Genomic DNA, 50,589 nt, shown 5'->3' on the forward strand with positions numbered 1-50,589 from the left:
CACCCCCGGGATGACGGTCGGCCTCGGCGTCGGCGCCGGAATGATCGGCCTGGTGCTCGTGCTGGTGGCCGTCATCGCCACCCGGGCCGTGGTCACGATGACCTCCGCGACCGTGGCCCTGGACGACGCGGACGCGGCCCCGTCCACCTCCGGCGAGGCGTCCACCCCGGCCCGGTCCTTCTCCGCCGCCACCCCCGAGCCGTCCCCGTCGGACACCCCGACGCCGTCGGACGAGCCCTCGGTGGACACCTTCCACCCCTCCGACCTCGACTCCCAGAGCACCGACCCGACCCCGATCACCCCCTCGGCGCTGCTTCCCGCGTTCTTCGTCTCGAAGAAGGGCGTGCGCTACAACCTGAAGGCGAGCGGCGTCAGCGGTTGCCCCGACTCCTACCACAAGAGCAGCGTCCGCACCGCGCTGCGCAAGGCGAGCTGCACCAAGATGGTCAAGGGCGCCTACGTCAACCCGAACGCGCCCTCCAACAGGCGGATCATGGTGTCGGTGTGGGTCGTCCCGCTGAAGAGCGCCGGCCGGGCCGGCACCTTCTACTCGCGGGTCAAGGACGGCTTCGCGGAGGACTGGGGCATCGTGTGCCCCAGGAAGGGCTCGGGGTCCGGCCTGTGCCAGTCGGGGAGCTGGGGCTACGCCCGGTCGTACGGGTGGACGGGCGCCACCCACCGCTACGCGATCCACACCATGGCCCTCTACACCAACCGCAGCAACTCCCCCAGCACGAAGCCGTGGCTCACGGACGCCGCCAAGGCGGCCTGGCAGGCGTCCGGGCCGGTGGTCTACCACGGCGAGGACTGACTACCGCGCGCCGTGCCACGAGCGCCACAACTCCGCGTACGCCCCGCCGGCCGCGGCCAGTTCCTCGTGCGTGCCCAGCTCCGTCACCCGCCCGTCGCGCATCACCGCCACCCGGTCGGCGTCGTGGGCCGTCTGGAGCCGGTGCGCGATGGCGATGACCGTGCGGCCTTCGAGCACGGCGGCCAGGGCGCGCTCGGTGTGGCGGGCGGTGCGGGGGTCCAGCAGGGCGGTGGCCTCGTCCAGGATGAGCGTGTGCGGGTCGGCCAGCACGACGCGGGCCAGCGCCAGTTGCTGGGAGCGCGCGCCGTCGGGGCGGTGGGCCCCGTGGCCGAGGTCGGTGTCCAGGCCGTCGGGGAGGTCGTCGATCCAGTCGGCGCCCACCGTGGTCAGGGCCGCGCGCAGGTCGGCGTCGGTGGCGGCGGGGGCGGCGATCCGCAGGTTGTCGCGGACGGTGCCGAGGAACACGTGGTGCTCCTGGGTGACGAGGACGACCCGCTCGCGCAGCCGCGCCGGGTCGAGGCCGGCCACGGGGACGCCGCCCACGGTGACGGAGCCCGTCCTCGGGGCGTCCACGCCCGCCAGGAGCCTGCCCAGCGTGGTCTTGCCCGCGCCGGAGGGGCCGACGATCGCCAGGCGCTCGCCGGGGTGGATGCGCAGGTCCACCCCGTGCAGCACGTCGGGGCCGCCGTCGTAGGCGTAGCGCGCGCCGCGGACCTCGATGCGGTCGTCGGCGGGGGCGCCCTGCGGCGCCGGCGTGCCCGGCGGCACGGCCGGGCCCTCCACCCGGGCGAAGGAGGCCGTGCTGCTCTGCAGGTATTCGAGCTGCTGCAGGATGGTGTCGAGCGGGCCGGTGAGCTGGCGCAGGTAGAGGGCCGCGGTCACCACCGTGCCCAGCGTCACCGCGCCCGGCTCCCCCGTCATCAGCGCGCCGCCGAGCAGCAGGACGGCGGCGACCGGCAGCACGTACGAGACGTCCACCACGGGGAAGAGCACGCTGCGCAGGGCCAGGGTCCCGAGCCGGGTGCGGCGGCACTCCTCGATCGCCCGCCGGCAGGACTCGATGCGCCGCCGTTCGAGCCGGAGCGCCGCCACCGTGCGGGCGCCGCCGGTGGTGGCGGCCAGTTCCTCGGCCAGCGCCGAGTTGGCGGCGCCCTCGTCCAGGTACGCCGTGACGGCCCGGCGCAGGTACCACCGGGAGGCGAACCAGATGCCCACCAGCCCGGTCAGCCCGCACGCGCCGAGCAGCGGATCCAGCACGAAGACGGCGGCCAGGCCGAGCAGCACCCGGACGGCCGCGATGGCCACGTCCGGCCCGGCGTCGCGCAGCGTCGCGCCGATGGCGGCGACGTCCGTGGTGCCCCGGGTGATCAGGTCGCCCGTGCCGGCCCGCTCGACCACCGAGGACGGCAGCGCCAGCGCCCGTTCGGCGAACCGCTCCCTGACGCGGGCCAGCGCGCGCTCGCCGAAGCGGTGGCCGACGAGGCCCGCGTATCTGGACAGCAGGAGCTGGGCCAGCGCGCAGACGAGGATGGCCAGGGCCAGCCGGTCCACGGCGCTCGCGCCCGCGCCGGCCTTGACCTCGTCGATGATGCGGCCCAGCAGCCACGGGGCGGCCAGGCCGGCGCCCGCGGCCAGGGCGTTGAGCGCGAGCAGGCCGGCGAAGGCGCGGCGGTCGGCCAGGATCAGCCGCCAGGCGGCACGCCGGGTCTGGGCGGGCGTCGCGACCGGCAGGGACCCGCCGGGTGGCTGGGCCGGCGACGGGGTGGCGGCGCTCATGCGACGACCGAGCCGTCGTCCGCGCCGCGCGAGACGAGCCGGCGGTAGCCGGGGTGCTCGCGCAGCAGGTCGTGGTGCCCGCCGGAGGCCGCCACCACGCCGTCCACCAGGTAGTGCACGGTGTCCGCGCGGTCCAGGACGAGCGGCGAGGTGCTGGCGACGGCCGTGGTTCGCCCGGCCCGCGCGGCCCGCAGCCGGTCGGCGACGGTGGCCTCCGTGAGGGCATCGAGGGCCGAGGTGGGCTCGGTGGCCAGGAGGATCTCGGGGTCGGCCAGCAGCGCGCGGGCCAGCCGCACCCGCTGGCGCTGCCCGCCCGACAGGTTGCGCCCCTGGGCGGCGACGTCCGAGTCGAGCCCGCGCGGGAGCGCCTGGACGATGTCACCGGCCATGGACGCGTGCACCGCCCGGTCGAGTTCGGCCCCGGACGGTTCCGCGCGGCCCGCGACGACCTCCCGTAACGGGCCGGCGAACAGGTCCGCCTCGTTGTCGGCCAGCAGGATCCGCGCCCGCAGCCGGGCGGGGTCGAGGTCGCGCAGCCGCAGGCCGCCCCAGGTGGCGTCCGAGGCGGTGAACCCGCCCAGGCGGTCGAGCACCGCCGCCGCGTCCCCCGGGCGGGCGCTGACCAGCGCGGTCAGCCGGCCGGGCGCGATCTCGACGCCGGAGTCCGGGTCGCGCAGCGGGGCGGGGCCGGCCGGCGGGTGGAGGTCGCCGCCGGTCGCCGCGGGTTCGAGGTTCAGGAAGCGCACGACCCGGCGGGCGGCGACGAGGCCGCGGCTGATGTCGTAGCCGCCCTCGACGAAGAAGGAGACCGGCACCACCAGCACGGCGGCGTACCCGTAGACGGCGACCAGTTCGCCGATCGTGATGTCCCCTTGGGCGGCCATCCGGGCGGCCAGCCAGGTCACCGCGCCCAGGAACAGCGTGGGCAGCCCCACGCCCAGGGCCCGGATCCAGCTCGTCACCGCCCCGACCCGGTAGCCCTGCTCGCGCAGGTCCTGGGAGGCGTGCCGGTAGCGGGCGGCGTAGACGTCCTTGCCGCCGAGGCCGTTCAGCACCCGCAGCCCTCCGGCGATGTCGGCGAAGCGGGCGGCGAGCGCGCCCTGGCGGGCGCGGTAGGCCGTCTCCGCGCCGTCCAGGCGGCGCAGCAGCGGGCCGAGCAGCACGGCGAGCAGCGGCACCCCGAGCAGCACCACGACGGCCAGCAGCGGCGAGACGGCCAGCAGCAGCCCGGCCACGACGACGTAGGCGAGCACCGCGCCGACGCCGGGGCCGGTGACGGTGAGCGTGTTGCTGAGGATGGCGGCGTCGCCGAAGCCGATCGTGACGACCTCCCCGGCGCTCACCCTGCCCGTCAGCGCCGCGCCGAGCCGGGTCGCGTGCCGGGCCACCACCTGGACGGTGCGGAACGCGGCGTCCAGGCGCACCCTGGTCATGGTCCGGTGGCGCATGATGGCCAGCCAGGCGTTCAGCACTCCCGCGCCGAGCAGGGCGGCGACCCAGCCGGCCAGCGTGTTCCAGCGTCCCGTGGCCAGCCCGTCGTCGATGGCCCGCGACAGCAGGTACGGCGGCAGCGTCAGGCCCACCATCCACGAGGAGCCGAGGGTCGCGCCCGCCATGACCCGGCCGCGTTGCCGGGTGACGAGCCACCACAGGTAGCGTCCCGGGCCGCGGCGGTCGGGCTCGCCGGGGTCGCTCGCCGGGGTCGTCATCCGCTCCGCCATGTACCGCACCCTAGTGAGCGGGCCGGACGCGCTCTCGGCCGGGGACACCCGGCGCGCGTCAGGCGCGCAGCTTGACCACGTAGCGGTAGCGGTCGCCGCGGGCCGCCGAGCGGGTGTACTCGACCGGCCGGCCCGCCCGGTCGTACGTCCAGCGCCTGATGACGATGACCGGGCTGCCGGGTGTGACGCCGAGCACGCCCGCCTCCCGCTCGTCGGCGGCCTCGGCGTGGATGCTCTCGGTGGCCTCGGCGACGCGGGTGTCGAGGTCCTCGGCGAGCGAGGCGTACAGGGACTGGCGGCGGGACAGCGCCGCGGGGTCGATGCGGGAGCCGATCCGGTCGGGCAGCCAGGAGTCGAGCAGCGCGAAGGGGGAGCCGGAGCCGGTCCTGACCCGGCGGACCAGCCACACGGCCTCGGAGGGCAGGAAGCCGAGGATCTCCAGCGGGGGGCTCGGGTCGCGGCGGATCTCGACGCCGGTGATGCCCGGTTCGAGCCCGAGGTCGCGCAGCAGCGTGGTGAAGCTGCGCAGGTTGCCGAGCGAGTGGCTGATGCCGATCTCCACGTTGACGTAGCTGCCCGAGCCGCGCCGCCGGGTGATGAGGTTGGCGGTGGCCAGGCGGTCGAGGGCGACCCGCACGGTGTTCCTGCTGACGCCGTACTCCTCGGTCAGCGCCTCCTCGGACGGCAGCCGTTCTCCCGGTTTGTAGCGGCCCTCCAGGATCTGCGTGCGCAACGAGTCGGCGACGATCTCATGCGCATGGCGCTTGGTCATGCGGGCATCTCCCCTCACTCACGAAGCAGGCGCAGACCGAAGTATCAGTTCCAGACGACCAGCACAACATATACCAACAGCATCCGGATTTGTACCTACAACTATTGACACTGATGGGTACTGATTCCTAGCCTGTGCGACACAGGCGGCACGGGGCGCGCCTTTCTGACCTGTCAGTCGTCTCGTGAGGATGCGATATGCGAAACATCAGAGCCGGAATCGTGGCAACCCTGACGGCGGTCGTGCTGACGGCCTGCTCGACGGTGGGCGGCGCGGCCGGCCCGAGCACCGCGCCGGACGGCGGCGCGGGCAGCGGCGACGGGGGCGGCGGCCAGAAGGTGGCCTTCGTCTCCCAGGTGGAGGGGGTCCCGTACTTCTCCGCCTTCAAGCAGGGCGCGCAGGAGACCGCCCGCTCGCTGGGCATGTCCTACACCCAGGCGGGCCCGGCCACCGCCGACGCGACCGAGCAGGTCCGCATCTTCAACAGCCTCGTCCAGCAGGGCTACGCCGCGATCGCGGTCTCCCCGCTCGACCCCCGCTCCATGAACCCCGCCATCGCGGCGGCGCGGCAGAAGGGCATCGTCGTGATCACCTCCGACGCCGACGCGCCCGGCAGCGAGCGTCAGCTCTTCACGCAGCAGGCCACCGACGCCGCGCTCGGCGCGACCGTCATGGACGAGATCGCCGGGCAGATGGGCGGCAAGGGCGAGTACGGCATCGTCTCGGGCGCGGCGGACACCCAGACGTTCAACAACTGGGTGGCCGAGGCGCGCAAGCGGCAGGAGTCCGCCTACCCGCAGATGCGGCTCGTCGGCGGGGTGCGCTACACCGCCGACACCGCGCAGGCGCTGAAGGAGGCGCAGGACCTGATGACCGCGAACCCCGGCCTCAAGGGCCTCATCGCGGTGCCCTCGACGGCCGTGCCCGGAGTGGCGCAGGCCGTCCAGAACGCCGGCAAGGCCGGGCAGGTCGCCGTCTCCGGCTTCGGCTCGCCCAAGACGGCCCGGACGTTCGTCGATTCCGGCGCGATGACCTCCACCGTCCTGTGGGACGTGCCCCAGCTCGGCATCCTGACCGTCTGGGCGATGAAGCAGCTCCTCGACGGCAAGGAGATCGCCGCCGAGTCCACCGTGCCGGGGCTCGACGAGCCGGTGAAGTACGACGCCACCGGCAAGACGCTGGTGCTCGGCCCGCCGATGGTCTTCACCAAGGCCAACATCGGGCAGTTCGACTACTAGGAGCGACGTGCGCACCATCCTCTCGGTGACCGGGCTGTCCAAGAGCTTCGGAGCCACCGCCGCGCTCACCGACGTCGGCTTCACGCTGGCGGCCGGCGAGCGGCTGGCGCTGCTCGGCGAGAACGGCGCCGGCAAGTCCACCCTGATCAAGCTCATCGCCGGCGTGCACCGTCCGGACGCCGGCGAGATGACGCTCGACGGCGCGCCGCACCGGCCGTCCTCCCCGGGGGACGCGCTGGCCGGGGGCGTCAGCGTCGTCTACCAGGAGCCGTCGTTCTTCCCCCGGATGTCGGTGCTGGAGAACCTCTTCGTCGGCCGGGAGCCGCGCGACCGCCTCGGCCAGGTCGACTGGCGCGGCATGCGCGGGCGCGGCGCGGAGCTGTTCCGGCGGCTCGACGTCCCCGTGGAGCTGCTGAACCGGCGGATGGACGCGCTCAGCCTGGCCGAGCAGCAGCTCGCCCTGATCGCCAGGGCGGTCGACGTGGACGCCAAGGTGCTGATCCTGGACGAGCCCACCTCGATCCTCACCGACGCCGAGGCCCGCCGGCTGTTCCGCGTCGTGCGACGGCTGTCCGACGCCGGCGTGGGCATCCTCTACATCACCCACCGCTTCGAGGAGCTGGAGCACGTCGCCGACCGGTTCATCGTGCTCAAGGACGGGCGACTCGCGGGCGACCTGCCCGCCTCGGCGGCCGACCACGACCGCATCCTGGAGATGATGTCGGGCCGGCCGGTCAACGCCACCATCAGCCGCACGGCCGCCGACCCCGGCCCCGTGGTGCTGGAGGCCGAGGGGATCACGGTGCCCGGGGCGCTGTCCGGCGTCGGCCTGACCGTCCGCGAGGGCGAGGTCGTCGGCCTGTACGGGCTGGTCGGCGCGGGACGTACGGAGCTGGCGCTGACCGTCTTCGGCATGCTGCGCCCCAGCGCGGGCTCGATGCGGGTGCGGGGCGAGCCGTACGCGCCCAAGAGCCCCCGCGACGCCATGGCGCGCGGGATCGCCTACCTGCCCGAGGACCGCAAGACGCAGGGCGTCTTCCCCGGCATGGACACGATGAGCAACCTCACCGCCGTCCGGCTGCCCGCCCTGCTCGGGCGGCTCGGCGTCATCCGGCGGGCACAGGAGCGCGAGCTCGCCGCCACCTGGGTGCGCTCGCTCCGGATCAAGGCCCCGACGCTGGGCTTCCCCGTCACCGGCCTGTCCGGCGGGCACCAGCAGAAGGTGCTCTTCGCCCGCCAGCTCGTCACCGACCCGGCGATCCTCATCCTGGACGAGCCCACCCGGGGCATCGACGTGGCCACCAAGACCGACATCCAGCAGCGGCTGGTGGAGGTGGCCCGCGAGGGCACGGCGGTGCTGGTCATCTCCAGCGACCTGCCGGAGCTGCTGGCCGTCTCCGACCGCGTCTACGTCATGCGGGACGGCCGGATGGCCGCCGAGCTGCACGGCGACGAGCTGACCGAGGACGGCGTGCTGCGCGCCACGATGGGGGTGAGCCGGTGAGCACGACCGCCCTCTCCCCCGCGACCGAGCCCTCGGCCCGCGTGCTGACCCTGCTGCGCGACGCGCTGCTGCCGCTCCTCCTCGTCGCCGAGGTGATCTTCTTCGGCCTGGCCGCCCCCGACTTCCTGTCGGCGTCGAACCTGGCCAACGTCGTGATCAACTCGGCCGACCTGGCCCTGCTCGCCGCCGGGATGACGCTGGTCGTCCTGCTGGCGGGGATCGACGTGTCGGTCGGCCCCATGCTGGGCGTGGTCGCCTGGGTCGGGGCCACGCTGTTCGTCTCCGGCCTGCCGCCGGTGCTCGTGGTGCTGGCCTCGGTGCTGCTCGGCGGGCTGCTCGGCGCGATCAACGCCGGGCTGATCGTCGGCGGGCGGATCTCCCCCATCATCGCCACCCTCGGCACCGCCGCCGTCTTCAAGACCGTGCTGTTCGTCCTGTGGGACAGCACCGACGTCTTCGCCGGCCCGGTCCTGCCGGTGCTCGGGCCCGCCCGCGCGGGCGGCGTCCCGCTGGTCGGCCTGGTCGTCCTGGTGGCGTTCGGGATCTTCGCGTACGTGCTGCGCCGCCGGGTGTTCGGCCGGCGGCTGTTCGCCATCGGCAACGACGCGGAGGGCGCCCGGCTGCTCGGGGTGCCCGTCGGGCGCACCTCGTTCGCGGCGTACGTGCTCGTGGGCGCCCTCGTCGGCCTCGCCGCCCTGATCTACGTGGGACGGGTGGGCGTGGTGCAGGCCACCGCCGGCCAGGAGCTGACCCTGCCCGCCATCGCCGCCGTGGTCGTCGGCGGCACCAGCATCCTGGGCGGCGAGGGCGGCGTGCTGCGCACCCTCGGCGGCCTGGTCTTCATCGCGCTGCTGCAGAACGGGGTCGTCCTGATGGGCGTGCCGCCGCTGTGGAACGGGGTGCTGGTCGGCCTGGCCGTCGCCCTCGCGGTGGCCTTCGACGTCGTGACCCGGCGCACCCTCGACAAGCGGATCGGAGCGCAGAAATGACAACGACAGCCGTGGCCAGGCGGTCGCTCCGCGACCGGGTGAGCGACCGCAGGGTGTTCCTCGCCGTGCTCGTGCTCGCGCTCGGCGCGGTGATGAGCCTGCTGTCGCCGTACTTCCTGCAGGTGGGCAACCTGCTGGCGATGACCCAGTACGGCGCGGTCATCGGCCTGCTGGCCCTCGGCCAGGCCCTCGTCATCCTCGGCGGCAGGGGCGGCATCGACCTGTCGGTGGGCTCGACGCTGAGCCTGTCGGGCATCGTCATGGGCCTGCTCGCGCAGAACCTCGGGCTGGGCCCGTGGCTGGCCGCCCTGCTGGCCGTCGCCTTCGGCGGGCTGCTCGGCTCGGTCAACGGCCTGCTGATCGCCCGGCTCGGCCTGCCCCCGCTCATCGTCACGCTCAGCACGCTCTTCCTGTACGGCGCGCTCGCCCAGGTGCTGACCGGCGGCGGTCAGCTCGGCGGGTTCGACGGCCAGGGTTTCGCGGCGCTCGGGCAGAGCGCGATCCTCGGCGTCCCCACCCAGGTGCTGCTCGTCCTGGCGCCGATGTACGCGCTGGCCATCTGGGCGCAGAACCGCACGTCCTTCGGCCGCCGCCTGCACCAGGCGGGCACCAGCGACCGGGCCGCCGGCCTGGCCGGGATCGACGTGACCCGGCTGCGGCTGCGCCTGTACGTCCTGTCGGGCGCGCTGGCCGCGCTCGGCGCGGTGGTGACCAACGCCTGGCTGCTCACCGCCCGGCCCAGCGCGGGCACCGGCATGGAGCTGCAGGCGATCACCATCGCGGTGCTCGGCGGCATCGACATCTTCGGCGGACGGGGGCATCTCAGCGGGGTGCTGCTGGCGCTGGCCATCGTGGTGGTGCTGTCCTGGGGGCTGCAACTGGCGCAGGTCGGCAACTCCGTGCAGACCGGCATCCTCGGCCTGGTCCTCGTCGGGGCCGCCCTGCTGAACAACCTCATCGGCAGGAGGAGCTCAGCATGACGCCCCCGAGCGGCCGGCCCGTGGACGTGCTGGCGGTGGGTGACGCCAGCGTCGACTACTTCGTCCGGGTGCCGCACATCGCGGTGGCCGACGACAAGGCGATCGGCCGGCTGGCCGGCGTGCACGGCGGCGGCATGAGCGCCAACCTGGCCGCCGCCGCGAGCTTCGCCGGGGCACGCGCCGCGCTGGCCACGGCGGTCGGCTCGGACGAGCCCGGCCGTCAGGCGCTGGACCGGCTCGCCGCGCACGGCGTGGACGTCTCCGCCAGCGTCGCCGTGCCGGGCGGGCACACCTGGTTCTGCGTCATCCAGCTCGACGCCACCGGGGAGAAGTCGCTGGTCGGAGCCGTGACGGAGGTGAAGATCCCCGCCGTCGAGCAGATCTCCGACGACCTGCTCCGCACGGCACGGGTGGTCGCGCCGCTCGCCGACGACCTCGACTGGGCCATCGGCCTGGCCGGGCGGGCGCGGGCGGGCGGCGCGAAGGTGGCCGTCGATCTGGAGCCCGGCGCGGTCACCGGCCGCTGGGACCGGGTGCGGGCGCTGTCGCGGCTCAGCGACCTCGTCTTCTGCAACCAGGGCACGGTGGACGTGCTCGCCGGCGGCGACCCGGCGCGCTGCGCCGCGCTGCTGCTCGCGGCCGGCGCGGGCGCGGTCGTGGTGACCAGGGGACGTGACGGCGCGCTCTGCTTCGGCCCCGGGGAGAGCTGGTCCGCACGCGGGCCGCGGATCGACGTCGTGGACACCACCGGCGCGGGCGACGCGCTGGCCGGGGCGTTCACCGGGTCATGGATCCGCGGGCGGTCCCTGGCCGACAGCCTGCGCGCCGGTGTGGCCGCCGCCTCCCTCTGCGTCAGCCACCTCGGCTCACGTGCCTACCTCGATGCCGGGACCGGCATCGAACCCGTCGCGCGGACCGTCACCCTCGACGCCGCGCCCCGTCTCCAAGGAATCCGATGACCACACTTCTGGACCGCATCCACGGCAGCCTGGCCGCCGCCTGCATCGCCGACGCGCTCGGCGCCCCCACGGAGGAACGCTCCATCCCGGAGATCCGCCGGCTGTTCGGCAGGCGGGTGGAGGACTTCCACGCGCCGCTGCCCGACGCGCCGTACGCGGTCGGGCGCGGCCCGGCCCAGATCACCGACGACTCCAGCCAGATGCTGCTGCTGGCCGAGGCGTTCATCGCCAACGACGGCGAGGTCTCCCCCGAGGTGATGGCCGACCTGCTGATCGGCTGGTCCGGCAACCCCGACTACTTCCCGCACTTCGCCGGCCCCACCACGCGCCGGGCCATCGAGCGGCTCAAGGCCGGCGACGACCCCTGGGAGGTCGGCAAGGCCGGACGCGTGATGAGCGAGGGCGCCAGCAACGGCGGCGCGATGCGGGTCGCCCCCGCCGGCCTGGTGCACCCGGGCGACGTCGAGGGCGCGGTCCGCGCCGCGCACCTGACGTGCGTGCCGAGCCACCACACGAACATCGGCGTCGCCGGGGCCGCCGCGATCGCCGCCGCCACCGCGGCGGCCTGCGTGGACGGCGCCGGCCTGTTCGAGGTCGTGCGGGCGGCCCGGCACGGCGCGGAACTCGGCGAGCGGCTGGGCTCCGAGCAGGGCCGGCACGTTCCGGGGCCGTCGGTCGCGCAGCGGATCGACCTGGCGGTCACGCTGGCCGTCCAGTCCCGCGACCTGGACGACGCCATCGAGCGGATCGCCGCCGTGATCGGCACCGGGCTACCCGCGGCGGAAGCCTGCCCGGCGGCCATCGGGCTGCTGGTGGCGGCCGGCGGCGACCCGTACCGGACGGCGGTCGCGGCGGCCACCGCGGGCGGCGACTCCGACACGATCGGCTGCATGGCGGCGTCCGTCGCCGGGGCGCTGAACGGCGTCGCCGCGCTGCCGGCCGGCGTCGTGGCCCGGGTCGAGCAGGCCAACGGGCTGGACCTGGCCGGCGTGGCGGCCCGGCTGGCCGCGGTAGCCCGCCCGGTGCCGTCGGGGAGCGTCGCGGGCTGAACCCCCGCACCGGGGCCGGCCCGCACCGGCCCCGGCGGCACGCGGATCGGACGCACGACCAGGTACCGGACGACCGGGACGCGGCGATCGCCGCTCTGGCCCGGACACGACGTCAAGCACATTAGTTCCTTTGCCGTAATTGTGTATTGCCAGCGATCCCCGCGATTCTCTAGGTTTCGGTCATGACCTTAATCAGACGCATCATGGCGGGCGGCCTGGCGGCCGTGCTCGGCGTGCTCGTCGGTGCCGCCCCGGCGAGCGCCGCGGCACCACGCGTGGAGGACCTCGGCGTCCCCCTGGAGGACGTGCTGCTCCTGGGCGGCGTGGCCGCCCCCGGCCCCGGCGGGCAGACGGTGTTGTGGGGCGCGTCCTCGGGCGCCCCGGCCCACCTCAACGCCGTGGACCCCGCGACCGGCGCCGAGGTGGCCCGGTACGACCTGCCGGGCGCCGCGGGCGCCTGGGCCGTGGACGCCACCGAGGACGGCAGCGTGTACGCCGGCACCTACGGCGACGGCCACCTCTACCGCTGGACCGGCGAAGGCGGCGTCCAGGACCTCGGCAGGCCGCTGGCCTCGGAGAGCTTCATCTGGTCCGTGGCCAGGGGCGCGGGCTCGACCGTCTACGGGGGCACCTACCCGGGCGGGCGGCTGTTCGCCTACGACCCCGCGACCGGCGTGCGCGACTACGGCCGCCTGTCGCCTACCCACGCCTACGTCCGCAGCCTCTCCTACTCCGGCGGCAAGATCTACGCCGGCACCGAGGACCCCGCGGCCGTCTTCGAGATCGACGCGGCCTCGGGCGCGTCCCGGCAGCTTCCCACGCCCGACGGCCTCGACCCGGCCGGCAAGTGGGCCTACGACGTGGACGCCGCGGGCGGCTACCTCTACGTCCGCTACGGGGGCGCGAGCCCCGGCCCGCTGCACGTCTGGGACATCGCCGCCGGCCGGTGGACCGGCTCCCTCGACGCCGCCCACGGCCTCGACGTCTCTCCCCCCGACGCCGACGGAGCCGTCTACCTGATCAGGAGCGGCGAGCTGGTCCGCTACGACCCCGCGACGGGCACCACCACCGGCACCGGGATGCCCTTCACCGGCCGGGTGGCCAACACGCGCGGCATCGGCTGGGCCGAGCTGGGCCTGCCGGACTACCCCGGCAGGAGCGTCGTCGGCCTGCTCTGGCGGGGGCTGATGTTCCGCTACAACCCGCAGACCGGCGCGAAGTCGTTCGTCCAGACGGGGATCAAGGGCGAGCCGATCGACGTGACCGCGCTCACCGAGGGCCCCGACGGCCGCGTGTACGCCGGCGGCTTCCTCAACGGCGGCTTCGCCGCCCTGGACCCGGAGACCGGCGCGCGGGAGGAGTTCCACACCTTCTCCCAGAGCGAGGACATGGTCGCCCACGACGGCAAGCTCTACATCGGCGCCTACCCCGAGGCCAGGGTCTACTCCTACGACCCCGCGCTGCCGTGGAACAGCACCGAGTACTCCCCCAGCCCCGAGCCCGGCCCCGCGGCGAACCCGGCCCGGCTGTTCGACCTGGCCGCCGACAAGCAGATCAGGCCGCGGGCGCTGGTGTCGGCGGGCAGGTACCTGGCCGCGGGCACCATGCCCGACCTCGGCCACCTGGGCGGCGTGCTGGCCGTGTGGGACCCGCGCAGCGGGACGCTCAAGCACTCCCAGCGCAACGTGGTCCAGGACCAGAGCATCGTCTCCCTCGCCTACCGCGACGGCGTGCTGTACGGCGGCACGTCCATCTACAGCGGCCAGTCGGCCACCCCGCCGACGCAGCCGGAGGCCAAGCTGTTCGCGTGGTCGGTGAAGGAGAACCGGCTGCTGTGGGAGATCGTCCCCGTCCCGGGCAAGCCCGCCGTGCCCGCGCTCGCGTTCGACGACCGCGGGCGGTTGTGGGGCATCGCCGGCGGCGAGGTGTTCGCGGTCAGCACGGCCGCCCGCAAGGTCGTCCAGCGCGTGACGCTGTCGACCAGCGGGAGCTCCACCGGGCAGCTCGCCTTCAACCGCCGCGACCGCACCCTGTACGGCGCGCACGCCGGCCGGGAGCTGTTCTCCCTCGACCCGCGGACCGGGCGGCACACCGTGCTACGCGAAGGACCCGTGAACCACCTCGCGGTCCACGGGTCCGGTGACGTCTACTTCGCCGAGGGGTCGCGCCTGTTCCGGCTGACCCGTTAGCAGATCCGATAGGTGGAGAAGTTCTCGAAGCGCGACAGGTAGAGGTGCCCGTCGGGGCCGAGGGTCAGGTTCGAGATCGGGCGGGCGATGAGCGTGAACGCCATCGTCGCCGGATCGATCCGGTACGCCTTGCCCTGCACCTTGCCCCACAGGAAACCCTTGTGGAAGACGAGGTGGGTGTCCAGCCAGACCTGCGTGGCGGTGGACCACGGATAGGTCTGGTGCTGGACGGTCCTGACGGTCCGCCCCGTGGCCGGGTCCAGCTCGAACAGCGAGTCCGGGGTCAGCCCCCACAGCCGCCCGTCGCCGTCGAAGGCGATCGAGCCGAGCGCCAGGTCGCCGGCGACGGGCGTGCTCTGCCACAGCAGTGAGTCCGTGGCGATGTCGTACGCGAACGCCGCGGCCTCGCCCGCCGGCGTGCTGGTGCCGCCGAAGGCCGACGTGGCCCCGTAGACGACCCCGTCGCGGTAGGCCAGCCCGATGACGCTGTGGCCCGGGATGAGGTCGCGCCTGATGACGGTGCGGCCGGTGGCCGGGTCGAGCAGGCCGAGCGCGCCGCCGTGGGTGCCGGCCTTGGGCACGGTGCCGAACGCCAGCCAGTCGCCCGCCGAGATCATCGCGAAGGGCCGGTCCTGCTCCTGCTCGCCGAGGTTGAGCAGGAGCCTGGGCGCGGACCCGTCCCACTCGTAGATGCGGGCGCCGGGGTAGACGCCGAGGTAGAGCTTGCCCTTGTGGGTGACGATGCCCTCGCTCTGGCCGACGTCGGGCCAGTTCTCGCTCTCGCCGGTGGCCGGGTCGTAGGCGGCCAGGCCGCCGGTGAAGAAGCCGCCCGCGTAGAGACGGCCGTCCGGGCCGGTGCCGAGCGCGCGGACGGAGACGTGCTGGCTGGTCAGCGTGTCGCCGAAGGCCCGGCCCTGCCCGGTCTTGCGGTCGTAGTGCCACATGCGGCCGGTGGAGGTGGTGCCGACGAGCACGTTCCCGAGCCAGCCGAGCGGGCGGACGGCCCCTTCCCCGTACTCGGTGAAGCCGAGCCGGGTGATCCTGCCCGTCTTGAGGTCGTACCTGATCAGTTCGTCGTTCTGGACCAGGTAGAGGTCGTTGCCGCGCCGGCCGCCGGCGACGGTGAGGTTGTCCACGTCGTCCACGACGTCGGTCCACTCGTGCGTGCGCAGGTCGTACACGCCCATGGGGTTGGTGCCCGTGGAGGTGCCGAAGCGGACCAGGAGGTGGTGGCCGGCGACGTCCACGTCGTAGGCGTAGCCGCTGCCCTCGATGGGCGGGTCGATCACCCGCCGGACCGTGCCGGAGGGGGACAGCACGGCGACCTTCATGCTGCTCGCACCGACGCCGGCGTAGACGGTGCCGTCGTCGCCGACGGCCAGGTCCCTGACGTACTGGTCGCCGGGCACCGGGCTGCCCAGGTCGGTGACCGCGCCGGTGGCGGTGTCGTAGCGGAAGAGCTTGCCCGTGGGCGAGGTGCCGCCGTAGACGGCCGAGCCGTCGGGGGAGGCGGCCACGCTCCAGATGAACGTCTCGGTCGCGATGGGGATGCCGAGTTCGCTGACCTGGTCGGTGGACGGGGTGTAGCGGAACAGCCGGCCCATCGCCCCGGCGGTGGCGTTGTAGCCGCCGACGTACACCGAGTGGTCCGGGGCGACGGTGACGGCCCAGGAGCCCAGGGCGAGCGGGAGCGGCCGTTCGCCGATCAGGCTGCCGTCGCGGGCGTCCCTGATGCCGAGCAGCGCCCCGCCCGAGGCGGCGGAGGTGACGGAGTAGACCCGCGGGCCCTGCGGGTGATCCGCGTCCATGGCGGTGCCCGCGGTGGTGGCGCCGGTCAGCGGGAGCGTTCCGAGGTTCTGGAAGCCGCAGCCCGTGGGCGGCGCGGCCGCGGCTTCGGCCCGGACGGGTGGGGCGAGGGATAAGGCGACGAGCAGCGCCGCGGCGATGACACGCATGGATGACCTCCTGTGACAGGCGACGGCCTGGACCGGATGGGGGGGACGGGGAGGTGCGGCAGGACGTCGGACGGGCGTGCCTACCGCCCCGGCGCGGGCGCGCCGGCGAGGACCTTCGCCAGGGCCTCGGCGAGGTGGGCCGCCCCGGCGGGGTCGTCCATGAGCATGGACTGGCGGACCCAGACCACGTCGCGGGCCGCGGCGTCGGCCGCCGGGCACGGCTCCACGCGCGCGCCCGCCTCGGTCAGCGCGGGCATCGTGCCGAGCGGCGGGTAGCCGCTCTCGAGGGGCACGCCCTCCGCGGCCATGGCCGCCAGCAGGAACGACCGGTCGAAGGGCACGTGGACGCGCAGCATGAGCAGATGGCGCGAGTCGCGGGTGGTGCCGGGCGGCTGCGGGACCACCGTCACCGGCCCTGTCACCGGCCCTGTCACCGGCCCTGTCACCGGCCCTGTCACCGGCGCTGTCGCCGGCCCTGTCATCGTCGCCGTCCCGAGGTCGTGCTCCCCGAGCGGCGGGATCGACGACAGCGCCCGCCCGGCGGCGTCCGCGAAGGCGTTCCTGCGGTCGATCTCGTCGTCGAGCCGGTCCAGCCAGGGCAGCAGGAGGGCGGCCTGGATCTCGGTCAGGCGCAGGTTCCAGCCGACGCGGGGGTGGCCGTACCAGGCGCCGTCCAGGGAGCGGCCGACGTTGCAGACCGACCAGACGGCCTCGTGGGCGGCGGCGTCACGGCAGACGATCAGGCCGCCCTCCCCCGCCGTCATGGCCTTGCTGGACTGGAAGCTGTAGACGCCGGCGTCGCCCAGCCCGCCCACGGGCCGGCCGCGGTACTCGGCGCCGTGCGACTGGGCCGCGTCCTCGACGACGGCCAGGCCGTGCCGGGCCGCGATCGCGTTGAGCGGGTCCATGTCGACGGGGCTGCCCGCGAGGTGCACCGGCAGCAGCGCGGCCGTGCGCGGGGTGAGCGCCGCCTCCACCGCGGGCGCGGACAGGTGCAGGTCGGCGGGGTCCACGTCGACGATCACCGGCGTGGCGCCGGTCAGCAGCACGGCCGTGGCGGTGGCGACGAACGTGTACGCCGGGACGATCACCTCGTCGCCCGGCCCGACGCCCAGCCCCCGCAGCGCGGCGAACAGGCCGAGCGTGGCGTTGCCGACGGCGACCCCGTGCCCGACGCCGGAGCGGCGGGCGAACTCGGCGACCAGGTCGGCGCAGACCGTGCCGCCCTGGGTGGCGGCCCACCGGCCGCTGTCCAGCACGCCGGTGACGAGCGCGCGCTGGGCGTCGTCCATCGGCGGCGGCCACGACGGCCAGGGAGCGGTGCGTACGGGGTCGCCGCCGTCGATGGCGAGCTTCATGACAGGTCTCCTTCCGGGACGGGGCCGAAGACGCGGCCGGCCGCCCCCAGCACACGGGCGAGGTTGCCGCCCTGGACGAGCGCCCGGTCGGCGTCGTCGAGCGGGGCGAGGGCGACGCGGCCGAAGCCGGTCCGCAGGTCGAGGAAGCAGGAGTCGGAGCCGTAGATCACCCGCTCGGCCCCGGCCAGCTCGACCAGCCGGGCGATCCAGCGTCCGGTCATCTTGGAGCCGCAGATCTCCAGGTGGAGGTTCGGCTGCTCGCGGACGAGCTCCGCGGCGCGGGCGAAGCCGTACGGCCAGAGCCCGGCGTGCCCGAGCAGCAGCGGCACGTGCGGATGCCGTCGTGCCACGGTCACGAACTGCTGGGGATCGCTCCAGGGCGAGTCCGTCTGGCCGTGGGCGAGCACGGGCAGGCCGAGCTCCCACACCGGGTCGTAGCGGCGGTCGTCGAGGGCGCACTGGTGCACGTCCGGGTGGATCTTGACGCCCCAGACGCCCTGGTCGGTGAGCCGGTTGCGCTGGTGCGGGTGGTAGACCTGCCACACCCCGAACCGGCCGGGGTGCCGCTCGGCGGCGGCGAAGGCCAGCCGGTTGCCCTCCTCGGCGCTGGGGCCGACGGCGAGCAGGTGGCTGACGCCGATCGCGTCGATGCCGATGCGGTCCATGAGGGCGACCATGCCGTCGGCGGACGGGTCGGGGATGAGGAAGTCGGGCCAGGGTCCGAGGTGGCCGTGCGCGTCGAGGATCACAGCAGGCCACCTCCGGACGCGATGAGGGCGATGTCGGCCTCCGGCAGGTCGAGGTGGTCGAGCAGGAAGCGGGGGCCGCAGTCGTCCATGACGGGCGCGCCGGTGCCGAACACGAGCCGTTCGGCCCCGAAGTGCCCGGCCAGCCACTCGACGCCGCGCTGGGTGTTGACGGTGCCGATCTCCAGCCACAGGTTCGGGATGGCGACCATCAGCTCGGCGATCACGCGCAGCCGCCGGTAGCCGGGGTTGAGCAGCAGGACGCGCTGCTCGGGCAGTTCCCTGGCGAGCGTGATCAGTTGGCCGGGCGAGGTCTCCTCGAAGTCGACGGCGGCCGTGACGCCGAGCGCCGCGAGCCAGCGCAGGGCGGTCGGCCCGGTCAGCTCGAAGCGGTGCCGGTCCGGGCAGAGCCGGACCATCGGCACGTCCCAGTCCGGGACGGGCTCGAAGGTCTCCGGCAGCAGCACCGGCACCGGGACGAGCCGGGGGTCGCCGAGGCCGAGCAGCGCCTCGTTCCCGGCGCGGACGTCGGAGTACAGGCTGAGGGTGTGGGTCACGTGGGCGCGGTGGATGCCGAGCCGCCCCATCTCGGGTAGCGGGTCCTCCGGCAGGTCGTCGAAGGGCACGGGGCCGATGAGGCGGTGGGCGTCAACGATGAGTTCGGGCATCAGCTCTGGGGAGGTTCGACGGCCAGGAGGGGGCAGCGCGGGTCGAGGTCGATCCTGGCCAGGTGCCGGCCGCTGAGCGTCCACGCCTTCCAGGAGCCGGGCTCGAAGTGCAGTTGCGGGTTGGTGTACCACTCGTCGCCGAGGCCGGTGGCCAGGTGGGTGGCCTGGTCGCTCAGCTCGTAGGCGTTGCCGCCGCCGAAGAACGTGGCGGCGAACACCCGGCCCCGGTGCGCGCTCAGCTCGCCGTAGCCGGACAGGGTGCCCCGGTGCACGACCTGCTTGGTGGCGATGTCCAGGGCGATCCAGGTGCCGGAGTCGCGTTTGTACACGCCGTACAGCAGCCCGCCGCTCACCTTGACGTCCTGGAAGGTGCGCATGCCGGGAACCGGGTCCACCTGCCACTTCACCGTACGGGTGCGCAGGTCGAAGGCCGCGACGGAGGCCGCCGTGTGCACCGGCGTGATCCCGCCGCCGCCGAGCACGTCGCCGCCCAGGTAGACGACGCCCCCGCGGGAGTCGAGCGACAGGCTCATCAGGCTCTGCCCGGGGATGACGCCCTTGTGGACGTCGATCTCGCCGGTGTCGGGGTCCACGATCGACAGGGCGCCCTCCAGCTTGCCGCCCAGGGGGGCGGAGGCGACGAGCAGCTTGCCGGTCACCGGGTCGTACTCGATGTCCCAGGGCCGCTGCTGGTCCTGCCCGAGGTAGCCGAGGGTGCGGACCTCGTCGGTGCGCATGTCGATGGAGACGATGCTCCCGCTGGGGTAGACGGCGGCGTAGATCTTGTTCCCGCGCCGCACGAGGTCCTTGGGCTCGCCGGGGACGCGGAACCTGCGCTTCTCGCCGGTGCGCAGGTCGCGCACGTCCATGAAGAAGTGCCCGCCCACGTAGAGGGCGCGGCCGGGGACCAGCAGCATGCTCTGGGGACGTTCGGCGCCGCTGGGCAGGCCGGCCTCGATCAGGTCGGTGAACTCCTGCTGCCCGGTGCTCAGGTCCAGCGACCACATGCCGCCGCTGCCGGAGAAGCCGACGAGGGTGTCGTCGCCGATCAGGGCGAGCTGCCTGGTCTCGTCGTCCTGCGAGGGCGGGTCGGCGACCCGGGTGGGCGTGCTGTCGCCGGTGCGGTAGCGGTGGACGGCCCCGTCGGGGCGCGAGGTGCCGTAGACGGTGCCGTCGGCGGCCACGGTGAGCGCGTCGAGGCTGCCCGAGCTGAGCGGGACGTGGCGGGCGTCGGTGCCGTCCTTGCGCACGTCGATGAGGGCCAAGCCGCTCACGGCGAGGATGCGGTCGCCGTGCTCGGCGATCACCCCGATGCCCCCGCTGCCCTGGGCCAGTTCCGTGACGGCCCCGCTCGCCCGGTTGATGGCGACGAGCTTGCCCTTGTCGAGCAGGCCGGCGTAGACGTTCTCGGCGTCGGCGGCGACCGCCCTGACGTAGCGTTCGCCGGCGGCCAGCACCCCGAAGTCGCGGACCGCGCCGGTGGCGGGGTCGTACTCCCTGACCCGGCCATCGGGGTAGGTGCCCGCGTAGATCATGCCGTCGGGGGCGGCGGCCAGCGCCCAGATGTAGCCGCCGTTCTTGCCGAAGGAGGCCAGGTGGGCGACGTCACCGGTGGCCGGGTCGAACCGGTAGAGGTCGGGGACCGGGTACGTGCCGATGTAGATCTTGCCGTCCGACACGGTGGTGGCCCAGCCGCCCTCGGGTTCGCCGGCCGCCGGGCCGTCAGGCAGCCGTACGCTCCTGACGACCTTGCGGGTGGTCAGGTCGATCTCGGCGAGCACGGGTGGCTTCTGGCCGCGCGTGACGACGTACGCCTTGCCTTCGTGGACCGTGGCGCCGACGATGGCCCCGGTCACGGAGGCCGGCCCGAAGGTCTCCACCCGCTGGCCGGCGCACGAGGACGCCGGCGGGGTGGCCGCCTGGGCGGGCGGTGCCGGCCGCAGCACCGGCATGAGCAGGGTCGCGGCCAGGGACACAGACAAGGTCACGGACACGACGAGGGGTACACGCGGCACCGCCGCACCTCCACAGGAGCATGTTGCCCAATTTTGGCCCAGACCGTAATGTGCTGAGCTTGATAAGTCAATGGAGGCGGTTGTGACGGCGTTCGACGCAAGCAGGCTGATCGGCCAGCTCGAGGTGACCCTCGACGTGGATGTCCTGGTCGGAGAATACCCCGATCGCGACGGCCCGCCGGGCTCGCCCCCGGCGGTGCTCGACGTGCTGGCCGCGCACCGCGTCCGGGCGGGGGCGGTCGCCTCGCTGCGGGCCGCCCTGTTCGACATGCGCTCGGGCAACGACGAGGTGCTGGCGCTGGGCACGCGGGCCGTCCCGGTCGGGGCCGTGGACCTGCGCGACCCCGTCGGCGCCGTGCGGGAGGCGGAGCGGCTGGCGGAGCTGGGGGTCAGGGCCGTCCGGCTCTTCCCCGACGAGCAGGGCGTCGAGGCGGGCTTCCCGTCGGTGCGCCACGTGGCCAGGAAGGCGGCGGCGCTCGGCCTGGTCGTGCTGACCGGGGGCGACGTGCGGCGCTTCTGGCAGCCGTTCGCGGGCCTGGAGGCCACGGTGGTCTTCCTCGACACGCACTTCTACCACCTGGGCGACTTCCTGGTGGTCGCCGCCGACGAGCCCGGCTTCCACACCTCGACCCGGCTGCTCAACTCCCCCGACGCGCTGGAGACCGTCCCGGCCGACCGGCTCCTGTACGGTTCGCGCACCCCCCACTACGAGCCGGTCGTCCCGCTGCTGCGGCTGGCGACCAGCGGACTGACGCCGGAGGAGATCGCCGCCGTGGCCGGCGGCAACGCGAGGAGGCTGCTCGGATGATCATCGATGTGCACGCGCACTGGGGCCCGTGGTTCTTCACCATGGACGTGGCCGGCGCCAACCTGCGCGCCATGGACCGCTTCGGCATCGACCTGTCGATCGTCTCGGCCACCGAGGCGGTCATCTACGACGCCCCCGCCGGCAACCGGGCCCTGGCCGCCTGGCTGGAGACCCAGGACCGCCACCTCGGCTACGTGACCGTCAACCCCCGCAGGCAGGCCGACGCCGAGCGGGACCTGGCCGCCTACCTGCCCACCGGCAGGTTCGTCGGCGTCAAGATCCACACTGACTACACCCGCTCGCCCGCCTCCTCGCCGCAGACGCGCGAGGCGCTGGCCATGGTCGCCGAGGCGGGGGTGCCCGCGCTGGTGCACACCTGGGGCGCCTCGGTGCTGGAGCTGGCCCAGACCTGCCTGGACACCCCCGGCCTGCGGGTGATCGCTGGGCACATGGGCGCCGACGGCTTCGCGCACGCCATCGAGGCCGCCAACGGCTGCGACCGCCTGTTCCTGGAGCCGTGCTACTCCCACGCCCCGGCGGGCCGCATCGCGGCGGTGGCGGCGGCGGTGGACCGCACCCGGCTGCTGTTCGGCACCGACTCGACCCTCATCGACCCGGCCTCGGCGTTCGGCGCGGTGGCGGCGGCGGGCCTGGACGCGGAGACGGCCGACCTGGTCGCGTGGCGGAACGCCGCCCGGCTCTTCGATCTGGACATTACGGCCTAGGCCGTTATAGCGTGCGGCGACCCCTCACAAGGAGTGACCGCGAATGATCCCCCGCCGCCGTTTCCTCCAGGCCGCCGCCGCCTCGGCCGCCGCCGCGACCGCGCTGCCCGCCGTCCCCGCGGCGGCCATCGCCCGCGAGCCGGTAGGCACCGTCACCGACCTGGGCCCGGCCAGCGTCGCCAGCCCCCTGGGCAACGCCGAGTTCGTGGGCGACGTGCTCTACATGGGCTCGCGCGGCCTGGCGCCCAACGTCGTGGGCGCCTGGGACCTGACCCAGGACAAGGTCACGGCCCACCACGAGATCCCCACGGGCGTGGGCATCTGGGCGATGTGCAAGGTGGGCACCGACGTCTACGTCGGCACCCACACCCGCTCCGACCTCTACAAGATCGACACCCTCACCGGGACCACGACCAAGGTCGCCGAGTACCCCGACCCCTACATCTGGACCATGGCGGCCTCCCCCGATGGCAAGGTCTTCATGGGCATGTCGCAGCCCGGCCGCGTGGTGGAGTACGACCCCGCCACCGGCCTCAGCCGCGACCTGGGCCAGCCCGCGCCCGGCGAGGCGTACGTGCGCGGCATCGAGGCCGACGCCACCCACGTCTACGCCGGCGTCGGCAGCAACGCCCACCTCGTCGCCATCGACCGCCGCACCGGCGAGACCCGCGACCTGCTGCCCGCCGAGGTGGCCGACCGCGACTGGGTGTCGAGCATGGCCATCAGCGACACGCACGTCGCGGGCGGCATGAACTCGCTGGCGGAGCTGATCGTGCTGGAGAAGGCGGACCCGGCCGTGTACAAGGTGGTCAAGGCCACCGCGCCGGGCGAGAAGTACGTCGTGTCGGTGCTGATCCACGACGGCTGGGTCTACTTCGCCGGCCGCCCCTCCGGGACCTTCTACCGCTACCGGATCGCCACCGGCGCGTACGAGGTGCTCGGGGTGCCGTTCCCGGAGGCGGCCACCGTCCGCATCCTGGAGCACGGCGGACTCATCTACGGCATCCAGGACCCCGGCGTCTTCGTCTACGACCCGGCCACCGGCGCGATCGACTACGTCAGCCACGTGCAGAAGGGCTTCCGGGCCGCGCCGGAGGAGCCGATGTCGGTGCACAGCGACGGGGCGCGCGTCTACGTCGGCGGCAAGGGCGGCTGCGACGTGCACGACCTGGCCACCCGCAAGGTCACCCGGCTGTCCGTCCCCGGCGAGCCCAAGACCGTCATGACCGTCAAGGACACCACCTACCTCGGCGTCTACACCCAGGGCGCGCTCTACTCCCACCGCGCCGGCGACGCCGAGGTCAAGCTGCTCTTCCGCACCGGCCACAACCAGGACCGCCCCAAGGACCTGGTCCACGACCAGCGGACCGGGCTGATCGTGATGTCCACCCAGCCGGAGCCCGGCCACCAAAACGGCGCCCTCGACGTCTACGACCCGCGCACGAATAAGCTCGACACCTACCGGCCGATCGTCGAGCGCCAGACCGTCTTCTCGCTGACCGCCCAGCACGGCACCGTCTACCTGGGCACCAGCACGCAGGAGGGGCTCGGCGCGCCGCCGGTCACCCCGACGGCCCGGCTGGCCGCCTTCGACCTGCGCACCCGCCGGGTGCTGTGGGAGATCGAGCCGGTGCCCGGCGCGCAGGCCGTCACGAGCCTCAAGCAGACCCCGCTCGCCCTGTACGGCCTCACCAACACCGGCGTGCTGTTCGAGTTCGACCTGCGCCGGCGCGCGGTCACCCGCACCCTGCGGGTGTGCGACCGGGGCGGCGACCTGGTGCTGGCCGGCCGGTACGGCTACACCAGCGACGAGGACGCCATCTACCGGATCGACCTGCCGGCGTTCACCTCCGCCACGCTCGTGGACGGCCTGGAGAGCGACTGGTTCGGCGGCGGCTCCCGGATCAACATCGACCCGTCCCGCAAGGCGCTGTACGCGCTCAAGGGCCGCAACCTCATCCGCGTCGCCATCTGAGGACCCGGCCGGCCCCCGCTACCGGGCGGAGGCCAGCACGTGGGCCCGCTCGTCCTCCGGGAGGGCGGGCCCGTACGGGTCGTGGGCGTGCGTCGGGGGGATGAGCCCCTCCTCGGCGGCCAGCCAGGCCATGCGCTGCACGTAGCCCTCCATGGGGGCGGTGAACGTGGCCGCCGCCAGCCGGTCCAGCCGCGCGGACGCCTTCTCGAAGCCCCTCAGGTCGTCCGCCTCGAAGGCGCGCAGCACGTCCGCCGTCGTGCCCACCGACGCCGCCGCGATGCCTACCAGGGCCGCCTGCGCGCCCCACAGGAGCGAGGGGCCGAACATGCGGTCCTCGCCGGTGATCGCCAGCCGGCCGGACCCGCGGGTGAGGGCGATGGTCTCCTGGCAGCCCATCGCGTCCGACAGCAACGCCGTCTTGAGACCGGCGACCCCGGGCACGGCCAGGATCCGGCGCAGGGTGGCGGGCGGGCACGGGTTCGTGTACAGGTCGAAGGCGATCATCGGCAGCCCGGCGGCGGCCCACACCGCCTCGTGCAGCGCCACCCGGTCCCCCGGCTCGGGGAACACCAGGACGCCGTCGGCCCCCAGTCCGGCCGCCGCCCGCGCGTCCGCGACCGCGCCCGGACCGCCTCGGGCGGCGGCGCCGACGCCGACGATGACCGGGACGCCCGCCCGGCGGGCGCGGGCGATCACGCCGGCCCGCGTCTCAGGGGGCAGGTAGGGGCCACGGCCCGTGTGCGCGAGGACGGCCAGGGCGTCGGCGCCCGAGGCGGCCAGCCGCCGGAAGTACGCCTCCGCGACGTCGAGGTCCACCTCCCCCGCCCGCGTCATCGGCGTCAGCGCGGCGGCCACCAGGCCGCCGCTCAGCAGGTCACGCAACCCGGCGGCCCGCGCATCGATCGGCGTGCTCATCATCGCTCCCCTCACCGGACGTTCCGGGCGACAAGCGTAGGCCGTTCAGCTCCGGCGCGGGGCGCCGGTCACCTGAGCCCGATCACTTGAGCCCGATCACTTGAGCCCGATCACTTGAGCCCGGTCATCGCGATGCTGTTGACCAGGTACCGCTGCAGCAGGAAGAAGACCAGCAGGCACGGCACCGCCGAGATCGCCGCCGAGGACATCATCAGCGACCACTGCAGCTCCTCCGTCTTCAGCACCGTCAGCCCGACGGTCAGCGTCCTGGTGGAGTCGCTCTGCGAGATCACCAGGGGCCACAGGAAGTCGTTCCAGTGCCACAGGAAGACGAACACGCCCAGGGTGGCCAGGATCGGCTTGGTCAGCGGGACCACGATCGTCCAGTAGACGCGCAGCTCGGAGGCCCCGTCCACCTTGGCGGCGTCGAACAGTTCGTCGGGCAGCCCGAGGATGAACTGCCGCATCAGGAAGACGGCCTGGGAGTTGGCCAGCGTCGGCACGATCAGCCCCCAGAAGGTGTCGGCCCCGCCGAGGTCGGAGACGAGCACGTACAGCGGGATGAGCGTGGCCTGGAACGGCACCATCATGGTGGCGAGGAACGTCCACAGGATGGTGTCGCGGCCGGGGAAGCGCTTCTTGGCGAAGGCGTAGCCGGCCATCGACGCGGTGAGCAGGATGACCACCACCGAGACGCCCGAGTAGACCAGCGAGTTGAACGTCCACTCGGTGAACCCGGAGGCTTCCAGGACCTGCGCGAGGTTGTCGAAGGTGAACGAGTCCGGCCACTGCGCGGGCACGGTCGGCTCACCCCGGGGCGACAGCGCGACGATGAGCATCGCGATGAACGGCCCCAGGGTCAGCAGCGACATGACCGCGAGCAGCGCGTAGAGCGGCCAGCGGCGGCCGTGGCGGCGCGGCCTGGCGGCCTGCCGGGTCCCGGCGGCGGCGGGGCGGGTGGCCGTCAGCGTCATGTGTTCTCCTTGCCGACGAAGCGGCGCTGGATCAGCGAGACGACCAGCACGATGGCGAAGAGCACCATCCCCCAGGTGGCCGCGTAGCCGAACTCCCAGAACCGGAAGCCCCGTTCGAAGATGCCGTAGATGAGGGTGTAGCTGGCCTTGGCGGGCCCGCCGCCGGTCATCACGTAGATCGTGTCGAAGACCTGGAACGAGGCGATCGTCTCGATCACCAGCACGAAGAAGAGCGCGGGCTTGAGCAGGGGCAGCGTGATGCCGCGGAAACGCTGCCAGGGCCCGGCCCCGTCGACCTTGGCCGCCTCCAGGTAGGAGCCGGGGATCGCCTTCAGCCCCGCCAGCAGGATCAGCATGGAGTAGCCGAACCCCTTCCAGCAGGAGACGACGGCCAGAGCGGGCAGCACCAGCTCCGCCCGCTCCATGAAGCCGACGGGCCCCAGCTCCATCTTGGCCAGCAACCCGTTGATCAGGCCGTCGAACTCGAAGATCCAGCGCCAGATGATGCCGGCGAAGACGAAGCTGGTCACGTACGGCAGGAACAGCATGCCGCGGAACAGCCCGCGCAGGAAGACGATCGAGTTGAGCAGCACGGCGGTGCCGAGCGAGACGGCCATGACGAGCGGCACGTAGATGACGGTGTACACCAGCGTGGCCCGCAGGCTGGACCAGAAGTTCGGGTCGTTCACGAGCCGCGTGTAGTTGTCGGCGCCGATGAAGCTCCACTCGCCGCCGATGTTCCAGTTCGTCAGGCTCATGCCCGCCGCCCCGAGAGTGGGGAAGATCTTGAAGATCAGGAACAGCACCAGCATCGGGAGCACGAACAGCAGTCCCGTGACCGGATCACGCAGGCGATGGCGCACCGGGTTTCACACCTTTCCGAGAAAGACGGACCGCCCGGCGGGCGGTCCGGGTCGTGTCAGCCGCCGCTGGCCAGCAGGTCGTTGCCCTCCTTCGCGGCGGCGTCGAGAGCCGTCTTGGCGTCCTCCTCGCCGATCAGCGCCGCCTGGATGTGGGCCGCGACCATGGTCATGACCTGGCGGGCCTTGGGGTGGGTGTCGCCGGGGTAGGCGTACTGCAGCGACTTGGCGAACTCCTTGGACGTCTCCGACTGGTCGGGGACGGTCACGTCGGTGCGCGCGGAGAAGAAGCCGGACTCCTTGGCCAGCGCCCCGGCCACCTCGGGCGAGGCGATGTAGGAGGCGAGCTTCCTGGCGGCGTCCTTGTTGCCGGAGTGCTTGGCGAGGACGAGGCCGCCGGGGATGCCGAAGGCGACCCGCTTTGTCCCCTCCAGCGGCAGGCCGACGCCGACGTTCTCCGCGCCGATGGCCGCGCCGAACTGCTCGGCGTTGAGCGCCGTGGCCGCGTGGTACATCGCGGTCTTGCCCGCGGCGAGCGGGCTGCCCTCGATGTCGTTGCTCTTGCTCGCGGTGTTCTCGGGCAGCCCGCCGACGGCCTTGAGGTCGAGCAGGAACTGCAGGCTGTCGATGCCCTGCTGGCTGTTGACGGTCACGCTCTTGCCGTCGGGGGCGAACACCGATCCGCCGTTGGCCCACAGGATCGGGTAGAAGCTCTGGTTGAGCGAGACCTCCGGCTTGCCGGGGTAGTCGAGCACGGCGATCTTCTTGGCGGCCAGCTTGGGGGCGGCCTCCTTCAGCTCGGCCAGCGTCTCGGGCAGCTTGGTGACGCCCGCGTCGGCGAAGAGCTTCTTGTTGTAGATGGGGGCGGTGATCGTCTGGTAGATGGGCACCCCGTAGAGCTTGCCGTCCACCGTCAGCGCGGTGAGCGCGTTGGGCAGGTAGCTGGCCTTGTCGGCGGCGACGACGTCGTCCACGGCCTCCAGCGTGCCCTGCTGGGCGTACTGGGGGATCTGGTCCGGGCCGAGCACGACGAGGTCGAAGCCCTTCTTGGAGGCCAGCGCCGTGGTGACCTTCTCCTGGCGGCCGTCCCACGGCTGCTGGTCGATCGTGACGTCGATCGCCGGGTTCTTGGCCTCGAAGTCCTTCTCGACCTTGTCCCAGAAGGTCTTGTTCTTGGCCTGATCCGCGATCACGGGATACATCCAGAGTGTCACCGGGCTCTTGTCCGAGCCCGATCCGCCGGATCCGCATCCGCCCACCGCGACGCCCAGGGCGACCGCGATGCCGGCTGCCGCAATGTTTCTCATCGGCGGCGTTCCTTTCCTGAATACCGGTCCTGACCGAAACCTAGTGATCCGGGTAGGACCAGGTCAATGCCTGATACATGAACGTAACTACGGCTGGGCCGGATAACTCCTGATCGCCTCCACAATGATCTTCACGTGCTCGGACGTGTAGTGCTCGTTCCAGTCGATGATCAGCAGCGTGTCCGAGACCAGCCGCTCCGCCTCCGGGCAGGGGGCGGGGCGGTAGCCCTCCAGGGGGTAGCGGGAGGCGCCGTAGACGGGCCGGTCCCACAGCGGCGCCTGGTTGAGCGGCTCTCTCAGATACCCGGCCCGCGCCGGGACCCCGGCCGCGCTCAGGTGCGCGGCCAGCTCCGACGCGCCGCCGCCGGGCAGGACGAGCGGGAACAGCCACCAGGCGTGCCCGTCCGGCCGCGGCAGGACGAGCTCGGCCCGGCCCGGCGTCTCCTCCCGCTCCCCGCCCGGCTCGCGCAGGGCCCGGAGCAGCTCGGCGGCGGTGCGGCGTCTGGACTCCAGGACCCAGGGCAGCTTCGCGAGCTGGGCGCGGGCCACCGCGGCCTGCAGTTCGGTCATCCGGTAGTTCAGGCCCAGGCTCTCGTGGGAGCGGCCCGCGGCCCGGTCCCAGCCCTTGTCGGCGAACAGCCGCATGCGCCTGGCCAGCTCGTCGTCGTCGGTGACGGTCAGCCCGCCGTCGCCGCAGGTGATGTGCTTCCACTGCTGCAGGCTCAGGGTGCCGACGTGGCCGGCCGTGCCCGCGTACCGGCCGCCGGGCAGCTCGGTCAGCCACGCCTGCGCGCAGTCCTCGATGAGCGTGAGGCCGTGACGGTCGGCCAGGGCACGCAGCTCGCCGATCCGGGCGGGCGCGCCGAACAGGTGCACTACCATGATCGCACGGGTGCGTGGCCCGATCAGCGCGGCCACGGCGTCCGGATCGAGGTTCCCGTCGGCCGGGTCCACATCGGCGAAGACAGGAACCGCGTTCTGCGCCAAGATGGGGGCCACGGTCCCGAAGTCCGTGATCGGCGTCGTGATGATCTCGTCACCGGGATCCGGCGCCGCCGCCACGACCGACAGGTGGAGGGCCGCGGTGCCGGACGCGCACGCGATCGCGTGGCGGGAGCCGTAGAGCTCCGCGACCTCGCGTTCGAGCGCCCGCGCCTCGGTCCCCCACACGGAGTTGAGCATGCCGGAACGGATCACCCGGTCCAGCGCGGCCACCTCCTCGTCGCCGAGGGTGCGGCCGGCGGATTCGGCCATGTTGGGAAAGTGCAGGGTCACCGGATAACCTTTCGGTCTAGACCGTAAAGACGGAGAAGGAGGCGCGGGTGGGTTTCGTCATCGGAGTCGTCGGCCCGCACGATCTGGTCGACGACGTCGCGGCCACCTGCGAGGAGCAGCCCGGGGTCACCGCGCTCCGGCTCGACTACGACCACGAGTCGCAGGCCCCGGCCATCGTCGAGGCCCACGCGGGCACGGTCGAGGGCTGGCTGTTCACCGGCGTCGTGCCGTACATGCTGGCCCGCGGCGCCGAGGTGCTCTCCCGCCCCGCCGTGTTCGTCGACTACTCGGGCGCCACACTGCTCAGCGCCCTGGTCCGGCTCCAGCGCGAGGGCCTGGACATCACCCGGCTGTCCATCGACACCATCTCCCCCGCCGACGTCACCGCCACCTTCACCGAGGCGGGGCTGCCCACCGACCGGCTGCGCACGCTCGGCTACCGCCCCGAGACGACCTCCAAGAAGATCATCGCCTTCCACCGCCGCGCCCCCGACCACCCGGTGATCACCTGCCTCAGCTCCGTGCACGAGGCGCTGCGCGACGAGATGCAGGTGCTGCGCCTGGCGCCGTCGGAGCACTCGGTGCGCACCGCGCTGCGCCAGCTCCTGCTGACCGCCGAGGGCCAGGCCCAGGAGGACGCGCAGATCGCGCTCGGCCTGGTGGAGGTGGACAGCGAGGAGGGCCTGCTGCGCGAGGCCGGCGCGCTGGGCGGCACGCTGGCCACCTTCCGCGGCGGCACCCACCTGCTGGTCACCACCCGCGGCCCGCTCTACGAGGCCACGGGCGGCTTCACGGGGCTGCCCATGCTGGCGCGGCTGGCCGGTCACAGCAGCGTGGCGCGGGTCGGCTTCGGCCTCGGGCGCAGCGCCGCCGAGGCCGAGAGCCTGGCCCGCCGCGCGCTGGCCAGGGCCAGGCGCATCGGGAACGTGGCCGCCGTGCTGTCGCTGCGCGCCGACACCGACATCGTGCTGGAGTCGGTGATCAGCACCCCGTCCGGCGAGCAGAACCTGTCGGTGATCGCGCGCCGGGTCGGGCTGTCGGTGCCGACCCTGGAGAAGCTGCTGGAGGCCCGCGACGCGGCCGGCGGCAAGGCGCTGACCACCCGGGAGATCGCCGATCGGCTCGCCGTCCAGCAGCGCACCGCGCGGCGCATGCTGCACCGGCTGGAGCTGGCCGGGCTGGCCGAACGCACCGGCAACCTGACCAGCGGCTCCAGCGGCCGTCCGCTCACGCTCTACCGCCTGACCCTCTAGCCCGCCCGGCCCGTCGCCCAGCCTGTCGTGCGGCCCGTCGCGTGCTTCTCAAGCGGGGCCGCCGCTCAGGCCAGCCATCGGTCCAGCCCCTGCGCCACGAAGTCATCGTCGCGCAGCCAGGGGTAGGAGGCCCAGATGCGGTCGATCTCGGCGAGTTGTCCCGGCGACAGCTCCTCGTCGGGGTCGAGGCACCAGCGGCCGGCCAGCAGCCCCTGGCGGCGCAGCACCTCGTGGATGCCGGGGATGCAGCCGTGGAAGCCGTTCGCCGAGTCGAAGATGGCCGCGTTGGCGTCGGTGAGGTGGCCGTCGAGCCCGAGCAGGCGGCGCACCGCGGCGTCGTCGCCGGAGCGGGCCAGCGCGGCCTCCTCCAGCAGTTCGACCGCCCGCCGCACCCAGACCGCCCACTGGCCGAGCAGCCCGCCGACGAACTCCACCTCCACCTGACGGCCGTCCACGACCACCCGGTGCGAGGTGATGAGGTCGGTCAGGATGTGGTCGTCGTTGCCCGTGTAGAGCGCCACCTCCCCGACCCGGCCCGCGCGTACGACGCCGTGCAGCACGTCGAGGGTGCGATACCGGTCGAAGGGCGCGACCTTGACGCCCACCACCGACTCGACCGCCGCCAGCCGCGTCCAGAACTCGCGCGAGAGGGGCCGCCCGCCCACCGCGGGCTGCAGGTAGAAGCCGATCACCGGCAGCACCTCGCCGACGGCGCGGGCCCGGTCGATCAGCCCGTCCTCGTCGAGGTCCGGGTGCGGGCTGAGCAGCACCATGTGGTAGCCGAGCGACCTGGCCAGCTCCGCCTCCGCCACCGCCTGGGCGGTGGGCCCGGTGGCGCCGGCCACCAGCACCACCTCGCGGTCGGACTCCCTGGCCGTCTCCGCGGCCAGTGCGAGCACGGGCGCGAACAGTCCGGTGCCGTGGATGGCGAACTGCGTGGTGTGCACGCCGACCGCCAGCCCGCCCGCGCCGGCTTCGACGTAGTAGCGGGTCAGGGCGCGCTGGCGGCGCTCGTCCAGCCGCCGGTCCTCGGTCAGCGCCAGTGGGTGCGCCGGGATCACCAGACCGCGTCTGAACAGGTCGCCCACGGACGTCTGCGCCTCTCGAGCCGTGCCGAGCACGTGAGATCCCCCTTTGTCATGAGAAGTAAGCACGGGTATGAGCACACGTGCGTCAGAAACGCCCGTCACGGCGTTCGAACTTGGTGGGTTTGCCCAGCAACGGGCCGCCGCCGGCGACCCAGCGCGCCGTGTGCTCGATCAGCTCGGCGGGGGTCAGCTCGGGATAGCCGTACAGGGCGTGGCAGCGGGAGGCGTTCGACAGCAGCGCCGTCGGCGCCTCCTCGCCGGTGAACACCGGCTCCTTGCCGAGCGCCGCGCCGAGCGCCGTCGCCGCCTGCCGCACCGAGATCAGCTCGGGCCCCGTCACGTTCAGCACGTACGGGGGCACGCCGGCCAGCAGCAGCGACCGGAGCGCGACCTCGTTGGCGTAGCCCTGCCAGACCAGGTTGACCTGGCCCGTGGTCAGGTCGATCGGCTCGCCGGCGAGCACCTTCTGCGCGAGGTCCACCAGCACGCCGTAGCGCAGCTCGACCGCGTAGTTGAGGCGGATCAGCGACATGGGCGTGCTGTTCCGCTCGGCGAAGTGCGTCAGGACGCGCTCCCTGCCGAGGCAGCTCATCGCGTAGTCGCCCACCGGGCCGGTGGGCGAGTCCTCGGTGCTGCCGCCCCCGGCGACGGGGACGAGCGGGTAGACGTTCCCGGTGGACAGCGCGGCGATGCGGCTGCCGGCGAACCGGTCGGCCACGCGGCCGGGCAGGTAGGTGTTGGTGAACCAGGTGGCGTGCTCGCGGCCCTGCGTGCCGAACTTCGCGCCGACCAGGAACACCACGTTGGGCGCGTCCGGCAGTTCGCGCAGGGCCCGGTCGTCGGCGACGTCGGCGGCGACCACGGTGAGGCCCTCGTCCTGGAGCGACCGGGCCAGGCCGGGCTCGGAGAAGCGGGACACCGCGATGATCCGCCTGCCCGGGTCGGTGGCGTTGCGCGCCAGGCGGGCCAGGCTCGGGCCGAGCTTGCCGCCGGCGCCGAGGATCATGATGTCGCCGTCGAGCTTGGCCAGATCGTCGGCGAGCCCGGCGCTCGGCCGCGCCAGCCGCTCCTCGAGTTCCGCTGTCGTCCGCACGCGGTCTCCTCCATCGGTTATTTACGGTCCAGACCGTAACTGGGCGATGCTGCGCCTGTCAACGGGGAGACGGGTTCGGGGAACACGGAAGGGCCCGCCAGGCGGCGGACCCTCCAGGAACTCAGCGGACGGGGCGGGCGGTCAGCAGCTCTCGCGCGCGGAAACGAGCACGTCGAGCACGGCCCGGGTCTCCCGCCACGGCACCGGGCTGGGCGCCCCGCCGACCATCGCGAGGAACGCCTCGATCGTGCCCTCGTAGCCGAGGCCGCGGACCGGGTCGTCGCCGCTCTCGATCTCGATCGTCTCGGTGCCGTCGCGCTTGTGCAGCGTGACGGCGTAGGACTCCGACTCCGACACGCCGAGGATCTCGACCGTGCCGGTGACGCCGTCGTCCCAGCGCAGCGCCATCACCCCGGTGTCCTCCGAGCGGAGTGTGGCGTAGTGGCGTCGCGCCCCCGCCGCGCCCACCAGGCGCACCTCGGGGCCGAGCAGCGCCACCAGCAGTTCCACGCCGTGGATGCCCATGGTGACCATCGTCCCGCCACCCTCGCCCGGCGTGTCCTGCCAGGCGTTGTAGCCGTTCGCCCAGAGTCCCACGTCGTGCCGTACGGTCGCCCGCACGGCCAGCACCTCGCCGCGCTCCACCCGTGTCCCGGCGAAGGCCGGCGCGAAGCGCAGCACCGATCCGGACAGGACCCGGTCGTGGATCGGCAGCCGGTCGAGCTGGTCGAGCTGGGCCCGGCTGGCGGCGGCGGGCTTGTTCACGAAACAGGCGGCCCCCGTCTCCAGCACCTTGGCCAGCGCCCCTGGCACCTGGGGGTTGGGGACCGTCAGCACCACCCCGTCGAGCCGGCCGGCCAGCACCTCGTCGAGGCTGCCCGCCACCTTCACGCCCGGATGCTCGTCGGTGAACCGGCGCAGCCGCTCCGGGTCCTGCTCCCACACCACCAGTTCGGCGTGGCGGGACAGGGTGCGGGCGTCGGTGTAGGGGTGGCTGGTCGCGAGCCCGGCGAGTGCGATGCGCACGGTCTGTCCTCCGTGTCCGGCGGCTTCGAGAAAACCCCGCCATCATGACAGCTCGCGGACGCCTCCCCGCGACCGGCGGCGGGCAGGACCGCGCCGCCCCGGCGCCGAAATGGTTCGGCGCCGCCCTACTGTGCGTGAGCGGGGCGGCGCCGCAGAGGTTCATTCCCGCTCGCACCACGACTCACACTGATTGTTCTGCGCCTCCTGTCAGAAGCGCGGCACGGAGGCGGTCAGAGCCCGGAGCGGCGACCGCGGCACCATGGATCCGCTCCCCGGGCGGACGCTCACTGCGGAAACATTCCGGTAACAGCCCCTTGACCTACCAAAACCGGTCAAACTAGCTTCTACTACATTCTATAGAATCCAGAATGCGGAGGCGGCGATGAGCGAGACGGCCCGTGCGGCGATCGTCACGTCCGTCGCCGGTGCCGTGGAGGTTCGCGGGTACGACCTGCCCCACCCGGGCCCCGGCGAGTTCCTGCTCCAGGTCGAGCTGTGCGGCATGTGCGGCACCGACGCGCACGTCTACCGGGGACGGCTCGACAGCGTGCGCTTCCCCGCGCTGCTCGGGCACGAGATCGTCGGCCGGCTGGCCGTCCTCGGCGACGGCGTCACCACCGACCACGCGGGCCGCCCGGTCCGGGCCGGTGACCGGGTCGGCGTCTTCCCCGCGCTGAGCTGCGGCCGGTGCTACGAGTGCACCGTGCGCAGGCGGCCGGGGAGCTGTCCCGGCCGCCGCCCCTCCTACGGCTTCGCCTCCCCCGCCGACCGCCCGCCGTACCTGACCGGCGGCTTCGCCACCCACCTGTACGCCTCGAACGCCGGGACCGTCTTCTACCGCACCGACCTGCCCCCGGAGGTCGCCGTGCTGCAGGAGCCCCTGTCGGTGGCGCTGCACGCGGCCGAACGCGCCGCGCTGCGGATCGGCTCCACCGTGGTCGTGCAGGGTGTCGGCGCGATCGGGCTGATGGCGGTGGTGGCGGCGCGGGCGGCCGGGGCGGCCCGCATCGTGGCCGTCGGCGGCCCGCCGGCCCGGCTGGAGCTGGCCGCGGCGCTCGGCGCGGACGAGGTCGTGGACCTCGCCCGCGTGCCCGACCCGGACCGCCGCCGCGGCGCGGTGCTCGACGCCCTCGGCGACGGCGGACGCGGCGCGGACGCCGTCATCGGCACGGCCGGCTCGCCCGAGGCGTTCCTCGAAGGCGTCCGGCTGACGGCCGACGGCGGCGTGCTGGCGGAGGTGGGCAACTTCACCGACCGCGGCACGATCCCGTTCAATCCCTACAGCGACCTGCTGAGACGGGACATCACCCTGGCCGGCGTGTACGGCGCCGGCCCCGACATGCAGCGCAGGTACCACTCGGCGCTGTCCATCCTCCAGCGCGGCGGCCCGCCCTTCGAACGGCTCGTCAGCCACCGCGTCCCCCTGACCGGAGTCAGACGGGCCCTGGAAGCCCTCGGCGGCGGCTACTCCCTGGACGGCAGGGACGTGGTCAAGCTCGCCGTGGACCCCTCCGCCTGAGCAGCTCCAGCGAACAACCGAACCCCCACCCCTGAAGGAGAAGTCGGCAGCATGCCCAGAATCATCCGGTTGGCCGCGGCGACGTCCGCGATCGGGCTGGCCCTCACCGCGTGCGGATCGCCGGCCGAGGAGGTCGCCGCCGACGGCGGCGGTCTCGGCAGCGACGGCAGCCCGGTCTCCATCCGGGTCATCGCCAACGACGCGTTCGCCAAGCAGTGGCAGGACCAGCTCGTCCCGGAGTTCAACAAGAAGTACCCGAACATCAAGGTCACCGTGGACGGCGTGCCGTACAACGACCAGCTCGCCAAGTCGATGCTGGAGCTGACCGGCACCACCGCCACCTACGACGCGGTGCTCGCCGACGACCCCTGGCTGCCGCAGCTCGCCAAGACCGGCGCCCTCTACGACCTCAAGGGCTCCGAGCTGGCCAAGTGGAACGACCCGGACTACGACTGGGCCGACTTCAGCCCGACGCCGCTGGCCGCCGGGCAGTGGGACGGCAAGCAGTACTCCGTCCCCGTCCGCTCCAACCTGCTGCTGATGTTCTACAACAAGAGCCTGTACAAGAAGGCCGGGGTCAAGGAGCCGGACCAGAACACGACCTGGGAGCAGTACTTCGCCGACGCCAAGAAGCTGGTGCAGGACACCGACGGCGACGGCAAGACCGACTCGTGGGCCGTGGGCACCTACTTCACCAAGGACCCGCTGACCCCCACCATCTGGCAGACCGTGCTGAACTCCAACGGCGGCCGGCTGCTCGACGACAAGATGCAGGTCACCTTCAACGACGCCAACGGCGTCAAGGCCCTGCAGACGCAGGTCGACCTGCTCAAGTACGCCCCGCCCGGCGCGAGCACCTACCAGTTCAACGAGCCGCTGGAAGCCTTCCGCCAGGGCAAGACGGCCACCATGTTCATGTGGGGCAGCGTCTTCAAGGGCACCGCCGTGGACAAGGAGAGCACCACCCTCACCCCCGACGAGGTCGGCATCACCACGATGCCGGCGGGCACGGCCGGCCCCGGCGCGCACCGCGGCATCTGGTCGGCGGGCATCTCCAAGAAGTCCACGCACCCGGCCGCCGCCTGGACGTGGCTGCAGTGGGTCACCTCCAAGGAGGGCGAGCAGTTCGTCGCCAAGGAGTTCGGCACGTTCCCCGCGCGCAACTCCACGCTCGACGGCGAGCCGCCCGCCGACTGGGCCAAGCCGGTCTACGCGGCGCTGAAGTCGGGCTACGAGGTGGTCTCGAAGAACGAGATGTGGCGTCCGCGGCTGCCCGAGTCGGACGCCGTCCAGCAGATCCTGGCGCTGCAGACCAGCCAGGCCATCTCCGGCCAGGCGACGGCGCAGGAGGCCGTGCAGCGGGCCGCCGACGAGATCACCGGACTGCTGAAGTCCAAGGGCTACGGTCAGTGATCGGTAAGCGGGTACGGCTGGGAGAGCCGGGCACGGCCTGGCTCTTCCTGACCCCGGCCCTGGTGCTGCTGGCCGGCATGCTGCTCTACCCCGTCTTCTACACGGTCTGGGTGAGCCTGTCGGACTTCGACCTGGCCACCTTCCAGCCGTCCGGCTGGGTGGGACTGCGCAACTACGAGCTGGTGCTGAAGGACCCCGGCTTCCTGGAGTCGCTCAAGGTCACCGGCATCTACCTGGTGATCGCGCTGCCGCTGCAGATGGTGCTGGGCTTCGCCATCGCGTTCCTGCTCAACGTCGAGTGGCGGGGGCGCGGCGTGCTGCGCGCGCTGTTCCTGGTGCCCATGGTCGTCGCGCCGGTCGTGGCGGGCGGCGTGTGGCGGATGCTGCTCGACCCGCTGTGGGGCGTGGTCAACTACACGCTCGGGCTGGTCGGCATCGGCCCGATCGAGTGGATCGGCGACCCCACGCTGGCCATGGCGAGCGTGATCATCATCGACACCTGGCGGTGGACGCCCTTCGTGGTGCTGATCGCCGCCGCCGGCATCATGGCGCTGCCCGGCGAGGTGTACGAGGCCGCCAGGTCCGACGGCGCCGGCCGCTGGCAGACCCTGCGCCACGTCACGCTGCCGCTGCTGGTGCCGGTGATGGCCGCGGCGTTCATCGTGCGCTGGCTGGGCGCGGTCAAGATGTTCGACATCGCGCTGGCCGCGACCAGGGGCGGGCCCGGCAACTCCACGAACGTGCTCAACCTCTACATCTACGAGAAGGGCTTCCGCAGCCTGGAGTTCGGCTCCGCCTCCTCGATGGCCACGATCGTGCTGATCGTGACCATGCTCCTGACCATCGTCCTGTTCCGTGTCAGCCACCGCCTGGAGAACCGATGGTGAGGTCCAAGGCCGGGCGCTACGCCGCCATCGCCGGCGGCGTCCTGGTGACGTTGCTCTTCCTGTTCCCCGTCCTCTACATGGTCAGCATCTCCTTCAAGCTGCCGAGGGACATCTTCACCGTCCCGCCGCGCTGGCTGAGCGAGCTGACCTTCGACAACTACGTCAGCTACTTCGAGCAGGCGCGCATCCTGCCCCGCATGATCAACACGATCATCGTGGCGGCCGGCGCGTCGGCCATCTCGATGGTGGCCGGCTCGATGGCCGGGTACGCGCTGTCGCGGCTGCGCATGCGCGGCGCGGGCGTCGTCGGCGGGCTGATCCTGGCCTCCCGCGCGGTGCCGCCGATCGCCCTGGTCGTGCCGCTGTTCCTGGTGGCCCGCAAGCTCGGGCTGACCGACCAGTACATCACCGTGATCCTGGCCTACGTCACCTTCCTGGTGCCGTACGTGGTGTGGCTGATGCGGGCGTTCTTCCGCAGCCTGCCACCGGAGCTGGAGGAGGCGGCGATGATCGACGGCTGCACCAGGTTCGGGGCGTTCTTCCGGATCATCGTGCCCACGAGCCTGACGGGCCTGGTCTCCACGCTGATCTTCTGCATCATCCTGGCCTGGGAGGAGCTGCTGTTCGCGCTCATCCTCACCAACGACCGGGCGGTCACGATCCCGGTCGCCATCGCGGGGATCGCGGCCGACACCGAGAAGGGCGGGCTGTGGGGCCCGCTGGCGGCGGTGGGCGTGCTCACCGTGCTGCCCGTGGTGATCTTCGCGCTGGCCGTGCAGAAGTACCTGATCAAGGGTCTCGCCGACGGCGCGACCAAGGGGTGAGGGGCAGATGAAGATCACGGATGTGCGCGGACGGGTCATCGAGATGCCCTATCCGCGGCCGTTCCGCCCGTCCTGGGCGCCGGAGGGCGCGCACCGCGCGATGTCGGCGGTGATCGTCGAGGTCGAGACCGACGCGGGAGTGGTCGGCGTGGCGGGCGGCGACATGGGGCACGGCACCGGCCCGATGCTGCTGGAGGCGATCCACGGCTGGATCAGGCCGCAGCTCGTCGGGCTCGACGCGTTCGCGACCACGCACGTGGCCAACCGGCTGCGGTACGTGGCCGAGTACGTCTTCCCCCGCCCCTGGGTCGTCGGCGTGGCCGTCTGGGACGCCGTCGGCAAGGCGTGCGGGCAGCCGCTGTACAAGCTGTGGGGCGGGCACGCGGGAGCCGTGCGCGCCTACGCCAGCTTCGGCGAGGTGCGCGCGGCGAAGCAGCGGGCCGAGGACGCGCTGCGCGTGGTCGAGCAGGGCTTCCAGGGCATCAAGCTGCGGGTGCACGCCGCCACCGTGGCCGAGGACGTGGCCCAGGTCGCGGCCGTGCGCGAGGCGGTCGGCCCGGACGTGGCCATCATGGTCGACGCCAACCAGGCCGCCTCCCGCTGGCGGTACGCCCCCGACGGCACCCGGCTGATCTGGGACTACGACCGGGCCCTGACCACGGCCAGGGAGCTGGCCGGGCTGGGCGTGGCCTGGCTGGAGGAGCCGCTGCCCCGGCACGACTACCGGGCGCTGTGCGAGCTGACCGCCGCCTCGCCCATCCCGATCGCGGGCTGCGAGCACAACCGGGGCATCGGGCAGCTCGTCCGGATGCTGGAGGACGGCTGCTTCGACATCTTCCAGCCGGACGCCAACGAGAGCGAGGAGATCGGCGCGCTGCGCGACTTCGGCGCGATGGCCGCGGCCAGGCAGCGCCGGGTGATCCCGCACGCGTGGGCGACGGGCCTCGGCGTGGCCGGGAACCTGCAGCTCTGCGCGTCGCTGCCGAACTGCGACTGGCTGGAGTATCCCTACGATCCGCCGGTGATCGTCCCGGAGGTGTTCCACGCGATGCTCACCGAGCCGCTGCTGCCCGATTCGTCCGGGCTCGTAGCCGTTCCGGAGGGGCCTGGACTCGGTGTAGAGCTTGACTACGCGGCGATCGAGCCGCTCACCGTCCAACGGGTCTGAAGGGTTGTCGACAACCATGGCCGAACCGCGTTCCCCGTTCCGCACCAAGGCGGACCTGGCGGCGGAGCACATCAAGCACCTCATCATGACGGGCGCGGCGGCTCCCGGCAGCAAGATCATCACCCGGGTGGTCGCGGAGGCCGTCGGCATCAGCGAGACCCCCGTGCGCGAGGCGATCAAGCAGCTCTGCTCGGAGGAGTGGCTGGTCGAGCGCCCGCACGTGGGCGCCGTGGTGGCCGAGTTCACGGTGGAGAACGTCCGCGAGCTGTACAGCGTGCGGGCGGCGCTGACCGCGCTGGCGCTCAAGCTCGGCGGCGAGGCGCTGGCCGGCGAGCGGCTCGCGGCGGTGGACGACGTGCTGGCCCGCTGCGAGGTCGCCGTGCGCGAGGCGGACGTGGCCGTGTTCGCCATGCTCAACCGGCGTTTCCACTCGCTGCTGTGCGACACCGAGCACAGCAGGCTCACCCACCGCATGCTCCAGGGGCTGTGGGCCAGGACGGAGACCGCCCAGCGCGGCTTCCGCCTGGTGCCCTGGCGGCTGCCCGAGTCGCACGCCGAGCACGTGGCCATCAGGAACGCTTTAGTGACCGGGGACATCGACCTGGCCAGCGAGTTGCAGCACGCGCACGAGATGGCCGCCATGCAAGCACTGATCGACGAACTGCGGGAGAAGAATGGACACGGCTGAGGCCGGGGGCAGGGCCCTGATCGGCGGCGTGTGGCAGGCGGAGCCGGACGGGCGCACGTTCGCCGTGCACGACCCGGCGACCGGCGCGGCCATCGCGCGGGTGAGCGACTGCGGCGCCGAGCTGACCGGGCGGGCGGTCGAGGCCGCCGCGCGGGCGTTGCCCGGCTGGCGCGCGCTGCCCGCGCACGAGCGGGCGGAGCTGATGCGCCGCGCGGCCGGCGAGCTGGCCGCGCGGGCCGCCGAGATCGGCGCGACGATGACGGCCGAGCAGGGCAAGCCGCCGGCCGAGGCCACGGCCGAGGTGCTGTCGGGGGCCGAGCACCTGTCGTGGGCCGCCGAGGAGACCCGCCGCCTGTACGGGAGCACGGTGCCGGGCGCGAACGCGGCCAACCGCATCTGGCTGCTGCCCGAGCCGGTCGGGGTGGTGGCCGGCATCACCCCGTGGAACTTCCCGGTCTCGATGATCACCCGCAAGCTGGGCCCGGCGCTGGCCGCGGGCTGCACGGTGGTGCTCAAGCCCGCCGAGCAGACCCCGCTGTCGGCGATCGCGGTGGCCGAGGCGTTCACCGCGGCGGGGCTGCCGCCCGGGGTGTTCAACCTCGTGCCGACCGCCAGGCCCGCCGTCTTCGCCGAGACGGTGATGGCCGACCCGCGGGTGCGCAAGGTCTCCTTCACCGGCTCGACCGAGGTCGGCAGGGAGCTGATCAGGCGCAGCGCCGACGACGTCAAGCGGCTGAGCGTGGAGCTCGGCGGGCACGCGCCCGTGCTGGTCTTCCCCGACGCCGACCCGCTGGCCGCCGCGGCGGCCGTGGCGCGCAGCAAGTTCCTCAACGCCGGGCAGGCGTGCACGTCCCCGAACCGGGTCTACGTGCACCGCGACGTGGCCGCCGCCTTCACCGGCGCGCTGGTGGAGCACGCCGAGGCGATCACGCCGGGCGTGGACATGGGCCCGCTCATCGACGGGGCCGCGCTGGCCAAGGTCGAGCGGCACGTCGCCGACGCCCTCGCGCGCGGCGCGACCGCGCTGACCGGCGGGCGGCGGCTCGACCGGCCGGGCACCTTCTACCCGCCGACCGTGCTGGCCGGGGTGACCGGCGAGATGCTGGTCTGCCGGGAGGAGACGTTCGGCCCGGTCGCGCCGATCATCGAGTACGACGACGTCGAGACCGTGGTGGCGCGGGCCAACGCCACCCCGTACGGGCTGACCGCCTACGTGTGGACCCGCGACCTGGCCAGGACCCTGCGGGTGGCCGAGGAGCTGGAGTTCGGCATGGTCACCGTGAACGGCGGCCCGCTGGCGCCCCCGCAGGCGCCCTTCGGCGGGATCAAGAACAGCGGCTACGGCCGCGAGGGCGGCAGCCTGGGCGTGGCCGACTATCTGGACTACAAGTACCTGAGCGTGGGGTTGTGACGATGACCGGGAAAACCGTGCGGCAGGGCCCGAACGCCGTGCCCGAGCGCGAGATCACTTCCAGGGTGGACCTGTGCCTGCCCGACGGCCGGCTCAACCCGGCGGCCGTCGGCTGGAGCCGGGTTCCGCTGCACCGGGCCAACCTGCGCGGCTGGGGCCGCACCATGCGCTGGGACTACTGGTGCGTCACCAGCCCCGAGCAGGTGTTCGCCTTCAGCGCGAGCAGCCTCGACTACCTGGCGGGCGAGTCGGCCTGGTTCCTCGACCGGCGCACCGGCGAGCAGGTCTCCAGCCGGGGGCTGCTCGTGCCCGCCCGGGGCGTGGCGTTCTCCGAGCGCGGCGGCGAGGGCAGCGTGCGCATCGGCGCGGGCGCGGTGCGGATCAGCGTGGACGAGACCGTCGCCGGCACCCGGCTGCGGCTGAAGTCGGCCGAGCTGGAGGCCGACATCCTGGTGCGGCGGGTGCCGGGCCGGGAGAGCCTGTCGCTGGTGGTGCCCTGGTCGGCGCGGCGTTTCCAGTACACGGTCAAGGACGTCGGGCGGCCCGCCGAGGGCACCGTCCGGGTGAACGGCGTGACCAGGACGTTCTCCTCCGGCGACGCGCTGGCCACGCTGGACCTGGGACGGGGCCGCTGGCCCGGCGAGATCCGGTGGAACTGGGGCGCGGCGGCCGGCCGGCCCGGGGGCCGGGACGTGGCCGTGCAGATCGGCGGCAAGTGGACGGACGGCACCGGCAGCGTCGAGAACGCGCTGATCCTCGACGGCCGCGTGCACAAGATCAGCGAGGAGCTGGTCTGGCGGTACGACACCTCCGACTGGTACGCCCCCTGGCGGATCACGGGCGAGCGGGTGGACCTCGAGTTCGTCCCCGAGCACGTGCGGCAGTCGGACGTGCGGCGGGCGGTGTACATGCGCAGCAAGGAGGCGCAGGCGTTCGGCTGCTACCGGGGCACCGTGCTCGCCGACGACGGCGAGCCCGTGGAGATCGACGGCCTGTACGGCTGGGCGGAGGAGGTGTTCCGCCGCTGGTGAGCCGGACGAACCCCGTCCCTTTTGGGGGGATATATTCGGATTCTGGGGGCAAATGCCTGTCGAATGCCCTTCCGGAGGAGGTGATCCGTGAGCTGCGTGAACGACCGCCCGACCGGCATTTCCGCGCGAGGGAGAGATCACCATGCCCGGCAATAAGGGAGTCGTGTACGAAGGCCCAGGCAACGTCGAGGTTCACGACATCGACTACCCGGGATTCGAACTCAAGGACGGTCCCGGCGTCAACCCGGCCAACGTCGGCCGCAAGCTGCCGCACGCCGCCATCCTCCGTACGGTCGCGACCAACATCTGCGGCAGCGACCAGCACATGGTGCGCGGGCGCACCACGGCTCCCGCGGGTCTCGTGCTCGGCCACGAGATCACCGGCGAGGTGGTCGAGACAGGTCCCGACGTGGAGTTCATCAAGAACGGCGACCTCGTGTCGGTCCCGTTCAACATCGCCTGCGGCCGCTGCCGCAACTGCAAGGAGGGCAAGACCGGCATCTGCGAGAACGTCAACCCCGACCGGCCCGGATCGGCGTACGGCTACGTCGACATGGGCGGCTGGGTCGGCGGGCAGGCCGAGTTCGTCGTCGTCCCGTACGCCGACTGGAACCTGCTCAAGTTCCCCGACAAGGACCAGGCGATGGAGAAGATCCTCGACCTGGCCATGCTCGCGGACATCTTCCCGACCGGCTACCACGGCTGCGTGACCGCCGGGGTGCAGCCGGGATCCACGGTCTACATCGCCGGCGCCGGCCCGGTCGGCCTGGCCGCCGCCGCCTCGGCGTTCCTGCTCGGGGCCGCCGTGGTCATCGTCGCGGACCTCAACGAGAGCCGCCTCAAGCAGGCCCGCAGCTTCGGCTGCGCGACCGTGGACGTCTCCAAGGGCGACCCGAAGGAGCAGATCGCGCAGATCCTCGGCGAGCCGGAGGTGGACTGCGGCGTGGACGCGGTCGGCTTCGAGGCGCGCGGCCACGGCAGCGAGGCCCGGACCGAGCACCCGGCCACCGTGCTCAACTCGCTCATGGACGTCACCAGGGCGGGCGGCGCGCTCGGCATCCCCGGCCTGTACGTGACCGGCGACCCGGGCGCCGCCGACGAGGCCGCGCAGCAGGGCGCGCTGTCCATCCGCATCGGCCTGGGCTGGGCGAAGTCGCTCAGCTTCGCCACCGGCCAGTGCCCGGTCATGCGCTACAACCGCCAGCTCATGCAGGCGATCCTGCACGACCGGGTGCAGATCGCCAAGGCGGTCAACGCCACGCCGATCCTGCTGGAGGACGCGCCGCGCGGGTACCACGAGTTCGACGAGGGCGCGGCGCGCAAGTACGTCCTCGACCCGAACGGCCTGCTGCCCAAGGCGGCCTGACGACCGGCCCGTGCGCGCGGCGCGGCCTCGGCCGTGCCGCCGCCGGGCCGAATCGCGGCTCAGGTCATCGGCCCGGGTCGGGGCACGGGCCGGTCGAGCGGCGTTCGATCAGTTTCGGGCGCGACACCCACTCGCGGGCCCCGGTGCGCCCCTCGACGCGTTCGAGCGCGTACTCCGCCGCCACCCGGCCCATCGCCATGCCGTACTGGGCGACGGTGGTGAGGGAGAAGCGGGGGTGCGAGGCGAACTGGGTGTCGTCGTAGCCCGCGACCGAGATGTCCTCGGGCACCCGCAGACCGCGTTCGGCCAGCGCGCGCATGCTGCCGAACGCGCCCTGGTCGGAGCCGACGAACAGGGCCGTCGGCCGCTCACCGCCGTCGAGCAGCGCGCCGGTCGCCTCGCCGGTGACCGCCTCGCTGCCGCCGCAGCGCACGACCCGGATGTGGGCCCCGAGGCCGAGCCGCTCCATCGCCTCGCGGTAGCCGGCCTCGCGTACGGCGTGCGGGCTGAGCACGCCGGTGCCGGTGACGTCGTGCGAGAAGTGGGTGATGCGGCGGTGACCGAGGCCGGCCAGGTGCCGCACGGCCAGTTCGGCGCCGGCGCGGTCGTCGTCCACGACCCGGTCGTAGTGGTCGCCGGGGTCGTGACGGGCCACGATCACGGTGGGCAGCCGCCGCGCGAAGGCGTCGAGCCACGCGGTGCGCACCTTCGGCGAGACCACGATCAGCGCCTCGACCTCGCGGTCCCCCAGCGACTCCATGCCGGGGTTGCGCTCGTCGGTCTCGTGGTCGAACGGCGAGACGAGCATCCGGTACGGCCCGGCGTCGAGCGCCTCGTACACGCCGTCGAGGATGTCGGCGAAGAACTGGCCGCGCAGCAGCGGCACGGCGACGCCGATCGTGCGGGTCGAGGTGCGCATGGCGCGGGCCGCCTCGCGGGGGCGGTAGCCCAGCTCGGAGATGGCCTGCTCCACGCGTTCGCGCATGCGTGGGCTCACGCCGTAGGCGTCGCGGAGCACTTTCGACACGGCGGCTCGCGACACACCGGCTGCGGCCGCGACATCGGAGATCGTTGGGCGCGTGGTGCTCATGGAGGAAACATAGCGACAACCAGGGCTCGGACGTGCCGCACGGCCAGGCGCGAGGCAACCGGACGATAAAGAACAGAACAAGGCTCTTGCGTTTTGTAGATCGATCTACAATCATCTCCACCTAACAACACGCGGGCCTGTGACGTGCGGGGCCGTTAGCATCCCCCCTCCGAGAGGTACACATGGCGATAACCGAGAACACGTCCAGGCGCGCCTGGCGTACGGCCGTGCTGGGCGGCATGGCCTCCTACATGGACGCGGCCACCATCGTGGGCACCGGCACCGCGCTCGTCCTGTACAAGCAGCATCTCGGGCTCACCCCGCTGATGATCGGGGCGGCGTCGTCCATCCTGACCCTCGGCCTCGCCATCGGCGCCCTCTTCGGCGGACGCCTGGGCGACCTGCTGGGCAGGCGCCGGGTCTTCACCTACGACCTCGTGGTCTTCCTCGTCGGCCTGCTCCTGCTCGCCTTCGCCGGGAGCCCGTGGATGATCTTCGTGGGCGTGGCCATCACCGGCCTCGCGATGGGGGCCGACATCCCGACCTCGCTCGCGCTGGTCGCCGAGGAGGCGCCGCAGGGCCGCCGGGCCCGGCTCGTCGCCTTCTCCCAGGTCCTGTGGAGCTGCGGCGGCCTGGCCGCCTACCTCATCGCGTTCCTGGTCTCCGACCTCAGCGCCACCGGCGCCCGGATCATCTACCTGCACGTGGTGGTCGTGGCCATCGTGGTCCTCATCCTGCGCCAGCGTCTGCGCGAGTCGGAGGAGTGGGTCCGCGAGCGCGAACGGCAGCAGGCGCAGGCGCCCGCCGGCGTCTCCCGGGGCGACTCCCTGCGCAGGCTGACCTCCGGGCCGCTGCTCGGCGCGGTCGTCGGCCTCGGGCTCTTCTACGCCATCGGCAACCTGGTCGCCAACACCTTCGGCCAGTTCCAGACGTTCCTGTTCACCGAGGTCGCCGGGGCGGCGGTGTCCACGGCGACGCTGGTCGGGCTGCTGGCCTACCCGCTCGGGTTCATCACCGTCCTGATCTTCATGAAGTTCGTGGACGGCCCCGCCCGCATGCCGCTCTACACGCTCGGCGTGCTGATCATGGCCACCGGCGCGGCCATCCCCCTGATCGTCGGCGTGAACACCGTGACGCTGATCATCCTGAAGTTCTGCATCACCGTCGGCGCGGGCTTCGCCGGCGAGGTGATCTTCAAGGTGTGGGCGCAGGAGTTCTTCCCGACCCTGATCAGGGGCACCGCGCAGGGCATCGCCATCGCCTTCACCCGGTTCGTGGCCGCCGGGTTCGCGCTGGTCACCCCGGTGATCGCGGAGTCCAGCCCGCGGGCGCTGATGGGCGTGCTGCTGTGCGCCGTGCTGATCGCCGCCGTGATCGGCTGGACGTGGATCTTCCCGATGCGCCGCCGCGCCCTGGCCGCCGAACAGTCCGCCGCCGAACAGGAGGAACTCACCCGATGACGAGCACGACCGACGACGTCCGCACCGCGCCCGACGGCCTGCGCCTCGACGGCATGCCGGGCACCCGCCCCCGCCTGTCGTGGCGGACCGGCCAGGACTCGGCCGGCTTCGACGCCCGGAGGATCGAGCTGACCCTGAACGGCGGCGAGCCCGCCGTGCACACCGAGGACGGCGGCGGCCAGATCGGCGTCGCCTGGCCGTTCGGCCCGCTGACCGCCCGCGACCGCGGCACGGTCCGGGTCGGCGTCCGGCGCGACGGCCGGTGGTCCGCGTGGAGCGAGCCGCTGGCCTTCGAGAACCCGCCGCTGGGCCCGGACGACTGGCGGGCGCGCTTCGTCTCGCCCCGCACGCTCGGCGGCCTGCTCACCGCCGCGCCGCTGCTCAGCCGTACGGTCGAGCTGCCCGCCCCGGTACGGCGGGCCCGGCTGCACGTCACCGCGCTCGGCCTGCACGTCACCCGGATCAACGGCGAGCGGGTGACCGACGAGGAACTCGCGCCGGGCTGGACGTCGTACCACAACCGGCTGCGCTTTCGCAGCCACGACGTGACCGGCCTGCTGCGCGAGGGCGCCAACGAGATCACCGCGCTGCTGGGCAACGGCTGGTACCGCGGCCGGCTGTACTGGCGCGGCGAGCGCGCCTTCTATGGCGAGCGGCTGGCCCTGCTCGCCCAGCTCGAGATCGAGTGCGCCGACGGCAGCACCCACCTCGTGGCGACCGACGAGAGCTGGCACGCCCACGAGACCGGCGTGCTGGCCGACGACCTGTACGACGGCCAGAGCACCGACCTGCGGGTGGGCCGCGGCCCCGCCGAACCCGTGGACGTGCTCGACGAGCCCCTCGACCGGCTCTTCCCCGGCGACACGCCGCCCGTCCGCCCGGTCGCGGTGCTGCCCGGCGGCGAACCCTTCCGCTCCCCCACCGGAACGCTGCTGGTCGACTTCGGGGAGAACCTCGTGGGCTGGGTCCGGCTGCGCGTGCGCGGACGGCCCGGCCAGGAGGTCGTCGTGCGGCACGCCGAGGTGCTGGAGCAGGGCGAGCTCGGCACCCGTCCGCTGCGCAGCGCCAAGGCGACCGACCGCTACCTGCTGGCGGGCGGCGGGGCCGAGACGCTGGAGCCGTCGCTGACCTTCCACGGGTTCAGGTACGCGAGCCTGGAGGGCGTCGAGCCCGAGGACGTCGAGTCGATCGAGGCCGTCGCGCTCAGCTCGGACCTGCGCCCGACCGGCCGCTTCCGCTGCTCGGACCCCGACGTGCAGACGCTGCACGACAACGTGGTGCGCAGCATGCGCGGCAACTTCCTCGACGTGCCCACCGACTGCCCCCAGCGCGACGAGCGGCTCGGCTGGACCGGCGACATCCAGGTCTTCGCGCCCACCGCCGCGTTCGTCGCCGACTGCTCGGGCTTCCTCGCCTCCTGGCTGCGCGACCTTTCGGCCGAGCAGTTCGAGGACGGCTGCGTGCCGTTCGTCGTGCCGAACATCCACCACAACATCCTGCCCGCGGCCGCCGCCTGGGGCGACGCGGCCACGATCGTCCCCTGGACGCTGTACGAGCGTTACGGCGACCCCGAGGTGCTGCGCGAGCAGTACCCGAGCATGCGGGCCTGGGTCGAGCGCCTCGACGCGTTCGCCGGCGCGGACGGGCTGTGGGCCGGGCGCTTCCAGTTCGGCGACTGGCTGGACCCGGCCGCGCCGCCCGACCAGCCCGGCGCGGCGCGCACCGACAAGGACCTCGTCGCGACCGCGCACTTCGTCAGGAGCGCCGACCTGCTGGCCAAGGCCGCCGACGTGCTGGGCCACCAGGACGACGCCGAGCGCTACCGCGCGCTGGCCGCCAAGGTCCGCGCGGCGTTCGCCGCCGCCTTCGTCACCCCGGGCGGGCGGCTGATGAACGACACGCCCACGGCGTACGCGATGGCGCTGCTGTGGGACCTGCTGCCCACGCCCGCCCAGCGCGCGGCGGCCGGCGCCCGGCTGGCCGACATCGTGCGCGGCAACGGGTTCCGGGTGGCCACCGGGTTCGTCGGCACGCCGCTGATCACCGACGCGCTCACCGACGCCGGCTACCCGCACCTGGCCTACCGCCTGCTGCTGGAGCGTTCCTGCCCGTCGTGGCTCTACCCGGTCACCATGGGCGCGACCACGATCTGGGAGCGCTGGGACAGCATGCTGCCCGACGGCCGGATCAACCCCGGGCAGATGACGTCCTTCAACCACTACGCGCTCGGGGCGGTCGCCGACTGGCTGCACCGGCGGGTGGCCGGGCTCGCGCCCGCGGCTCCCGGCTACCGCGAGATCGACGTACGCCCCCTGCCGGGATACGGGCTGACCTGGGCCGAGGCGGAGCTGGAGACGAGGTACGGCACGGCCGCCGTGGCCTGGCGGGTGATCGAGGGCACGCTCACGCTCGACGTCGAGGTGCCGCCGGGGGCGCACGCCACCGTCCACCTGCCCGGCCGCGCGCCCGAGCGGGTGGGCGCGGGGCGGCACCGGCGGCAGGCGCCGCTCCCTGCCGCTCGCCCGCGACCGGAGCGGATCGCCGACGCGGTGGACGACGCCGAGCTGTGGCGGCGGCTGACCGCGATCATGACGTCGGAGGGCATCCCCGGCGACGAGGCGGCCACGTCCGCGCTGGCCGCGCGCGGCCTGCCGCTGCCGGTGACCGAGCTGGCCGCCGTGGTCTATCCGCGTGCCAAGCCCGAGCAGGTCGAGGCCCTCCAGCGCCGCTTCGACACCGCGCTGGCCGAGCACGCCGGCTGACACCGCCGCGCGGCCGGGAGCACGACACCCGGCCGCGCGGCCCCCACCGGGCCTCCACACTGGGCCTCCACACTGGGCCTCCACACTGGGCCTCCGCACGTGGCCCGGCACGCGCGATCACCGTCGTGCCTCGATCGTCGGCATACCGACCGCATACCCCAGGAACCTACTGTCGGGTAGGGCTCTGACACGCACAGCGCAGGTCCGATACCTGTGCGTGTCAGAGCCTTCCCGGCAGTCCCTCAGCGGAAGGTTCACGTGATGAAGATCCGATTAACACGCGCCGCGCTGCTCCTGCCCCTCATCGCGGGCGGCCTGGTCGCGGCCTCGACGCCCGCCTCGGCGGCCCCCGACTTCCAGATGCCGTTCCCCTGCGGCCAGAAGTGGCGGATCAACACCTACGACTCCGGCCACGCCCCCGCCCTCGACATGGTCCGCGAGCCGCAGTCGGACACCGAGGGCTCGCTGCTGATCGCCCCGGCGTCCGGCACCGTGAACCGGTCCGAGTACCACAGCAACGCCGGCAACATCATCCAGATCAACCACGGTGGCCGCCACTTCACCACCTATCTCCACCTGCAGTCGCGCTCGGTGAGTGTCGGCGACACGGTCACGCTGGGACAGACCATCGGACGGGTCGGCCACACCGGCCCCACCGCGAACGGCACCCCCCACCTGCACTACGAGCAGGGCTACGACGCCAACGGCGACGGCAGCGCGAGCTGGGGCTTCGACGGCGCGGAGCGCGTCACGGCCACCTTCGACGGCAAGGCGTACGGCCCGGGTGCGGGCGGCGAGTGGCGCAACGTGGCGAGCACCAACGGCTGCCGGCAGTCCGTGTTCGGCGCGGACTTCAACGGTGACGGCATCGGCGACATCTTCTCCGCCACCACCGGCACCCTCACCATCTGGAACGGCAAAGGCAACAACAACTTCGCCGG

Annotated in this window: 41 protein-coding genes; 24 read left to right on the forward strand and 17 right to left on the reverse strand. The window is 73.0% G+C overall.

Annotated elements, in window-relative coordinates; translation table 11 throughout:
* On the forward strand, positions 1-811 hold an 811-nt coding region (locus FAF44_RS19415), incomplete at its 5' end, for a hypothetical protein (protein WP_237104609.1).
* Here the strand turns inward: FAF44_RS19415 and FAF44_RS19420 are convergent.
* Genes FAF44_RS19420 through FAF44_RS19430 form a run of 3 tightly spaced genes read right to left on the reverse strand, consistent with a single transcriptional unit; the run spans position 812 to position 5,080 of the window.
* Positions 812-2,587 carry an ABC transporter ATP-binding protein gene (locus FAF44_RS19420; RefSeq protein WP_237104610.1) on the reverse strand — a complete coding sequence of 592 codons (1,776 nt, stop codon included), beginning with the start codon at positions 2,585-2,587 and terminating at the stop codon, positions 812-814.
* A complete protein-coding gene (locus FAF44_RS19425) occupies positions 2,584-4,308 on the reverse strand; it encodes an ABC transporter ATP-binding protein (RefSeq protein ID WP_237104611.1) in 1,725 nt (574 codons plus the stop codon). The genes FAF44_RS19420 and FAF44_RS19425 overlap by 4 nt, the downstream gene beginning before the upstream one ends.
* A 58-nt stretch (positions 4,309-4,366) precedes the next feature.
* Positions 4,367-5,080 carry a GntR family transcriptional regulator gene (locus FAF44_RS19430; RefSeq protein WP_237104612.1) on the reverse strand — a complete coding sequence of 238 codons (714 nt, stop codon included), beginning with the start codon at positions 5,078-5,080 and terminating at the stop codon, positions 4,367-4,369.
* A 197-nt stretch (positions 5,081-5,277) separates the two neighbouring features.
* Here FAF44_RS19430 and FAF44_RS19435 point away from each other — a divergent pair, with 197 nt between their 5' ends.
* From FAF44_RS19435 to FAF44_RS19465, 7 genes are all read left to right on the forward strand, one after another.
* Positions 5,278-6,318 (forward strand): autoinducer 2 ABC transporter substrate-binding protein, encoded by a 1,041-nt coding sequence (locus tag FAF44_RS19435; RefSeq protein WP_237104613.1) that lies wholly within the window; start codon positions 5,278-5,280, stop codon positions 6,316-6,318.
* Between the two features lie 7 nt (positions 6,319-6,325).
* The gene (locus FAF44_RS19440; protein WP_237104614.1) at positions 6,326-7,822 is read left to right on the forward strand and encodes a sugar ABC transporter ATP-binding protein; all 1,497 of its coding nucleotides are present in this window, start codon (positions 6,326-6,328) and stop codon (positions 7,820-7,822) included.
* Positions 7,819-8,811 (forward strand): ABC transporter permease, encoded by a 993-nt coding sequence (locus tag FAF44_RS19445; protein WP_237104615.1) that lies wholly within the window; start codon positions 7,819-7,821, stop codon positions 8,809-8,811. The genes FAF44_RS19440 and FAF44_RS19445 overlap by 4 nt, the downstream gene beginning before the upstream one ends.
* Positions 8,808-9,791 (forward strand): ABC transporter permease, encoded by a 984-nt coding sequence (locus FAF44_RS19450; RefSeq protein ID WP_237104616.1) that lies wholly within the window; start codon positions 8,808-8,810, stop codon positions 9,789-9,791. The genes FAF44_RS19445 and FAF44_RS19450 overlap by 4 nt, the downstream gene beginning before the upstream one ends.
* Positions 9,788-10,750 (forward strand): carbohydrate kinase family protein, encoded by a 963-nt coding sequence (locus FAF44_RS19455; RefSeq protein ID WP_237104617.1) that lies wholly within the window; start codon positions 9,788-9,790, stop codon positions 10,748-10,750. Before FAF44_RS19450 ends, FAF44_RS19455 begins: the two co-directional genes overlap by 4 nt.
* The gene (locus FAF44_RS19460; protein ID WP_237104618.1) at positions 10,747-11,799 is read left to right on the forward strand and encodes an ADP-ribosylglycohydrolase family protein; all 1,053 of its coding nucleotides are present in this window, start codon (positions 10,747-10,749) and stop codon (positions 11,797-11,799) included. Before FAF44_RS19455 ends, FAF44_RS19460 begins: the two co-directional genes overlap by 4 nt.
* 182 nt (positions 11,800-11,981) lie before the next feature.
* Positions 11,982-13,988, forward strand: a complete 2,007-nt coding sequence (locus tag FAF44_RS19465) for a PQQ-binding-like beta-propeller repeat protein (protein WP_237104619.1) — start codon at positions 11,982-11,984, stop codon at positions 13,986-13,988.
* Here the strand turns inward: FAF44_RS19465 and FAF44_RS19470 are convergent.
* The 5 genes from FAF44_RS19470 to FAF44_RS19490 form a co-directional block, all read right to left on the reverse strand.
* On the reverse strand, positions 13,985-15,943 hold the full coding sequence (locus FAF44_RS19470) for a hypothetical protein (protein WP_237104620.1): 1,959 nt from the start codon (positions 15,941-15,943) through the stop codon (positions 13,985-13,987). The genes FAF44_RS19465 and FAF44_RS19470 overlap by 4 nt on opposite strands.
* Before the next feature lie 80 nt (positions 15,944-16,023).
* Positions 16,024-17,301, reverse strand: a complete 1,278-nt coding sequence (locus FAF44_RS19475; protein ID WP_237104621.1) for a DegT/DnrJ/EryC1/StrS aminotransferase family protein — start codon at positions 17,299-17,301, stop codon at positions 16,024-16,026.
* Positions 17,298-18,050 (reverse strand): amidohydrolase family protein, encoded by a 753-nt coding sequence (locus tag FAF44_RS19480; RefSeq protein ID WP_237104622.1) that lies wholly within the window; start codon positions 18,048-18,050, stop codon positions 17,298-17,300. The genes FAF44_RS19475 and FAF44_RS19480 overlap by 4 nt, the downstream gene beginning before the upstream one ends.
* Entirely contained in the window at positions 18,047-18,715 is a 669-nt protein-coding gene (locus FAF44_RS19485) for an amidohydrolase family protein (protein WP_237104623.1), read from the reverse strand. Before FAF44_RS19485 ends, FAF44_RS19480 begins: the two co-directional genes overlap by 4 nt.
* A complete protein-coding gene (locus FAF44_RS19490; RefSeq protein ID WP_237104624.1) occupies positions 18,715-20,703 on the reverse strand; it encodes a PQQ-binding-like beta-propeller repeat protein in 1,989 nt (662 codons plus the stop codon). Before FAF44_RS19490 ends, FAF44_RS19485 begins: the two co-directional genes overlap by 1 nt.
* A gap of 109 nt (positions 20,704-20,812) precedes the next feature.
* Here FAF44_RS19490 and FAF44_RS19495 point away from each other — a divergent pair, with 109 nt between their 5' ends.
* The 3 genes from FAF44_RS19495 to FAF44_RS19505 are packed head-to-tail and all read left to right on the forward strand — an operon-like array spanning position 20,813 to position 24,238.
* Positions 20,813-21,538, forward strand: a complete 726-nt coding sequence (locus FAF44_RS19495; RefSeq protein ID WP_237104625.1) for an amidohydrolase family protein — start codon at positions 20,813-20,815, stop codon at positions 21,536-21,538.
* The gene (locus FAF44_RS19500) at positions 21,535-22,263 is read left to right on the forward strand and encodes an amidohydrolase family protein (RefSeq protein WP_237104626.1); all 729 of its coding nucleotides are present in this window, start codon (positions 21,535-21,537) and stop codon (positions 22,261-22,263) included. The genes FAF44_RS19495 and FAF44_RS19500 overlap by 4 nt, the downstream gene beginning before the upstream one ends.
* A 43-nt stretch (positions 22,264-22,306) precedes the next feature.
* Complete coding sequence (locus tag FAF44_RS19505) at positions 22,307-24,238, forward strand: hypothetical protein (protein ID WP_237104627.1); 1,932 nt, start codon at positions 22,307-22,309, stop codon at positions 24,236-24,238.
* 18 nt (positions 24,239-24,256) lie between these two features.
* Here FAF44_RS19505 and FAF44_RS19510 read toward each other — a convergent pair whose 3' ends face one another.
* The 5 genes from FAF44_RS19510 to FAF44_RS19530 form a co-directional block, all read right to left on the reverse strand.
* Entirely contained in the window at positions 24,257-25,153 is an 897-nt protein-coding gene (locus FAF44_RS19510; RefSeq protein ID WP_237104628.1) for a dihydrodipicolinate synthase family protein, read from the reverse strand.
* A 110-nt stretch (positions 25,154-25,263) separates the two neighbouring features.
* Complete coding sequence (locus FAF44_RS19515; protein ID WP_237104629.1) at positions 25,264-26,127, reverse strand: carbohydrate ABC transporter permease; 864 nt, start codon at positions 26,125-26,127, stop codon at positions 25,264-25,266.
* Positions 26,124-26,990 carry a carbohydrate ABC transporter permease gene (locus tag FAF44_RS19520; protein ID WP_237104630.1) on the reverse strand — a complete coding sequence of 289 codons (867 nt, stop codon included), beginning with the start codon at positions 26,988-26,990 and terminating at the stop codon, positions 26,124-26,126. Before FAF44_RS19520 ends, FAF44_RS19515 begins: the two co-directional genes overlap by 4 nt.
* Positions 26,991-27,046: 56 nt before the next feature.
* A complete protein-coding gene (locus tag FAF44_RS19525; protein WP_237104631.1) occupies positions 27,047-28,294 on the reverse strand; it encodes a sugar ABC transporter substrate-binding protein in 1,248 nt (415 codons plus the stop codon).
* 87 nt (positions 28,295-28,381) lie between these two features.
* The gene (locus FAF44_RS19530; protein WP_237104632.1) at positions 28,382-29,569 is read right to left on the reverse strand and encodes a DegT/DnrJ/EryC1/StrS aminotransferase family protein; all 1,188 of its coding nucleotides are present in this window, start codon (positions 29,567-29,569) and stop codon (positions 28,382-28,384) included.
* A gap of 47 nt (positions 29,570-29,616) precedes the next feature.
* Between FAF44_RS19530 and FAF44_RS19535 the strand changes: the two genes are divergently transcribed.
* Complete coding sequence (locus tag FAF44_RS19535) at positions 29,617-30,822, forward strand: hypothetical protein (protein ID WP_237104633.1); 1,206 nt, start codon at positions 29,617-29,619, stop codon at positions 30,820-30,822.
* A 65-nt stretch (positions 30,823-30,887) separates the two neighbouring features.
* Here FAF44_RS19535 and FAF44_RS19540 read toward each other — a convergent pair whose 3' ends face one another.
* The 3 genes from FAF44_RS19540 to FAF44_RS55820 form a co-directional block, all read right to left on the reverse strand.
* On the reverse strand, positions 30,888-31,943 hold the full coding sequence (locus FAF44_RS19540) for a dihydrodipicolinate synthase family protein (RefSeq protein WP_237104634.1): 1,056 nt from the start codon (positions 31,941-31,943) through the stop codon (positions 30,888-30,890).
* A gap of 52 nt (positions 31,944-31,995) precedes the next feature.
* Positions 31,996-33,003, reverse strand: coding sequence for an NAD(P)-dependent oxidoreductase (locus tag FAF44_RS19545; RefSeq protein WP_237104635.1), 1,008 nt, complete (start codon positions 33,001-33,003; stop codon positions 31,996-31,998).
* A gap of 141 nt (positions 33,004-33,144) precedes the next feature.
* Positions 33,145-34,029, reverse strand: coding sequence for a Gfo/Idh/MocA family protein (locus FAF44_RS55820; protein WP_237104636.1), 885 nt, complete (start codon positions 34,027-34,029; stop codon positions 33,145-33,147).
* 382 nt (positions 34,030-34,411) lie between these two features.
* Here FAF44_RS55820 and FAF44_RS19555 point away from each other — a divergent pair, with 382 nt between their 5' ends.
* The 9 genes from FAF44_RS19555 to fdhA all read left to right on the forward strand — a co-directional run bounded on the left by FAF44_RS19555 (position 34,412) and on the right by fdhA (position 44,336).
* On the forward strand, positions 34,412-35,548 hold the full coding sequence (locus FAF44_RS19555) for a zinc-binding dehydrogenase (RefSeq protein WP_237104637.1): 1,137 nt from the start codon (positions 34,412-34,414) through the stop codon (positions 35,546-35,548).
* Between the two features lie 51 nt (positions 35,549-35,599).
* Positions 35,600-36,961 carry a sugar ABC transporter substrate-binding protein gene (locus FAF44_RS19560; protein WP_237104638.1) on the forward strand — a complete coding sequence of 454 codons (1,362 nt, stop codon included), beginning with the start codon at positions 35,600-35,602 and terminating at the stop codon, positions 36,959-36,961.
* A complete protein-coding gene (locus tag FAF44_RS19565; RefSeq protein ID WP_237104639.1) occupies positions 36,958-37,848 on the forward strand; it encodes a carbohydrate ABC transporter permease in 891 nt (296 codons plus the stop codon). Before FAF44_RS19560 ends, FAF44_RS19565 begins: the two co-directional genes overlap by 4 nt.
* Positions 37,842-38,672, forward strand: coding sequence for a carbohydrate ABC transporter permease (locus tag FAF44_RS19570; RefSeq protein WP_237104640.1), 831 nt, complete (start codon positions 37,842-37,844; stop codon positions 38,670-38,672). The genes FAF44_RS19565 and FAF44_RS19570 overlap by 7 nt, the downstream gene beginning before the upstream one ends.
* A gap of 7 nt (positions 38,673-38,679) precedes the next feature.
* Positions 38,680-39,840 carry a mandelate racemase/muconate lactonizing enzyme family protein gene (locus FAF44_RS19575; protein WP_237104641.1) on the forward strand — a complete coding sequence of 387 codons (1,161 nt, stop codon included), beginning with the start codon at positions 38,680-38,682 and terminating at the stop codon, positions 39,838-39,840.
* Between the two features lie 16 nt (positions 39,841-39,856).
* The gene (locus FAF44_RS19580) at positions 39,857-40,528 is read left to right on the forward strand and encodes a GntR family transcriptional regulator (RefSeq protein ID WP_237104642.1); all 672 of its coding nucleotides are present in this window, start codon (positions 39,857-39,859) and stop codon (positions 40,526-40,528) included.
* Positions 40,515-41,939 carry an NAD-dependent succinate-semialdehyde dehydrogenase gene (locus FAF44_RS19585; protein WP_237104643.1) on the forward strand — a complete coding sequence of 475 codons (1,425 nt, stop codon included), beginning with the start codon at positions 40,515-40,517 and terminating at the stop codon, positions 41,937-41,939. The genes FAF44_RS19580 and FAF44_RS19585 overlap by 14 nt, the downstream gene beginning before the upstream one ends.
* A 2-nt stretch (positions 41,940-41,941) precedes the next feature.
* Positions 41,942-42,970, forward strand: coding sequence for a DUF2804 domain-containing protein (locus FAF44_RS19590; protein ID WP_237104644.1), 1,029 nt, complete (start codon positions 41,942-41,944; stop codon positions 42,968-42,970).
* A gap of 142 nt (positions 42,971-43,112) precedes the next feature.
* Positions 43,113-44,336, forward strand: coding sequence for a formaldehyde dehydrogenase, glutathione-independent (fdhA, locus tag FAF44_RS19595; RefSeq protein WP_237104645.1), 1,224 nt, complete (start codon positions 43,113-43,115; stop codon positions 44,334-44,336).
* Positions 44,337-44,400: 64 nt separating this feature from the next.
* On the opposite strand, the gene FAF44_RS19600 is transcribed toward fdhA, so the two are convergent.
* The gene (locus FAF44_RS19600; protein WP_237104646.1) at positions 44,401-45,426 is read right to left on the reverse strand and encodes a LacI family DNA-binding transcriptional regulator; all 1,026 of its coding nucleotides are present in this window, start codon (positions 45,424-45,426) and stop codon (positions 44,401-44,403) included.
* Between the two features lie 182 nt (positions 45,427-45,608).
* Here FAF44_RS19600 and FAF44_RS19605 point away from each other — a divergent pair, with 182 nt between their 5' ends.
* The 3 genes from FAF44_RS19605 to FAF44_RS19615 all read left to right on the forward strand — a co-directional run.
* Positions 45,609-46,886 carry an MFS transporter gene (locus FAF44_RS19605; RefSeq protein ID WP_237104647.1) on the forward strand — a complete coding sequence of 426 codons (1,278 nt, stop codon included), beginning with the start codon at positions 45,609-45,611 and terminating at the stop codon, positions 46,884-46,886.
* Positions 46,883-49,648 (forward strand): family 78 glycoside hydrolase catalytic domain, encoded by a 2,766-nt coding sequence (locus tag FAF44_RS19610; RefSeq protein ID WP_237104648.1) that lies wholly within the window; start codon positions 46,883-46,885, stop codon positions 49,646-49,648. The genes FAF44_RS19605 and FAF44_RS19610 overlap by 4 nt, the downstream gene beginning before the upstream one ends.
* 261 nt (positions 49,649-49,909) lie before the next feature.
* Positions 49,910-50,589: peptidoglycan DD-metalloendopeptidase family protein (locus FAF44_RS19615; protein ID WP_237104649.1), on the forward strand; the 680-nt coding region annotated here is incomplete at its 3' end.

The organism is Nonomuraea sp. MG754425, from assembly GCF_021699195.1.
Taxonomy (GTDB): Bacteria; Actinomycetota; Actinomycetes; order Streptosporangiales; family Streptosporangiaceae; genus Nonomuraea.

What these genes read in the sequence shown, in the direction of transcription:
- FAF44_RS19420 (WP_237104610.1), bottom strand. Translation starts at nt 2,587, where the DNA reads ATGAGCGCCGCCACCCCGTCGCCGGCCCAGCCACCCGGCGGGTCCCTG.
- FAF44_RS19425 (WP_237104611.1), bottom strand. Translation starts at nt 4,308, where the DNA reads ATGGCGGAGCGGATGACGACCCCGGCGAGCGACCCCGGCGAGCCCGAC.
- FAF44_RS19430 (WP_237104612.1), bottom strand. Translation starts at nt 5,080, where the DNA reads ATGACCAAGCGCCATGCGCATGAGATCGTCGCCGACTCGTTGCGCACG.
- FAF44_RS19435 (WP_237104613.1), top strand. Translation starts at nt 5,278, where the DNA reads ATGCGAAACATCAGAGCCGGAATCGTGGCAACCCTGACGGCGGTCGTG.
- FAF44_RS19450 (WP_237104616.1), top strand. Translation starts at nt 8,808, where the DNA reads ATGACAACGACAGCCGTGGCCAGGCGGTCGCTCCGCGACCGGGTGAGC.
- FAF44_RS19455 (WP_237104617.1), top strand. Translation starts at nt 9,788, where the DNA reads ATGACGCCCCCGAGCGGCCGGCCCGTGGACGTGCTGGCGGTGGGTGAC.
- FAF44_RS19460 (WP_237104618.1), top strand. Translation starts at nt 10,747, where the DNA reads ATGACCACACTTCTGGACCGCATCCACGGCAGCCTGGCCGCCGCCTGC.
- FAF44_RS19465 (WP_237104619.1), top strand. Translation starts at nt 11,982, where the DNA reads ATGACCTTAATCAGACGCATCATGGCGGGCGGCCTGGCGGCCGTGCTC.
- FAF44_RS19470 (WP_237104620.1), bottom strand. Translation starts at nt 15,943, where the DNA reads ATGCGTGTCATCGCCGCGGCGCTGCTCGTCGCCTTATCCCTCGCCCCA.
- FAF44_RS19475 (WP_237104621.1), bottom strand. Translation starts at nt 17,301, where the DNA reads ATGAAGCTCGCCATCGACGGCGGCGACCCCGTACGCACCGCTCCCTGG.
- FAF44_RS19485 (WP_237104623.1), bottom strand. Translation starts at nt 18,715, where the DNA reads ATGCCCGAACTCATCGTTGACGCCCACCGCCTCATCGGCCCCGTGCCC.
- FAF44_RS19500 (WP_237104626.1), top strand. Translation starts at nt 21,535, where the DNA reads ATGATCATCGATGTGCACGCGCACTGGGGCCCGTGGTTCTTCACCATG.
- FAF44_RS19505 (WP_237104627.1), top strand. Translation starts at nt 22,307, where the DNA reads ATGATCCCCCGCCGCCGTTTCCTCCAGGCCGCCGCCGCCTCGGCCGCC.
- FAF44_RS19510 (WP_237104628.1), bottom strand. Translation starts at nt 25,153, where the DNA reads ATGAGCACGCCGATCGATGCGCGGGCCGCCGGGTTGCGTGACCTGCTG.
- FAF44_RS19515 (WP_237104629.1), bottom strand. Translation starts at nt 26,127, where the DNA reads ATGACGCTGACGGCCACCCGCCCCGCCGCCGCCGGGACCCGGCAGGCC.
- FAF44_RS19525 (WP_237104631.1), bottom strand. Translation starts at nt 28,294, where the DNA reads ATGAGAAACATTGCGGCAGCCGGCATCGCGGTCGCCCTGGGCGTCGCG.
- FAF44_RS19555 (WP_237104637.1), top strand. Translation starts at nt 34,412, where the DNA reads ATGAGCGAGACGGCCCGTGCGGCGATCGTCACGTCCGTCGCCGGTGCC.
- FAF44_RS19560 (WP_237104638.1), top strand. Translation starts at nt 35,600, where the DNA reads ATGCCCAGAATCATCCGGTTGGCCGCGGCGACGTCCGCGATCGGGCTG.
- FAF44_RS19570 (WP_237104640.1), top strand. Translation starts at nt 37,842, where the DNA reads ATGGTGAGGTCCAAGGCCGGGCGCTACGCCGCCATCGCCGGCGGCGTC.
- FAF44_RS19575 (WP_237104641.1), top strand. Translation starts at nt 38,680, where the DNA reads ATGAAGATCACGGATGTGCGCGGACGGGTCATCGAGATGCCCTATCCG.
- FAF44_RS19580 (WP_237104642.1), top strand. Translation starts at nt 39,857, where the DNA reads ATGGCCGAACCGCGTTCCCCGTTCCGCACCAAGGCGGACCTGGCGGCG.
- FAF44_RS19585 (WP_237104643.1), top strand. Translation starts at nt 40,515, where the DNA reads ATGGACACGGCTGAGGCCGGGGGCAGGGCCCTGATCGGCGGCGTGTGG.
- FAF44_RS19590 (WP_237104644.1), top strand. Translation starts at nt 41,942, where the DNA reads ATGACCGGGAAAACCGTGCGGCAGGGCCCGAACGCCGTGCCCGAGCGC.
- fdhA (WP_237104645.1), top strand. Translation starts at nt 43,113, where the DNA reads ATGCCCGGCAATAAGGGAGTCGTGTACGAAGGCCCAGGCAACGTCGAG.
- FAF44_RS19600 (WP_237104646.1), bottom strand. Translation starts at nt 45,426, where the DNA reads ATGAGCACCACGCGCCCAACGATCTCCGATGTCGCGGCCGCAGCCGGT.
- FAF44_RS19605 (WP_237104647.1), top strand. Translation starts at nt 45,609, where the DNA reads ATGGCGATAACCGAGAACACGTCCAGGCGCGCCTGGCGTACGGCCGTG.
- FAF44_RS19610 (WP_237104648.1), top strand. Translation starts at nt 46,883, where the DNA reads ATGACGAGCACGACCGACGACGTCCGCACCGCGCCCGACGGCCTGCGC.